General features: G+C 44.3%; 53 protein-coding genes (2 of these 53 cut by a window edge). 35 read left to right on the top strand and 18 right to left on the bottom strand.

The annotated features are described in order from the left end of the window. From PLE34_RS03635 to PLE34_RS03625, 3 genes are all read right to left on the bottom strand, one after another. Window positions 1-307, bottom strand: partial view of a GatB/YqeY domain-containing protein gene (locus PLE34_RS03635; RefSeq protein WP_324554320.1) — the 5' portion only. 146 nt of this gene lie to the left of the window's left edge; the window shows 307 of its 453 coding nt (coding positions 1-307); it begins with the start codon at window positions 305-307; the stop codon falls past the left edge of the window. Window positions 308-500: 193 nt separating this feature from the next. Then, window positions 501-839, bottom strand: a complete 339-nt coding sequence (gldC, locus tag PLE34_RS03630; RefSeq protein ID WP_324554318.1) for a gliding motility protein GldC — start codon at window positions 837-839, stop codon at window positions 501-503. 38 nt (window positions 840-877) lie between these two features. After that, window positions 878-1960 carry a glycosyltransferase gene (locus PLE34_RS03625; RefSeq protein ID WP_324554316.1) on the bottom strand — a complete coding sequence of 361 codons (1083 nt, stop codon included), beginning with the start codon at window positions 1958-1960 and terminating at the stop codon, window positions 878-880. A 221-nt stretch (window positions 1961-2181) separates the two neighbouring features. Between PLE34_RS03625 and PLE34_RS03620 the strand changes: the two genes are divergently transcribed. The 5 genes from PLE34_RS03620 to PLE34_RS03600 all read left to right on the top strand — a co-directional run bounded on the left by PLE34_RS03620 (window position 2182) and on the right by PLE34_RS03600 (window position 7852). Next, a complete protein-coding gene (locus PLE34_RS03620) occupies window positions 2182-3453 on the top strand; it encodes a T9SS type A sorting domain-containing protein (RefSeq protein WP_324554314.1) in 1272 nt (423 codons plus the stop codon). A gap of 195 nt (window positions 3454-3648) precedes the next feature. Further along, window positions 3649-4335 carry a DUF4290 domain-containing protein gene (locus PLE34_RS03615; protein ID WP_324554312.1) on the top strand — a complete coding sequence of 229 codons (687 nt, stop codon included), beginning with the start codon at window positions 3649-3651 and terminating at the stop codon, window positions 4333-4335. Between the two features lie 81 nt (window positions 4336-4416). Next, on the top strand, window positions 4417-5721 hold the full coding sequence (gene murA / locus PLE34_RS03610) for a UDP-N-acetylglucosamine 1-carboxyvinyltransferase (RefSeq protein WP_324554310.1): 1305 nt from the start codon (window positions 4417-4419) through the stop codon (window positions 5719-5721). Between the two features lie 58 nt (window positions 5722-5779). Further along, window positions 5780-6346: a guanylate kinase gene (gmk, locus tag PLE34_RS03605; RefSeq protein WP_324554308.1), complete on the top strand. Its 567-nt coding sequence runs from the start codon at window positions 5780-5782 to the stop codon at window positions 6344-6346. A 213-nt stretch (window positions 6347-6559) separates the two neighbouring features. After that, on the top strand, window positions 6560-7852 hold the full coding sequence (locus PLE34_RS03600) for a hemolysin family protein (protein ID WP_324554306.1): 1293 nt from the start codon (window positions 6560-6562) through the stop codon (window positions 7850-7852). An 84-nt stretch (window positions 7853-7936) separates the two neighbouring features. On the opposite strand, the gene PLE34_RS03595 is transcribed toward PLE34_RS03600, so the two are convergent. Beyond that, window positions 7937-9520: an FMN-binding glutamate synthase family protein gene (locus PLE34_RS03595; RefSeq protein WP_324554304.1), complete on the bottom strand. Its 1584-nt coding sequence runs from the start codon at window positions 9518-9520 to the stop codon at window positions 7937-7939. Window positions 9521-10020: 500 nt separating this feature from the next. Between PLE34_RS03595 and PLE34_RS03590 the strand changes: the two genes are divergently transcribed. After that, window positions 10021-11028 carry an aspartate-semialdehyde dehydrogenase gene (locus PLE34_RS03590; protein WP_324554302.1) on the top strand — a complete coding sequence of 336 codons (1008 nt, stop codon included), beginning with the start codon at window positions 10021-10023 and terminating at the stop codon, window positions 11026-11028. A 439-nt stretch (window positions 11029-11467) separates the two neighbouring features. Next, window positions 11468-12520 (top strand): acyltransferase family protein, encoded by a 1053-nt coding sequence (locus PLE34_RS03585; RefSeq protein ID WP_324554300.1) that lies wholly within the window; start codon window positions 11468-11470, stop codon window positions 12518-12520. A gap of 143 nt (window positions 12521-12663) precedes the next feature. Here the strand turns inward: PLE34_RS03585 and PLE34_RS03580 are convergent, their stop codons facing one another. From PLE34_RS03580 to ligA, 3 genes are all read right to left on the bottom strand, one after another. Next, window positions 12664-13332, bottom strand: a complete 669-nt coding sequence (locus PLE34_RS03580; protein WP_324554298.1) for a DUF2461 domain-containing protein — start codon at window positions 13330-13332, stop codon at window positions 12664-12666. A gap of 79 nt (window positions 13333-13411) precedes the next feature. Continuing rightward, window positions 13412-13975, bottom strand: coding sequence for an NUMOD4 domain-containing protein (locus tag PLE34_RS03575; protein WP_324554296.1), 564 nt, complete (start codon window positions 13973-13975; stop codon window positions 13412-13414). 103 nt (window positions 13976-14078) lie between these two features. Continuing rightward, a complete protein-coding gene (gene ligA, locus PLE34_RS03570) occupies window positions 14079-16187 on the bottom strand; it encodes an NAD-dependent DNA ligase LigA (RefSeq protein WP_324554294.1) in 2109 nt (702 codons plus the stop codon). Window positions 16188-16316: 129 nt separating this feature from the next. Between ligA and PLE34_RS03565 the strand changes: the two genes are divergently transcribed. Next, window positions 16317-17957: an amidohydrolase gene (locus tag PLE34_RS03565; protein ID WP_324554292.1), complete on the top strand. Its 1641-nt coding sequence runs from the start codon at window positions 16317-16319 to the stop codon at window positions 17955-17957. A 26-nt stretch (window positions 17958-17983) separates the two neighbouring features. Here PLE34_RS03565 and PLE34_RS03560 read toward each other — a convergent pair whose 3' ends face one another. From PLE34_RS03560 to apaG, 3 genes are all read right to left on the bottom strand, one after another. Further along, complete coding sequence (locus PLE34_RS03560) at window positions 17984-18844, bottom strand: DNA adenine methylase (protein ID WP_324554290.1); 861 nt, start codon at window positions 18842-18844, stop codon at window positions 17984-17986. A gap of 216 nt (window positions 18845-19060) precedes the next feature. Further along, window positions 19061-20131 carry a fatty acid desaturase family protein gene (locus tag PLE34_RS03555; RefSeq protein ID WP_324554288.1) on the bottom strand — a complete coding sequence of 357 codons (1071 nt, stop codon included), beginning with the start codon at window positions 20129-20131 and terminating at the stop codon, window positions 19061-19063. Between the two features lie 174 nt (window positions 20132-20305). Next, window positions 20306-20692, bottom strand: a complete 387-nt coding sequence (gene apaG / locus PLE34_RS03550; RefSeq protein WP_152268276.1) for a Co2+/Mg2+ efflux facilitator ApaG/CorD — start codon at window positions 20690-20692, stop codon at window positions 20306-20308. A gap of 155 nt (window positions 20693-20847) precedes the next feature. On the opposite strand from apaG, the gene PLE34_RS03545 reads away from it, so the two are divergent. Continuing rightward, a complete protein-coding gene (locus PLE34_RS03545; RefSeq protein ID WP_324554285.1) occupies window positions 20848-22299 on the top strand; it encodes an isocitrate/isopropylmalate family dehydrogenase in 1452 nt (483 codons plus the stop codon). A 230-nt stretch (window positions 22300-22529) separates the two neighbouring features. Here the strand turns inward: PLE34_RS03545 and PLE34_RS03540 are convergent, their stop codons facing one another. From PLE34_RS03540 to PLE34_RS03530, 3 genes are all read right to left on the bottom strand, one after another. Continuing rightward, complete coding sequence (locus tag PLE34_RS03540) at window positions 22530-23171, bottom strand: LysE family translocator (protein ID WP_324554283.1); 642 nt, start codon at window positions 23169-23171, stop codon at window positions 22530-22532. 99 nt (window positions 23172-23270) lie between these two features. Then, complete coding sequence (locus tag PLE34_RS03535) at window positions 23271-24797, bottom strand: GH3 family acyl-acid amido synthetase (RefSeq protein ID WP_324554281.1); 1527 nt, start codon at window positions 24795-24797, stop codon at window positions 23271-23273. Between the two features lie 95 nt (window positions 24798-24892). Next, entirely contained in the window at window positions 24893-26122 is a 1230-nt protein-coding gene (locus PLE34_RS03530; protein ID WP_324554279.1) for a glycosyltransferase family 2 protein, read from the bottom strand. Between the two features lie 136 nt (window positions 26123-26258). Here PLE34_RS03530 and PLE34_RS03525 point away from each other — a divergent pair, with 136 nt between their 5' ends. Beyond that, on the top strand, window positions 26259-28106 hold the full coding sequence (locus PLE34_RS03525; RefSeq protein WP_324554277.1) for a 2-oxoacid:acceptor oxidoreductase subunit alpha: 1848 nt from the start codon (window positions 26259-26261) through the stop codon (window positions 28104-28106). Window positions 28107-28168: 62 nt separating this feature from the next. On the opposite strand, the gene idi is transcribed toward PLE34_RS03525, so the two are convergent. Next, on the bottom strand, window positions 28169-28708 hold the full coding sequence (gene idi / locus PLE34_RS03520; protein WP_324554275.1) for an isopentenyl-diphosphate Delta-isomerase: 540 nt from the start codon (window positions 28706-28708) through the stop codon (window positions 28169-28171). 142 nt (window positions 28709-28850) lie between these two features. Here idi and PLE34_RS03515 point away from each other — a divergent pair, with 142 nt between their 5' ends. The 3 genes from PLE34_RS03515 to PLE34_RS03505 are packed head-to-tail and all read left to right on the top strand — an operon-like array spanning window position 28851 to window position 31404. Beyond that, window positions 28851-29333 carry an RNA polymerase sigma factor gene (locus tag PLE34_RS03515; protein WP_324554273.1) on the top strand — a complete coding sequence of 161 codons (483 nt, stop codon included), beginning with the start codon at window positions 28851-28853 and terminating at the stop codon, window positions 29331-29333. A gap of 39 nt (window positions 29334-29372) precedes the next feature. Next, window positions 29373-30527 (top strand): anti-sigma factor, encoded by a 1155-nt coding sequence (locus tag PLE34_RS03510; protein ID WP_324554271.1) that lies wholly within the window; start codon window positions 29373-29375, stop codon window positions 30525-30527. Between the two features lie 28 nt (window positions 30528-30555). Then, complete coding sequence (locus PLE34_RS03505; RefSeq protein WP_324554269.1) at window positions 30556-31404, top strand: outer membrane beta-barrel protein; 849 nt, start codon at window positions 30556-30558, stop codon at window positions 31402-31404. Window positions 31405-31655: 251 nt separating this feature from the next. On the opposite strand, the gene PLE34_RS03500 is transcribed toward PLE34_RS03505, so the two are convergent. Beyond that, window positions 31656-32111 (bottom strand): nucleoside deaminase, encoded by a 456-nt coding sequence (locus tag PLE34_RS03500; RefSeq protein WP_324554267.1) that lies wholly within the window; start codon window positions 32109-32111, stop codon window positions 31656-31658. Window positions 32112-32233: 122 nt separating this feature from the next. Here PLE34_RS03500 and rpiB point away from each other — a divergent pair, with 122 nt between their 5' ends. The 3 genes from rpiB (at window position 32234) to PLE34_RS03485 (ending at window position 34868) form a co-directional block, all read left to right on the top strand. Continuing rightward, window positions 32234-32698: a ribose 5-phosphate isomerase B gene (gene rpiB / locus PLE34_RS03495; protein WP_324554265.1), complete on the top strand. Its 465-nt coding sequence runs from the start codon at window positions 32234-32236 to the stop codon at window positions 32696-32698. 91 nt (window positions 32699-32789) lie between these two features. Continuing rightward, a complete protein-coding gene (locus PLE34_RS03490) occupies window positions 32790-34283 on the top strand; it encodes a M28 family peptidase (protein ID WP_324554263.1) in 1494 nt (497 codons plus the stop codon). Window positions 34284-34436: 153 nt separating this feature from the next. After that, entirely contained in the window at window positions 34437-34868 is a 432-nt protein-coding gene (locus tag PLE34_RS03485; protein ID WP_324554261.1) for a hypothetical protein, read from the top strand. Between the two features lie 117 nt (window positions 34869-34985). On the opposite strand, the gene PLE34_RS03480 is transcribed toward PLE34_RS03485, so the two are convergent. Together PLE34_RS03480 and typA are read right to left on the bottom strand one after the other, a co-directional pair. Continuing rightward, window positions 34986-35711, bottom strand: a complete 726-nt coding sequence (locus PLE34_RS03480; protein WP_324554259.1) for a 6-phosphogluconolactonase — start codon at window positions 35709-35711, stop codon at window positions 34986-34988. Window positions 35712-35891: 180 nt separating this feature from the next. Further along, window positions 35892-37703 (bottom strand): translational GTPase TypA, encoded by a 1812-nt coding sequence (gene typA / locus PLE34_RS03475; RefSeq protein WP_324554257.1) that lies wholly within the window; start codon window positions 37701-37703, stop codon window positions 35892-35894. Between the two features lie 543 nt (window positions 37704-38246). On the opposite strand from typA, the gene PLE34_RS03470 reads away from it, so the two are divergent. From PLE34_RS03470 to PLE34_RS03390, 17 genes are all read left to right on the top strand, one after another. Then, the gene (locus PLE34_RS03470) at window positions 38247-38678 is read left to right on the top strand and encodes a CBS domain-containing protein (protein ID WP_324554255.1); all 432 of its coding nucleotides are present in this window, start codon (window positions 38247-38249) and stop codon (window positions 38676-38678) included. Window positions 38679-38868: 190 nt separating this feature from the next. Further along, window positions 38869-39300, top strand: coding sequence for an NADH-quinone oxidoreductase subunit A (locus tag PLE34_RS03465; RefSeq protein WP_324554253.1), 432 nt, complete (start codon window positions 38869-38871; stop codon window positions 39298-39300). Then, window positions 39297-39935 carry an NADH-quinone oxidoreductase subunit NuoB gene (gene nuoB, locus PLE34_RS03460; protein WP_324554252.1) on the top strand — a complete coding sequence of 213 codons (639 nt, stop codon included), beginning with the start codon at window positions 39297-39299 and terminating at the stop codon, window positions 39933-39935. Before PLE34_RS03465 ends, nuoB begins: the two co-directional genes overlap by 4 nt. Window positions 39936-39974: 39 nt before the next feature. After that, on the top strand, window positions 39975-41723 hold the full coding sequence (gene nuoC, locus PLE34_RS03455; protein WP_324554250.1) for an NADH-quinone oxidoreductase subunit C/D: 1749 nt from the start codon (window positions 39975-39977) through the stop codon (window positions 41721-41723). Between the two features lie 68 nt (window positions 41724-41791). Then, window positions 41792-42256: an NADH-quinone oxidoreductase subunit NuoE gene (nuoE, locus tag PLE34_RS03450; protein WP_324554248.1), complete on the top strand. Its 465-nt coding sequence runs from the start codon at window positions 41792-41794 to the stop codon at window positions 42254-42256. Window positions 42257-42271: 15 nt separating this feature from the next. Continuing rightward, window positions 42272-43543: an NADH-quinone oxidoreductase subunit NuoF gene (nuoF, locus tag PLE34_RS03445; RefSeq protein WP_324554246.1), complete on the top strand. Its 1272-nt coding sequence runs from the start codon at window positions 42272-42274 to the stop codon at window positions 43541-43543. Window positions 43544-43555: 12 nt separating this feature from the next. Then, window positions 43556-46258, top strand: coding sequence for an NADH-quinone oxidoreductase subunit NuoG (gene nuoG / locus PLE34_RS03440; RefSeq protein WP_324554244.1), 2703 nt, complete (start codon window positions 43556-43558; stop codon window positions 46256-46258). Beyond that, window positions 46255-47214, top strand: coding sequence for an NADH-quinone oxidoreductase subunit NuoH (gene nuoH / locus PLE34_RS03435; RefSeq protein WP_324554242.1), 960 nt, complete (start codon window positions 46255-46257; stop codon window positions 47212-47214). The genes nuoG and nuoH overlap by 4 nt, the downstream gene beginning before the upstream one ends. Window positions 47215-47380: 166 nt before the next feature. Further along, a complete protein-coding gene (nuoI, locus tag PLE34_RS03430) occupies window positions 47381-47935 on the top strand; it encodes an NADH-quinone oxidoreductase subunit NuoI (RefSeq protein WP_502875860.1) in 555 nt (184 codons plus the stop codon). A 25-nt stretch (window positions 47936-47960) separates the two neighbouring features. Further along, complete coding sequence (gene nuoJ / locus PLE34_RS03425) at window positions 47961-48497, top strand: NADH-quinone oxidoreductase subunit J (protein WP_324554481.1); 537 nt, start codon at window positions 47961-47963, stop codon at window positions 48495-48497. A gap of 194 nt (window positions 48498-48691) precedes the next feature. Further along, the gene (gene nuoK / locus PLE34_RS03420) at window positions 48692-49021 is read left to right on the top strand and encodes an NADH-quinone oxidoreductase subunit NuoK (RefSeq protein ID WP_324554240.1); all 330 of its coding nucleotides are present in this window, start codon (window positions 48692-48694) and stop codon (window positions 49019-49021) included. Between the two features lie 77 nt (window positions 49022-49098). Beyond that, window positions 49099-50985 (top strand): NADH-quinone oxidoreductase subunit L, encoded by a 1887-nt coding sequence (gene nuoL / locus PLE34_RS03415; RefSeq protein WP_324554238.1) that lies wholly within the window; start codon window positions 49099-49101, stop codon window positions 50983-50985. Next, window positions 50982-52442 (top strand): complex I subunit 4 family protein, encoded by a 1461-nt coding sequence (locus PLE34_RS03410; RefSeq protein ID WP_324554236.1) that lies wholly within the window; start codon window positions 50982-50984, stop codon window positions 52440-52442. The genes nuoL and PLE34_RS03410 overlap by 4 nt, the downstream gene beginning before the upstream one ends. A 251-nt stretch (window positions 52443-52693) precedes the next feature. Continuing rightward, window positions 52694-54133 (top strand): NADH-quinone oxidoreductase subunit N, encoded by a 1440-nt coding sequence (locus PLE34_RS03405; RefSeq protein ID WP_324554234.1) that lies wholly within the window; start codon window positions 52694-52696, stop codon window positions 54131-54133. Window positions 54134-54397: 264 nt separating this feature from the next. Further along, the gene (locus PLE34_RS03400; protein ID WP_324554232.1) at window positions 54398-54754 is read left to right on the top strand and encodes a hypothetical protein; all 357 of its coding nucleotides are present in this window, start codon (window positions 54398-54400) and stop codon (window positions 54752-54754) included. Between the two features lie 107 nt (window positions 54755-54861). Further along, a complete protein-coding gene (gcvH, locus tag PLE34_RS03395) occupies window positions 54862-55242 on the top strand; it encodes a glycine cleavage system protein GcvH (protein ID WP_324554230.1) in 381 nt (126 codons plus the stop codon). 12 nt (window positions 55243-55254) lie between these two features. Beyond that, a complete protein-coding gene (locus PLE34_RS03390; protein WP_324554228.1) occupies window positions 55255-55641 on the top strand; it encodes a VanZ family protein in 387 nt (128 codons plus the stop codon). Window positions 55642-55914: 273 nt separating this feature from the next. On the opposite strand, the gene PLE34_RS03385 is transcribed toward PLE34_RS03390, so the two are convergent. Next, the gene (locus PLE34_RS03385) at window positions 55915-56169 is read right to left on the bottom strand and encodes a hypothetical protein (RefSeq protein ID WP_324554226.1); all 255 of its coding nucleotides are present in this window, start codon (window positions 56167-56169) and stop codon (window positions 55915-55917) included. Between the two features lie 11 nt (window positions 56170-56180). Here PLE34_RS03385 and PLE34_RS03380 point away from each other — a divergent pair, with 11 nt between their 5' ends. Then, complete coding sequence (locus tag PLE34_RS03380; protein ID WP_324554224.1) at window positions 56181-57362, top strand: acyltransferase family protein; 1182 nt, start codon at window positions 56181-56183, stop codon at window positions 57360-57362. A gap of 15 nt (window positions 57363-57377) precedes the next feature. Beyond that, a protein-coding gene (locus PLE34_RS03375) for an acyltransferase family protein (protein ID WP_324554222.1) crosses the window boundary here: on the top strand, window positions 57378-57671 show its 5' end (the start). It continues 828 nt past the right edge of the window; the window shows 294 of its 1122 coding nt (coding positions 1-294); its start codon is at window positions 57378-57380; its stop codon lies beyond the right edge, outside the window.

Here is a 57671-nt window from a genome sequence, read left to right as displayed (position 1 = left end):
CCTTTAGCTCCGCTTCGCTTAGCTGTTTGGGCAAAAAAGCTTCTATCACATCAATTTCTTCCTGCTCTGTTTGGGCAAGGTCTGAACGATTTTGCTGCTGATAAATTTCGAGGGAATCTTTGCGCTGCTTCACCAGCTTCTGCAATAATTTCGTTTCATCCGCTTCAGCCAGCTGCCCTCCGGCGCCTTCGGATGTTTTAGCGATAATAATAGCGGCTTTAATGGCTCTTAACCCGCGCAGCTTATTTGCATCTTTAGCCAGCATAGCAGCCTTGATCTGATCATTTACGATTTGCTCTAATGCCATAGTGTATGTTTTTATATTGTTAGTGCTGTATCAAACGTGAAACGGGAGAGGATAGAGGTGAACAGGCAATAGGCAATAGCGAATTCCACTCGTCTCACATTTCACTTCTCACCACCATTCACCACCTCTCACTTTTCACGATAACTTACAGACATTTTTTGATTGACTTGCCACCAAATAACATGGGAACTGCTTAACTTTTTTCCAGTAGCTCTCGCGATTTTTTATGAAAGTCGCCTGCAAATAATTTTATGGCTTCCACCAGCTCCGTTTGTCCGGTAGCCCTGCGATAGGTATCTGCCATGGTCATCAGTGTCTGGTAAAAAAAATCACCCATTTCGTCTACCATCATTTCTTTGGTCCACAGGTCAATACGCAGTGCGGATTTCTCCTGCCCGTCCCAGAAAGCCAGCATCATTGCTTTTGAATGCTGCGGCTCTTCCGCGCTGCTGCTACTGGCCTTCCAGGAAATCTGGTGAGGTATTTTATCCTGGTCGAGTGTTACGTCAATCGTAATTGTTGATTTTTGCATGACTACTTTGTATAAAAATGATGCAAAGGTAAGCGGATTTATGCGGTAACCACCTGCTGAATATTATTCCAGAGCCTTTGCATCACCGTTTCTTCACTGAGCGGTAAAACCTGTTCTTTTCCTTTACCGGTAAGGGCATGCCTGAACTTTTCATCTTTGTACAGCTTCACCATTTCACCGGCAAGCTTTTGTATGTCTGCAGGATCGCAATACAATACGGCATCACCGCCTGTTTCGGTAAGCGTAGCAGTGGCTGCAGCAATAACGGGCGTTCCGCATTGCAGCGCTTCCGCCAGCACAACGCCCTTTCCTTCATCTCCGGGAAAATAGATCATTGCCATGCAGGATGCCAGTATAGCCGCATATGTTTTTTCATCCGGCTTCTCTTCCATGATAATTACATCACTCCGGTACCGGTATGTTTGTAACAATTCCTGCATTTTTTTATTACCGGTAAGATTTCCCAATATAATAAAGCGCATATTGCTTTGCTGCCATTTTTTGAATTGAGAAAAAGCTTTTAATGTATTGATAATATGATGATGGGGTATGGATGACAGGGGCATCAAAAAATATTCCTTCCCCTCTGTATATTTACTTTTGATGGCTTCCCGTTGTTCCCAGTTAAGAGGCTGGTATATTACACCGGGCGACTGGGGCAGCACAAAAACAACAGCTTCTGCCACACCTTCTCTGCCCAGCTTTTGCTTCATCAAAAATGATGAAACAATAACACTGCATCGCTTACCACCATATACATTCCTCACAGCAGCTTTTATTGTTTTACGATCTGCTACATCTGATATAACCAGCATTTGAGGAGTAGGAGTTGATATGGGTTTCCCGTTGAGTGTGATCAATATGCCCGCTCCGTTTTTTTTAATTACAGATGCAACTTTCCGGTTATGCCATAATTTATTTACCGCCCGGGCGAGGAAAGGTACAGGTAGGGAAACAGATAATCCATTGCCGGGCAGGGAAAGATTGTTATCACAGGATAAAAAAATAAAAGTAGCGGTGCTTTGCACCTGGCAGAGCCTGCGAAGGATATGGTGAATGAAGCCCTCAAAGTTTTTCTCCTTTGGTAAAAACCGTTTACCCCCGTTTATGATCACTTTCATGATTTACAATTGTTTAAAAGCAACACATTTTTAAATGTCTTTGCCCGCGCCGGTATGCAGTACTTATTTACCGTAGCAGGCGTTATTATTGTTGTATTGTTGTAAAGGTAATCCGCTTGTTTATTCCCGGTAAAATATCATTGATGGAGATCTGATACCGGCCATATCGCAAAACGGGTTCCTTTTGTATCCAAACCTATTGTAAACTAAAATCCATACCTATGAGGCTTAGAATTCTACGCATTTGCTTCGTTATAGTATATGCTTTGCTGAACTGGAATAAGGTATCACTCGCACAATGCCCCGGCGGAGGCCCACTGCAAACCGTAACGTACAATTACACCACCAACTTAGCCAGTTTAACTGATGTGGTTTATTCCCCTTACAAATTTGATCCGGCAATGGGTACGCTTATGGGCGTTGACCTTACCGTATCTACCTTGGGATATGCACTTCTTGAAGTGATTAATGATGTGGGGGCATCTATAACCTACAAAATAACTTATTTCAGAACCGATTATATAACAGGCCCGGGACTGGGTTCTGGTATTGTGCTTGATACTATGATCGTATTTCCTAATATTGATATTGGCGCCAGTGACAATCCCGCTGTGCCAAGCAGCGACCCACCGTGGAAAAGCAATGGAATCAATGCTGACTATTCCAATTACTGGGGTACTATACAGGCTGCGCCGGTACATGAAGATGAGGATGGTAATGCCACACCCCGTAGTTTCAGCCAAACCATTGCCCCATCCGATTTTGGCTTATTTACCGGCCCCGGGCCGTTGATTTATAACTACGATGTTGTGGCATCCCTTCTGGCACAGGGTATTGGCGGAAGGTATACCCAAAGAATCGTAACCCTGAATACCGAGGTAACGATCAGCACTACCTATACCTATTGCCCCATGAGTATATTACCCGAAGGAAAGTTAACGTTTTCGGCACGCAAAACGGATAACAGCAATATTGCATTAAGCTGGATAAAAGAAAAAGAGGAAACCGGTATTACCTATATACCTGAAGTAAGCATTAATGGCTACGATTTCAGCAGCATCGGCGCCATGGAAAGTCAGCAGCCCGCCTCGGCAGGTACCGTAGTAAAATATGAATTTGATTATGCTGTTCCCAAATCTGCCGGCGGCAAGCTGTATTTCCGCTTAAAGCAAACAGATGCCAGAGGCAAGGTGCAGTATTCGGCTATTACTTCGGTTACTGTAGAAAACCTGCAGGAATTGGCGCTTACCGTATTTCCTAACCCTGCAGACAGGCAGGTTAACCTGCAATTCAATAGCATACAAAAACATGGCCTGCAGGCAGACCTGGTAAACAGCGTGGGGCAGATTGTAGAAAGAAACCATATCGCTCCAAACGGCTCACAGCAATATGCACTCACCTTTACGAAGAAACACCAGCCGGGCATATACTTTATACGGGTAACCAATACCGCTACCCGAACCCAGTATACCAGCCGGTTAATGATCAGGTGACCTGTGATGCGGTCGGCACCCGATGAAAGGAGGGTCAGACCGCATTTCCGGGCTTCGGGCCTGATCAGATCCCAGGATCGGATGGCTGATAGCCTGAAGTCAGGCATTCATTAAACCTATATTCCTCACAAAAGAGCTGGCATATCCCAAAAGTTGCCAACTCTTTTGTATTTTTACCAACATTTGAACTTACACATGGAATATAATACAACAAGGAATCATCTCATTATGCGCGAATATGGCCGTCATATTCAAAAGATGATTGATTACGTAATAACGATTGAGGACAGGGAAAAGCGGCAAAAAAATGCCCATGCACTTATTGAACTGATGGGCTTTCTAAACCCGCATCTGAAGAATGTGGAAGATTTCAGGCATAAATTATGGGATCATCTTTTTTTAATCTCCGATTTTAAGCTGGATGTTGACAGTCCGTACCCCATTCCAACACGGGAAACCTTAAAGCCCAAGCCTAAAGTATTACCTTATCCTAAAAGGTACCCCAGGTATTCGCATCTTGGAAAAAATCTTGAAATCGTTATAAATAAAGCTTTGAAGGAAGAAAATCCGGAGAAACGTTCGGGTTTTGCCAATTCTATCGCTTATTATATGAAGCTTGCCTACAACACATGGCATAAAGAGCTGGTACATGACGATGCTATCCGCAGCGAATTGAATGCCATTACCGATGGGCAGCTTGAATTTACCAATACACCATTTGTGAAGGCTTACCGCGAAAGAGACAGCAGGGAGGGCAACCGTTTCCAGCGCGGGGGCGGCAAAGGCGGCGGTTACCAGCAACGGAATAACGGGGGTAGCGGCGGACGTAGCGACCGCAACGGCAAGAGCGGAGGAAAGCATTATAAGAAAAGATTTAAATAAACTGGTAATCCTGAAAATAAAAGAACCCCGGCAGTATGATCACCATGCCGGGGTTTTATATTTGCACTCATTACATTGCATATGCATTCATTTGAAGTAACAGGCGGGAAAAAGCTGAAGGGCGAAATAATACCCCAGGGCGCCAAGAACGAGGCGCTGCAAATTATTAGTGCTGTACTGCTTACCCCCGAAACGGTAACCATACATAACATACCCGATATAGTAGATGTGAACCTGCTGATAGAGCTCCTTGGGGAAATGAATGTGAAAATTGAACGCCACAACCGCCATTCCTGTTCTTTTACTGCAGATGATGTGAATATTGATTATCTCCATAGTGAAACCTATCATCAAAAAAGCGGCAGGCTGCGCGGTTCCGTTATGCTGGCCGGTCCCTTACTTGCACGCTTTAAAAAAGCTTTTATTCCCAAACCGGGGGGTGATAAAATTGGCAGAAGACGACTGGATACCCATATTATTGGATTCGAAAAATTAGGCGTACAGTTCGATTACCACCAGGAAGACGGGTTCTTTCATCTTAAGGCGCCTTTGTTGAAAGGTACGGATATGCTGCTGGATGAGCCTTCCGTAACCGGAACAGCTAATATTTTGATGGCAGCCGTTTTGGCAAAAGGCACTACCACTATTTACAATGCCGCCTGTGAGCCTTACGTGCAGCAGCTATGCAAAATGCTGAACCGGATGGGAGCGCGTATAAGCGGCATAAGCTCTAATTTGCTCACCATTGAAGGGGTAGATCATTTGGGCGGAACCATACATACCCTGTTGCCCGATATGATTGAGGTAGGCTCTTTTATAGGACTGGCAGCTATGACTCAAAGCGAAATCACCATAAAGAACGCCGGCATAGCTCACCTGGGACAAATACCGGATAAGTTCCGCCAGTTAGGTATTCAATTGGAATATAAGGGCGATGATATTTATATTCCCGAGCAGGAGCTTTATGAGATCCAAACATTTTTAGATGGTTCCGTAATGACCATTTACGATCATCCCTGGCCGGGCTTTACACCCGATTTGCTGAGTATTGTGCTGGTGGTGGCCACACAGGCCAAGGGTTCGGTGCTGGTACACCAGAAAATGTTTGAGAGCCGCTTGTTTTTTGTTGATAAGATTATTGATATGGGCGCACAAATTATTCTTTGCGATCCGCACCGGGCGGCAGTAATAGGCCTGGGGCGGCAGCATCACCTGAGAGGCATTACCATGAGCAGCCCCGATATACGTGCCGGTGTTGCGTTACTAATTGCAGCCCTCAGCGCCGAAGGCAAAAGTATTATACAGAATATTGAACAGATAGACAGGGGATACCAATATATTGACAAACGGTTGCAACAGTTGGGAGCGCAAATACAGCGTATCTGATGTATCATTGTTTCGGGTGCTGCAGTTCCTCCCGGTTAAAAATATTTCTTACTCAATCATGAATCAAAATAAGATCATTATTATTACGGCGCCATCGGGTGCAGGCAAAACCACTATCGTGCAATACCTGTTGCAGCAATATCCCAAGCAGCTTGCATTTTCAATATCTGCCACCACCCGCGAGCGCAGGGCAAATGAAACCGATGGCAGGGACTATTATTTTTTGAGTAAGGAAATATTCCAGCAGAAAATACAGCACAACGAATTTGTAGAATGGGAAATGGTATATGAAGGAAAATATTACGGCACTTTACAATCGGAGCTGGAACGTATCTGGAAAACCGGCAGAATTCCTGTATTAGACATTGATGTTAAAGGCGCATTACATATACAGCGCCGTTTCCCGGAATCTTCTTTTTCTCTTTTCATTCAACCCCCTTCGGTTACAGAATTAAAAAGAAGACTGGAAAGCAGGGGAACAGAGACCGTGGAATCGCTGGAAGCAAGAGTAAATAAAGCCGCTTACGAGCTGTCATTTAAGGATCATTTTAACTACACTATTGTAAATAATCACCTTGAAACAGCCTGCCACGAGGCGGAAAAGATCATTACCGGCTTTTTCTAATTCGGAACATGATCCGGCCAAACCATATTGGAACAGCGCAGGCTTTGGGTGATATATTTCAACTTATCAATTAAGCATACAACACGGTATGCTCCTATTCCGTTCTCCCTGTATAGTTAAAAATGGCACATATTAAAATAATTGTAATAAGCGGTAATATTTCTATTTCGTGTTATTAAACATTATTAATCAATTTATTATATTTGAGTACGTATGACTGATGTAGATATATTAAAATTAGTCGGTATCATTTTAACCTTGCTGCTGGTTGGTTTTTTTGCAGGCATTGAAGTAGCTTTTGTATCTGCTAACAAGTTTTCTTTTGAACTCAAGAGAAAACAGGGCTTACGCAGCGGGAGAATATTATCACAGCTACTTGAACAGCCGGTAAAGTTCATAGGAACCACTTTGGTAGGCCTTAGTTTGGCCGTGGTAATATACGGATTGCTGGTAGGAGAATTTCTGTCGCCGTTGTGGGACTGGATTGAGCTGCATCTTGCCGCATCATTTTCGGCATATGTAAAATATTTACGGCTTATTTTTGAAACCCTGCTTTCCACTTTAATCCTCCTTATTGTTCAGTTTTCCTTTAAAGCCGTATTCAGGGCAAAAAATGATTCTGTACTATCTATTTTTGCCCAGTTAGGCATACTGGATTTTTTTCATAGCATTCTTTATCCTATTGCTGCTTTTTTTATCAGCATTTCTGAATGGATACTTACTTATTTGTTCAACATCCGGATATCTGATCAAAAGAAAGCCGCCATCTCCCCGGTGGATCTTGAACATTTTATTCAGCAGCATAAAAATCAGTCGGACGGCGGACAGGATATGAATGCCCAGCTTTTTGAGAATGCATTGCAGCTTCCTTCCGTTAAAATACGCCAGTGCCTTATACCACGCAAGGAGATCGAATCTATTGAGATAAACATGTCAATACACGACGTAAAGCAAAAATTCATTAATACTAAATTAAGCAGGCTGGTAGTATATGAAAACAGCATTGATAATATCCGGGGATATATTCACCAGATTGAACTTTTTAAAAACCCACCCGATATACAATCTATCCTGTTACCCATACCGGCGGTGCCCGAAAGCATGAGTGCGATGGATCTGATCAGCAAATTCACCAAAGAGCAAAAAAGCATTGCCTGGGTAGTAGATGAATTTGGAGGCACCGCGGGCATTATTACCATGGAAGACCTGCTGGAGGAAATTTTTGGTGAAATACGTGATGAGTATGATACGGATAAATTTGTTGAAAAGCAAATAGCTGAAAATGAATTCATTTTTTCGGGCAGGCTGGAGTTGGATTATTTAAACAAAAAATTTCATCTTGATTTTGGCGAAACAGAATCGGAAACCCTTTCGGGCTATATCATCCAGCACCACGAAATGATACCGAAGATCAAGGAAAGGATTATCATTGACAGTTATGAATTTGATATCATTAATGTGAGCGATACCCGCATTGAGATGGTTAAAATGAAGCGGCTGAAATGAGGGAACGGCTCATGGTGAATGGCGAAATGTTAACCCACAACCTCAAACTTGCAACCTGCAAGCTGTAACCCCTCTCCATCTTCATCACCACCTGTCTGCACTTGCCGCTTCTATGTCCTGCTTATACTTTTCCGGTATATTGCCATTGAGGAGGCAGCCGGGTTGCAGCGATGGAAAGATATCTTCAAATGTTCTTACTTCATTCATAAATACCCGCCGGTAAATATGCGAGCGGGTTAACTGTTCCTTTTCGCCTACCCCCGCTGCGCTGCAGAGCTCTACAAAAGACTTCACCGTTTCTTCATGGTAATTGGCAACCCTGTATTTTTTATCTTTTACTACTAAACCCACCGTTAATTGCGGGTTCTGCGTGGCAACGCCCGTAGGGCACCTGTTGGTATTGCATAACAACGCCTGTATACACCCAATGGCCATCATCATGGCCCTGGCGCTATTACAGCCATCTGCACCCAGCGCTAGTGCGCGGAGTATATGAAAGCCTGATAAAATTTTTCCGGAAGCAATTACTTTAATATGCTGCCTTATACCAAATCCTATAAGCATATTATGCACAAAAGCCAAACCATCCATCATGGGTGCTCCCACGTAATTGGAAAATTCCTGGGGGGCAGCGCCCGTGCCTCCTTCCCCGCCATCTATCGTTATAAAATCGGGGTAAATATCTAACTCCACCATTGCTTTGCATATTCCCGCAAATTCACTTTTCCTGCCTACACAAAGTTTAAAGCCAACGGGTCTTCCCTCACTCCATTCTCTTAGTTGTTGTATAAATAGTATCAATCCTTTAGGGGAGCTGAACGCACTGTGGAAGGGTGGTGAAGCCACTGTTGTGAAAGGCTGTACATGCCGGATAGTTGCAATTTCAAGCGTATTCTTTTTGGCGGGTAAAATGCCGCCATGCCCCGGTTTGGCGCCCTGCGAAAGCTTGAGCTCTACCATTTTAATTTGCGGTCTGTTCACATTTTTCTTAAACACTTCTGCCGAAAAATTACCTGCCTCATCCCGGCAGCCAAAATACCCTGTTCCTATCTGCCATATAAGATCGCCTTCCTGTTTAAGATGATAAGCGCTTATGCCTCCTTCGCCGGTGTTGTGTGCAAAGCCTCCTATTTTAGCGCCTCCGTTCAGCGCTTCAATAGCATTCGGGCTTAACGATCCAAAGCTCATTGCCGACACATTTAAAATGCTGGATGAATAAGGCTGTTTGCAGTCTTTATTGCCAATAAGTATTCTCGGATCGTGGTTTAAGCTGTTAAAATCCTTTGGTGCAATGGAATGGCTCAGCCACTCGTACCCTTCTTCATATACATTTAATTGCGTACCAAAAGGCATCGTATCCATTTCCCGTTTGGCCCGCTGGTATATGGTGGAACGGTCAATACGGTTAACAGGCCGTCCGTCTATATCCGATTCAATGAAATACTGGTACATTTTAGGCCGGATGTCTTCCATCCAGTAACGCATGCGCCCTACTACAGGATAATTGCGCATAATAGAATGCCGGGTTTGAAGCATATCATAAATACCCATAATAATGAGCAGCACCACTATAATAAAAGTTATCAGCCACCACCAGCTTACTGCATAGGATAATAGGCCTGTTACCAGCAAACTGACAAAAGCGGTAATAATAAACACCTTTCTCATGCTTTTTTTCAATTTGATTGTAGCAAATGTATTGAAATAAAGAGGGCAAAAAAAGGAGGGTACATAGCCGGGAAAAGAATCAATAAAATACAAAGTCTGAAGCCGGAAGCTCTAAATCCGAAGGATGCAATCAGATCAGCTACGGGCAATACAAAGAAAGCAGTATGCAGCCTGTCGTTAGTCGTTACAATCTGATAGCTGAGGACTGATGGCTGATAGCCGTAAATCCGGAACGAATGCAACCGTAAACCACGAATTAAAAAATCCGGATAGTCTTATTATATATATTTTTATTTTTTGGCAGAATCCCCGTACGTGATTACCTTTGCCGCCATCATGTTGGCAATGACAAAACATACAAAACGCACAAAGAAACAATTCCTGGAAAGGAAAGGTTAAGGAGTGTATTGTATGACCGAATATATTCAAAGGCCTTTCCGGAACAGGGAAGGCTTTTTTAATGTGATGTATCAAAACTAAAACCATAAAACAAATCAAAAATGAAAGTTGTAGTAGTTGGGGCCACAGGATTAGTAGGCACTAAAATGTTACAGGTTCTTGCGGAAAGAAATTTCCCGGTAACGGAATTATTCCCCGTTGCCTCGGAAAGATCTATTGGTAAAGAAGTGGAATTTAAGGATAAAAAATACAAGGTAGTAAGTGCTGCCGGTGCTATTGCAGCGAAACCTGATGTGGCTTTGTTTTCGGCTGGCGGAAGTACTTCCCTGGCGTTAGCTCCTCAATTTGCCGCAGCAGGCATTACCGTTATTGATAACTCTTCTGCATGGCGCATGGACCCTTCTAAGAAATTAGTGGTGCCCGAAATTAATGCCGATGCCCTCACAAAAGACGATAAGATCATCGCTAACCCCAATTGCTCTACTATACAAATGGTAGTGGCGCTTAACCCGCTGCATAAAAAATACAACATACAAAGAATTGTAGTAAGTACGTACCAGAGTGTTACCGGCACAGGCGTGAAAGCCGTGGAACAAATGCTGGGTGAAAGAAACCTTGCGGTTAAAGGAAGTAGCGGCGAATACCCGATGGCCTATAAATACCCGATTGACCTGAACGTTATACCTCAAATTGATGTGTTCCTTGATAACGGGTATACTAAGGAAGAGATGAAAATGGTGAATGAAACCCGCAAAATATTAAGGGATGACAGTATCCGGGTAACTGCTACCACTGTTCGCATTCCGGTTATGGGCGGGCACAGCGAAAGCGTAAACATTGAGTTTGAGCAGGATTATGATTTGAATGAGGTAAAGGAAATACTGGGCAGGGCGCCTGGTGTAGTGGTAGTTGATGACCCTTCTAATGCCCTGTACCCTATGCCTAAAGATGCGTATGAAAAGGATGACGTATTTGTGGGAAGGCTAAGAAGGGATGAATCGCAGCCCAACACACTGAACATGTGGATTGTTAGCGATAACCTCCGTAAAGGTGCGGCAACCAACGCGGTGCAGATTGCGGAGTACCTGGTAGCTCAAAATCTATTATAACTATTACCCGCATTACCTAATAAATGAAATAGAGCTATACTCCCTGGGGTGGCATAGCTTTCCTGACATCTTAAATACTTATTATTAATATCATATGGTATATTCATGTATCCGGTTTTTTTTAATATAAAAAAACAATATCTTTAAATAAAGCAGTTGCCATGACTAAAGTGTGGTAATAATAGTATGCATCTTATGCGGTCTTGTGTTTTCGTAAAGAAAGAACTATTGCTCATTACTAACAGCCTTTATTAATCCAATACCTATAGCGACCCCTGCTTAACCAGCGGTATATAATATACTTGCTGGTTGGAAAGCAAGTAACATTCCTTATAATTTTGTATGCTACAGAATTTTGTGGCCGATAATATAATTCTTAAGTCAGTTCCTGACAGGGAATGAATTGGAGTTGTATCTAATTTAATACTTGACTGTTTTTATGAGATTAACTTATTACCATTCTGTAGACGGGCTAAGGGGAGTTACGGCATTAATGATAATTGCGGGGCATTTTTTTACATTAAAGAGATCGATGAATTCTGTAGCCCTGCATTCTATTTTCGAATTTTGTGGCACAGGCGTTTCATTGTTTTTTTTGCTATCGGGTTTTTTTATTACAAGAATACTTTTAAAATCACTTGGCTCTGAACACTACTTCAAAAATTTTTATGTAAGAAGGGCGTTGCGGATATTTCCTCTCTATTATTTTGCCCTGGCGGTTTATTATATTACTTCCAGAATTTTCGGCATAGGATTTCAATATTCAGCATCATCTGGTAGTCAGGCTTATTATTATTTCTTTCTTCAAAATATAGCAAATACTTTTTCATGGAAAGCCTCCGGCCCCTATCATTTCTGGTCATTGGCGTTGCAGGAACACTTCTATTTATTTTGGCCGGCTATTGTCTATTTTTTTTATAAAACAACAGGAAGGAGATTGCTATTTGTTTCAGTATTGCTACTGCTTCTGCCGTTACTGGTACGCTACTTTATGCTTTTAAAGGGGTATAGCATCAATCATTTTACCTTCGCCAGGCTGGATCAACTGGCACTTGGAGGGATATTAGCTATTTTAGAAAAGAACAAAGTATTAACACAAAAAAACCTGAAGTATTTTATTATCTGCATTGTAAGCGGTCTTGCACTTACTGCCTTTGCCCAACTTAAGCTCTCTTCGTTTTATTTTGAGCTTTTGAAACATAATATTTTAGGTGTCCTTTATTTTGGTGTTATCGGTTATTGCGTCATTAATGAAAACAATGGTTTTCTTACTAAAGCGATAAAACAAAAGCCCTTAATGTATTTGGGGAAGATAAGTTTGGGAATGTATGTATGGCATGTGTTAGTCGTCTTCTTTATCAATCATGGCAGTTCTACCGGGTATTCACTTTTCGATTTTTTAATACTCGTTGGCATAACCACCTTATTAGCATCCATGAGTTATTATTGGCTTGAAAAGCCTTTCCTCCAGCTTAAAAATCGATTTGTTTAATCAAAGATGGAATTGCTGCTTACACACGCCACACTATAGCTATTTGAAACCTTCTTACAGGCATCTACAATATATTGCATTAATCCCTAATGTAGCATATGTAATATCCGGAAAGAAGTAATAGCATGAGCGTGTGAGTTGCTTTATTCTTCTATGGCTCGGTTCAAAAAATAAATCAGTGGTTGTATAGCGCTGAAAGCGCTTACGGTTTGCTTTAGCAGGGTTGCGGAACTTAAATCCGCATCATTGATTTCCTGCATGGCAATCCAGCTTTTAAGCTTAAGGTAGGATGCAGCAGGATTGTCTTTAGCATATCCTTTGGGTACATTCACCAAAGTGATTTCCGGTTCGTTATCCAGATCGCCGTAAACTGTTTTAAACTTTTTTGCTGTGATGATTTTTTTGAATTCAGGCCAGCAATAATCAATTTCCTGTCTTATTTTTTGTGTTTCACCGGGCATGGGCATCCAAATGCCGCCGCCTATAAAACTATTGTCGGGCTCAAGGTGAAAGTAATACCCCGCAAAAACGGATTTTTTGCCGCCACGGTTAATACTGGCTGCAAAATTTTTTTTGTATGGCGTTTTATTTTTGCTGAACCGGATGTCCCTGTTAATGCGGAATAAGCATTGCTTAGCAATTAAAGGAGCAATGGAAGGATCAGATTTACCAAATGCATCAATTACAGATTGAATAAAATCTTCATAGTCTTTGCGGGCGGTTTCGTATTCTTTTCTATGCAGATCAAACCAGGGCTTATTATTATTTTTTGCAAGATTTTTAAGGAACCGCACGGTAGCAGGTTGTATCATGGGGTATGTTTAATCTATAGTGCAACATTATAATTTAGTTTCAAATATCAAATTTGATATTGTTTCCGTTCGTTTTCCATCACTTTACTCTTCCCCAGTTTTCGCCGCTTTTAATCCTGTATAGCGTCATTTCGCTCACTGCATATTTTTCGGCAAGCTGCTTATAGGTGAGTTTACGTTTGGGGTCGGCAATGGTTTTTTTGATGGCGCTTACCTGGTTCGTATTCAGCTTCAGCCCCGAGGAGCGGTTAGCCTGAATTTTTTTATAGGCGATCTTGGCAGGGCTTTTTTGCTGGTGGCGGCTTACCTCGCTTAAAGTAGCCCATTTAAGGTTGGAGGATTTGTTATCTGTTTTATTGTAGTTGAGATGAATAACAAACTGGTGCCTGGGTGAGGGTTTTTTGCAAAATAAACGCGCAATCTCCCGGTGAATATAAAGGGTACCCTTGTTGTTGGGCCGGTGCAGGTTCAGGCTTCTGTATCCCGTGGTGAGCGATCCGCTGAGCAACTGCCCGTCTGCATAAATATCATCAGTATAGCTGGCTATTTTGCCATAGTTAGAGACAGCGTATTTCTTACGAAGCTGCTTCCATCCGGAAAACTGTAATGGCTTCCATGTTTCTCCGGGAGTTTTCTTTATCATAAGGAGATGTTTTTAGGTATTATAAATTTAATAAATTAGAATGGCTTCGCATATTTATTTTTATACCCATACTTTCTGCCATGGTTACCCTATGTAAAGCTCCTTATACAGCCGATCCGTTGATCATGCCCAAAAACGCCTCTTCATTAATGATTTTTATAGTTGCTATCTTCTTTGCCTTTTCAAACTTGGAGCCTGCGTCTTCTCCCACAACTAAGTAGTTCAGCTTACTGCTCACGCCGGTTAAAATGGCTCCGCCGTTTTCCTCCACAATGGCCTCCGCTTCGCTTCTTTTAAGCTTGTGGAGCGTGCCTGTAAAAAGAAAGGTTTGTCCTGCGAGGTTACTGCTGCTATGCAATGCTTTCTTTTCATTTTTAAGCTGCAATCCTATATCTTCCAACTGGTGCAGCATTTGTATGTTTTGTTCATTATGAAAAAACTGGTATACGCTTCCCGCCACTTTAGGACCCACATCTTCCAGCTCCTGTAATTGCTCACCCGTAAACCGGGTATAATCCAGCAGGTGATCAACCCGTTGTGCCAGCACTTTAGCCGTAGTTTCACCTATATAACGTATGCCCAATCCGTATATCAACCGGTGTAGCGGTTGCTTTTTGGAAGCGGCTATAGCTGCCTCCATATTCGTTACGCTCTTCTCTCCAAAGCCCTCCATTTTCCGGATCTTTTCAAAAGGGAGATGATAAATACCGGGAATATCCCTGAGGTAATCAAGCGCATAGAACTTTCGTACAATTGCATCACCCAAACCCCGTATATCCATAGCATCCTTGCTGTTGAAATGAATAATCCGTTCTACAATCTGTGCCGGGCAGTTGTTACTGTTGTTGCATCGCCATACCGCCTCATCTTCCGGCTTCTCCAGGGCATAACCGCAAACCGGACAGTTCACCGGAAAGTGAATGATCGCCTCATCACCTGTTCTGAGCTCAGGAAAGGATTTCACTACCTGCGGAATCACATCACCCGACCGTTCTATTAAAATAGTATCGCCCAATTGCAGGTTCTTCTCTTTAATATATTCTTCATTATGCAATGAAATGCTGCCTACGGTAACGCCCCCCACCTGCACGGGATCAATTTTTGCCACAGGCGTAACGGCCCCGGTTCTGCCTACCTGAAATTCTACCGCCATCAGCTTGCTGGTACCCTGCCTGGCCTTAAATTTATAAGCGATTGCCCAACGGGGATGGTGTGTGGTCATACCTAATCTTTCCTGTATTGCCAAATCATTTACCTTAATCACCATACCATCAATTTCATAAGGCAGTTCATCCCGCTGTTTTTCGAAAACTTCGCAGTATTCAATAATGGCAGATATGCCTTTAAATACTTTTTTTTCTTTTTCAGGGCTTCTGAACCCCAGTTCCCACAACATTTTTAAGGAACCGCTATGCGTTTGTAAGGCCGGCGGAGCACTATGTTTTGGCAAAAGACTTACATCGCTTATATGATACAGGAATGCTTCTAAGTTCCTGCGGCTTACTTCTCTGGGGTCTTTAATCCGCAATGAGCCTGCAGCGGCATTACGCGGATTAGCCAGCCTGTCTGCCCCCTGTTCTTCCAGCATATCATTATAGGCTTTGAAATGATTTTTATTCATCAGCACCTCGCCCCGGATTTCAATTTGTTGTATACCATAAGCCGAAAAATTTGCCGACAGGGGTACCGATCTGATCTGCCGGATGTTCGCAGTAATATCATCTCCTACCACGCCATCGCCCCTGGTAACGCCACGCACCAGCATATCGTTTTCATATATCAGTGAAATACTGGCCCCGTCGAACTTGGGTTCAACGCAATATTCCATTTCACTTAAACCACTAAGTTCCTTTGCTTTACGGTCAAAATCAATCAGGTCGGCTGCATCGTATGAATTATCGAGCGACAGCATGGGTACCAGGTGCTGTACTTTGGGGAAATCTTTGATAAGCCCTTTGGATACCCGTTGTGTGGGAGAGTCTGCCGTAATGAGTTCCGGGTGTTCCTGCTCTGTTTTTTCCAGCGCCTTATACAACTGGTCATATTCTGCATCAGCAATAAGCGGGTCATTCATTATATAATAGCGATACTCGTGAAAGCGCAGCACACTGCGCAGTTCATTCATTTGTGACGCATCAATTCCTTCACCGGTATGTTTTAAAAAAGTTACGGTTTGCTGCTGTAAATGCTGTGTTTGTTCTTTAGTATACATAGCGCATATTTTCTGCTGTAAAAGTAGTTCAAAGCAGTATAAGCAGCATAAGGTTAGCCTGTATTATCTTTTTGATGCATAATGGCCGGGGTGTTTTAATTTTATGCTTTACCCGCACAATTGGTTTTTATGAAATTGTTGTATTCCCTAATCGCAGTATGCAGCATACTATCCTGTAACACCAAAAAGAAGGTTGATCTTATTGTACACCATGCAGTGATCTATACCATCGACAGCAGCTTTAGTATAGCAGCGGCTTTGGCAGTAAACAAAGGGAAAATAGTGGCTGCCGGCAGTAATGAAGCCATCCTCGAACACTATACTTCAGATAATATAACAGATGCAAAAGGGAAATTTATTTATCCCGGGTTCATTGATGCGCATGCTCACTTTTATGGCTATGCGCTGAGTTTGCAGGAAGTGGATCTTACAGGAACGAAAAGCTGGGATGAATGTATAGTGCGTATAAAAGATTTTGTAAAAACGAAAGCCGTTCAACCCGGACAATGGATCATTGGAAGAGGCTGGGATCAGAACGACTGGCACAATAAAGCTTTCCCTGATAAAGCCAGGCTGGATGCGGAATTTCCCGGGCATCCTGTTTTACTAACGCGCATTGACGGGCATGCGGCTATTGCCAGCCAGATGGCTTTAACCAAAGCAGGCGTGCAGCCCGGAGAAACGATAGCAGGCGGGCTCATTGAAGTGAATAAAGGCCGCCTTACGGGTATTTTAGTTGACAACGCGGTAGGCCGGGTAAGCGGCATTATTCCTGAACAGGATGCGGAAGTTATAGAAGCCGCTTTTAAACAGGCTGAAAACAATTGTTTTGCCGCGGGACTAACCACTATCGTGGATTGTGGCTTGATGAAGGAGCAGGTGAGCCGTATAGATACGTTGCAAAAGAACGGAACGCTCCGCATGAAAATAGTAGCGCTACTATCCGATAGCCCCGAAAACTATGATTATTATCTGAGCAGGGGTGTTTATAAAACAGACCGTTTGCATGTGAACGGATTTAAGTTGTTTGCGGATGGCGCATTGGGTTCAAGAGGCGCCTGCCTGCTGCAGCCCTACCATGACCGGCCGGACTGGAAGGGCTTCCTGCTCAGCAATGCGGAGCATTACAAAGAGGTGTTGCAAAAACTATACGATTCACCCTTTCAGGCATGCACACACGCTATTGGCGATTCTGCTAACCGTGCTATCCTTAAGCTGTATGCCGGTATCTTAAAAGGAAAGAATGACCGGCGCTGGCGTATTGAACATGCGCAGGTAATTGACAGCGCCGATTTTGACCGGTTTGGAAATTACAGTATTATACCTTCTGTTCAGCCCACCCATGCCACATCCGATATGTATTGGGCGGCAGACCGGTTAGGTGCAAACCGCATGAAAGGAGCGTATGCGTATCATCAATTACTACTGCAAAACGGGTGGATTGCCTTGGGAACCGATTTCCCGGTGGAAGATATTAGCCCGTTCAAAACATTTTATGCGGCGGTTGTAAGAAAAGACATACAAAATTTTCCGCCCAATGGCTTTCAAACTGAAAATGCGTTAACCAAAGAACAGGCATTGAAGGGCATAACAATATGGGCAGCCAAAGGAAGTTTTGAAGAAAAGGAAAAAGGAAGCATTGAAAAAGGGAAATGGGCCGATTTTATTATTACCGATACCGATATCATGCAATGCGATCCATCTGATATTTTAAATACACAGGTATTATATACTTACGTGAACGGGGAAAAGGTATATGAAAGTAAATAGGGCTTGCTTCTGTTTGAGCAGGCCTCTTAATAAACGGGGTGTCCCTCAATTCTAAAATCCTTGCTGAAGATCAATATCTCTTTAGAGCTTTTATCATTGCTCATGCCGTATTTCCAGTTGGGCGTAAGGATATGAAAGCCTTCATACATTTCCCTGATCGGCGCACAATCATTATACGATAATATCCAGTGTTCCCTTTTTTTTAAAATCTCCGATAGCCCTTCATGGTCAAATCCTTTATGGGCGTCGCCTTTCCTGCCATATAAGGAACTTCCGATCAGGTAGGGCGGATCAAGATAAGTGAATGCATGCGGATGATCTGCCAGCGATTGTTTGAAATCTCCATTCGCAACGGTTATATTCGGATTATAAAAGTTCCTGAGTCTTTCAATTGCAGATAAGGTAAACCGGGGATGGTGAGGTGACATGCCACCTGAAAGGGTGGAACCTGAAAAAGAAGAGCGGTTCAGCACATAATATACTGCCGCTCTTTGCAATTTGGTTTTGAAGCGGGTTTGTGTTTTCTGCAGGGCATAAAAGGTATCCTTAGGAAGGGGGAAATATTTTTCTACTGCTTTTGCCAGTTCTCCCGGCTTGGTAACAACACATTCCCAGAATTCCACAAGCGGGGGGAAAACATCGTAGCCATATACTTTGGTTCCTTTTGCCGCTATAGCCAGTTCAATGGAGCCACCACCAAAAAAGGGCGATAAAAGCTTGTCGAGCCGCTTCGGAAAAAATTGTGTGATGAAATCAACCCCTCTTGTTTTTCCTCCGGGGTAACGGAGCAGGGAACGGCTGGTGTAATTACCGCCCGGGCCAGTTAATGCACTATTCGACCATTCAGGCAGCTCATCAACTATATTTCCTGGTTTAATACTCCTCATGGCAATTCAAATTTCCCGGGAGTTGTAACTCCATCTCTAATTTACACAGCAAAGGGGCTGTCTAAAAAGTAATATTTTGCCACAAAGGCACGAAGCCACGAAGAAAATAAAACCTGAAGATTATGACTCTGTGTCTTAGTGGCATATCTTCTATACCGGCCCTTTTGAGACAGCCCCTTTACCCTATTATATTTTGGAACCAATATTATTTATTGCTTACGGTTTTTGTCCCAACTGCTTCATAAACCGGTAATGCGATGCTACCGCTGCGCCAAGTGAAGGATAATAGATGTATTGCAAACCAAACTGCTGACAGGTTTGCTGTACTATTTTACTAATGGCCGGGTAGTGCACGTGGCTGATACGGGGAAACAGGTGGTGTTCGATCTGGAAATTCAATCCGCCCACAAGCCATGAAAGGAATTTATTATTTGCCGCGAAATTGGCCGTGGTTTTTACCTGGTGGATGGCCCACTCGTTTTCAATTTTTTTAGGCTCAATACCTGCCACTTCAAATTCTGCATGCTCTACCACATGCGCCAGTTGAAATACCACCGCAAGCGTTAATCCCAAAACAAAATGCATCACCAGGAAGCCTAACAACCAGGGCTGCCAGCCTAATACCAGGATTGGAATAACAATGGTAATGGCGATGTACAGTAATTTGGATATCCAGAAAGTAAGATGCTCCTGTATGTCCATTGGCTTTAATGGCGTGGTGTATACTTTGCGGGTTACATATTTTATATAATCCGTAATAAACAACAGGAAGAGGGAGGTAAATCCGTAAAGAAAAAACATATAGAACTGCTGGTAACGGTGAATGGGCTTCCAGGGCTGTGTGGAACATTCACGCATAAAAGGCATGTTATTAATGTCATCATCAATACCATCAATATTGGTATACGTATGATGCACGATATTATGCTTCAGTTTCCATAAAAAAGCATTTCCGCCCAGCGCATTCATACTTAAGCCAAACAGGTCGTTTACCCATTTGCGTGTGGAGTAGCTGCCATGACAGGCGTCGTGCATGATGTTAAAACCAATGCTGGCGAGGGTAAACCCGAATAAGCCACTCAGCAATATGCCTGTAAAGAGGTTAAGCGGAAGCAATAACAGGGAAAGATAGATCAGTATGGCGGCCGGTATAAGTACGGCCGATTTTAAATACAACTTCCAGTTACCGGTTTTGCGGATATTATTATCAATAAAATATTGATCTACGTTCGCTTTTAGCGCATTAAAGAACACTTTGTTCTTATTGTTGAAAGTAACCTTGTACATTTATTTAGTTTTTCCTGATGTGTGTGGTATATGGCGTATACCGTGCAATTAATGAATAACGTTTGTTTGGGGGAATAAATTTCAAAATCTATCTCACCTTTTCTCCTCTTGCTCAATAACTATTGATTTTACAGGCGGATGGGCAAAGGTACGGCTTTTATAGTGAAAAAGATGCTAATTCATCTTAAACGGAACGATCATATCAAATACGGGGATCTTAACATCAAATTGCTTTTTAGACGCAATATTTTCCATTACGTAGGTTCCGTACATTTTACCCATTTCCGTACGCAGGTTACAGCCACTTACATACTGGTATTGTTCGCCGGGGTTAATCTGGGGCTGAACGCCTACCACACCTTCCCCCTCTACTTCCCGCTGGGTGCCATTGCTGTCGAATATATACCAGTGCCGCCGCAGCAACTTTACAGGAAATGCATTATTGTTCTGTAAGGTAATGCGGTAAGCAAACATGAACTCACCGCTTACGGGATTACTGTAATCCGGCTGGTAGAATGTTTCAACCGTTACTGTTACCCCTTCCGTTACTTTTGATGCCATTGCCTTACCATAGTTTGGCTTAAAAGTAGCAAAAAACAATGACAGCCTGCGGAATTAATGAGAATTTTATATACGCAACCAAATCCGGTTTACCTTTACCGCAAAATCTGATGTGCCTTTTAATTCATATATATTAATATTAAATTCTTGTAATCATGAAAATTGCCGTAGCCAAAGGTGATGGAATAGGACCTGAGATAATGGATGCCGCTTTAAGCATATTTGAAGCCAATAAAGTGCCGCTTGAATATGAGTTTGTAGATATGGGAAAATGGGTTTTTGATAAGGGTTTTTCAAATGGAATGACGCCGGAAGCCAGGCTCACCATAGAAAGCCTCGGGCTGCTGTTTAAAGGCCCAATGGAAACACCCAAGGGCAAAGGGGTAAAAAGCATCAATGTAACTGCCCGCAAAACCTGGAATACTTTTGCGAACAAAAGAGTGTTTCAAACCCTGCACGGCGTAGATACCGTTTTTTCAAAAGCGGGAATACCCATTGATATTACGGTGGTAAGAGAAAATATTGAAGATACTTACGGTGGTATTGAACACATGCTTACGCATGATGTGGCTTTGAGCCGCCGCTTTATTACCCGCCCCGGAAGTGAACAGGTGATCCGGTATGCCTTTGAAATGGCTAAGCTAAAAAAGGCCAGGCGTGTGAGCTGCGGCCATAAAGCCAACATTATGAAAATAACGGATGGCTTGTTTTTGGAATGTTTTTATGAGGTAGCTAAAGCATACCCCGAACTGAAAGCGGATGATATTATTGTAGATGATCTTTGCATGAAGTTAGTAACCCGGCCCGATGCTTTTGACGTGGTGGTGCTCACTAATTTACAGGGCGATATTGTATCGGATCTGTGCGCAGGACTGGTAGGAGGGTTAGGCTTTGCGCCTTCCGCCAATATAGGCGATCATATTTCTATTTTTGAAGCAGTGCATGGTACCGCACCGGATATTGCAGGAAAAAATATAGCCAATCCTACCGCTTTAATATTAAGTGGCGTATCTATGCTGCTGCACCTGGGTTTAACAGAGAATGCGGGGTTAATAGAAAATGCGCTGCTGTATACTTTGGAAAGTGGTGTGCATACCGGTGATTTCGGTGATAAATCCACACCTGCTGTAAATACAACAGAATTTGCCAATGCCATCATAAGCAATCTTGGTAAAAAACCGGAATTTAACGCAAAGCTCGTTATAGCCAACAAGCCTGGTACGCCTGTTCCTTTTAAGCTGCAGCAAAATGCCATGATGGTGTCAAAAGAAACCGGTGATGAAAATATTGTGGGTGTTGATATGTTCATAGAAAGTGATGAGCAGCCCATGGTTATTGCTAACAAATGCCAGCGGCATGCCGGGGTTAAATTTAAATTAGTAAACATCAGTAACCGCGGCACGCAGGTGTGGCCTACCGGTTCGGTATACACGAACCTGGTAAACTTATACAATGTGCGGTTCGAAAGCCTTGATGAAGAACCGCTTACCCAGCAGGATGTACTCGGGCTTTATGTAAGCCTGAGCGGTAACTTTAAAATATGCTCTTCCGAGCTGCTGAATATGTGGGGTGATAAGAAAGCGTACAGCCTGGCCCAGGGCCAGTGAGAAAACATAGAAACAATAGGTACACATCGTTTTTAATATACCCCCATCATGTTTTCCTATGCCCTATTGTGCCTGTGTATTGAATACAACAAACGAGCCACATAGTACATGCCTATGAAATCAATGTTCCTGTGCAAAAACATCCAAAACTCAGGTTAGATTAGAACAGGCACCTTAACCCTGCCTTTCCCTGTACCCTGCAACCTGTACCCTATACCCTGCAACACCCTTCACTGTACTTTATCACTCCAAAAAATGATCCCATATATTAAGGCAAAGGCAAAGGCAATTAAAATACCTCCTGAAATTTTAGTGATCACTGAAATATTATGAACGGTTAGCTTCTTACGCAAACTCCCCGCCAGCAGTACTTTTGCCGCGTCTGCCAGCATATTAAAAACGATACAGATTGTAAAGATGATGATCCGCTGCTGAAGGGTGTGGCTTACTGCAAATGCCGTTGCATTTACCAGCCAAAAAATAATAACACTGGGGTTAAGGGTATTGATCAGGAACCCGGAAAAAAAAATCTGGGTATGGTCGCCCCTGCCTAATTTAATCTCCAGCCCGCCGCCGTTTACCCTTATCCTTGTTTTTTTGAAAAAGAGATAATAGACGCCCATAGCCAGCAAAAAAGAGCTGCCGGTATAGCCAATCAGCTTTTTATATTCCAGCAATTCTTTCACCAGTTCGGTAAAGGCATTGCATAACACTACCAGGATTATATCGCTTATCCATACACCCGCAACAAAACTAAAGCCGCCTTCGTGGCCATTATAAATACTCTGCTTTATTATGGTAAAGATAACCGGGCCAACAGACAAGGCTAAAACTAACCCCAGCGCCAATCCTTTCAAAAGGGCCTCAATCATGGTTTACCGTTTAAATTCATCAATTTGGAAACATAAATGTAAGAAACCATGATTAACTGCTCATGTAAAAATCCGTTAACCCTGTGCCGGTAAGTGATTTTATATGGTTACCGAAGCAATGAACTGCTGCCACTCTTCCAGCATTTTGCCTTTCATAACCCTTGGGAATTTATGTTGCCCTCCAAGCTTACCTTTGCTTTCCATAAATTCCATGAAGTTTTTTTCCGACAATACTGTAAGCAAAACCGCTTTTAACGCACTTTTTCTTTCTACCGCATAATCATCATTCAGCTCCTTCAGGTTATTGTCTATCGCCAGGCGCAGGCTTTCCGCATCTACGGTATCATCGCATGCTACATACCAGTGATGGGCGAAAAAAGATTCATAGGGAATGCCTGCTACTGTAAATTCGGGAATGGAAATATTCAGTTGCTGACCCGCCAGTTGAATGGCTTTATTCATATTATCAACACTCAGGTGCTCTCCTACAAGACTCAGGAAATGCTTCGTTCTTCCGGTAATTACGATCTCGGATCTTTTTTTATCTGTAAACCGCACCGTGTCTCCTATAAGGTATCTCCATGCTCCTGCGGAAGTGCTTAGTAAAATAGCATAATCCGTTCCTTCCTCCGCTTCATCCAGCAAAAGGGTTTGCGCACTGTTAATAATATTTCCTTCAGGGTCAAAATTCCGGCTGTTAAAAGGCACAAATTCAAGAAAGATATGCTCATTGGTGCTCAGCTTCATCCCTTTCCCGTTCTGCCTGTCCTGGTAAGCAATAAAACCTTCCGAAGCCAGGTAGGTTTCTATATAAGTGAGGGGTTTGCCCAATAACTTTTCGAATCCTTTTTTATATGGGTTGAACGCTACGCCGCCGTGCACATAAAAAGCAAGGTTAGGCCATATCTCATGTATATTATTGAGCTGGTATTTTTCTATAACCATCTCCATACACATTTGTATCCAGGCGGGTACGCCTACAACAAACCCAATATCCCAGTGTGGCGCCTGTTCTACAATCTCGTCTAACTTGGTGTTCCAGTCTTTTGTACGGGCAATTTTCTTGCCTGGCTTATAGAATGGGCTGAACCAGAAAGGCACTTTTTTGGCGGTAATGCCGCTCAGGTCGCCGGAATAGTAGCCGGGTCCTTTTTGCAGGTCAGTGCTTCCCCCCAGCATCAGCCAGCCTTTGCTGATAGATTTAACAGGAATATTTTCGTAATTGCGCAGGGTAAGCATTTGCTTGATCATTACAATACGGTTGCCCCGCATAAGATCATTCGTAATGGGTATATATTTACTGGCAGATCCGGAAGTGCCTGAGCTGAGGGCAAAATATTCAATCTTTCCCGGCCAGCATACGTCCGGAATGCCGTCTAATGTACGATGCCACCATTGTGCATATATGCTGTCATAATCAAAAATGGGAACAAGCCGCTGAAAGATTTTTTCGGGATGTTTGTGCAGCAGTATTTCATCAAAATGATAGGTTTGCCCAAACTCCGTATATCTTGCCTTTTTTAATAATTTTTTTAGCACACGACCCTGTTGCCGCCGCTGCGGACCGGGATGCAATTTTAATGTTCTTGCAATTGTTTTAGGAATCGGTATTTCAAGAAGCCCCATTGAATATAGATGGGTTAATGATATGTTGTTAACAGGCAAATGTATGACACTAGTTTGTATACGCCTAAATTCCCATAGCTTTTGTAAACCGCCTGTCACAAATCATTCCCCGCATGTAACCCCCCGGTAATGCCTTTACTCCCGGCAGCATGTATTCCTATCCTTACTCCTCTGCTGTCCAGCAACCCGGTTAGCTTTATAATTTCCGCAAAAGATTGTTCTCCTTCGCAAACAACAATATTCCTGATATGATGACGCTTTAATATGTCCTTTATGGTGCTGAGGTTCTTCGTAACATTTTGCTCTCCCGGTAAAATACCAATTCGCCTGGTTTTCCTGCTATTGGTATCGTTCATCACTGTTAAAACCTGGTTATACCTTTCCTCTTCACCTATAATAAGTACTTCCAATGCGCTTTCCAGGTTTCGCTTTTTAATGGCATTTACATTATTTTGTACCAGGTACAGCAAATGGGCTATAGCCCCCCTTAGCCATATGGCTGTTTGTATACAAAAGTTATATACGCCCGCCTTTCGCTTTCCATAATGTTTGTTAACGAAAACACGCATGGCGCCGTAAAACATACGCACATAGCGTATGTTTTTCTGAGGTGTGCTTTTTCCCTTAAAATGAAGGATGGTTACCCCGGGATAATAATAATTTTTATACCCCTGCTTTTGAATACGGTAGCTCAGGTCAATATCCTCACCATACATAAAGAATGCTTCATCAAAACCGCCGGTAATATCCAATATGTTTTTTTTGATCATCATAAAAGCGCCGGCAATCACATCGGCTTCATGTGTCTGAAATTCATCCAGGTTGCCAAGATAATATTTTGCAAAGAACCCCGAACGGGGAAATAATCCTGCCAATCCGCTGAGCTTAAAAAAGGAGGCTGCGGGGGAAGGGAATGCTCTTTTACTTTCTTTTAAGAAGCTGCCCGATTCATCAATCATCCGCACACCCAGCGCACCGGATTGAGTATGTGATCTTAAAAAGTCAATGCATCTTTCAAAACAATCCTCACCCACAATGGTATCGGGGTTTAAAAAAAGAATATATTCCCCTTTAGCATGCTTTAACCCAAGGTTACAGGCTTTGGCGAAACCCAGGTTTTCTTTATTCCAGTAAAAGGTAGCTTCCGGGAAAGCCGGCTCAAGATATGCGCGGCTGCCATCTGAAGAAAAATTGTCAACCACTATTACTTCCATGGCAATATGTTGCCCCGCCTTATAAACGGAGAAGAGGCATTGCTCAAGGAAGTATTTTACATTGTAGTTAACGATGATTACAGAAAGCACTATAATATTTGATTGAGGCAACGAATTAAGAAATTTTAGAGGAGGCCGCAAAATCTTATCTGCAATCCCCATAATCAGACAATGCCATGACTTAAATTTTTGCCTGTACAAAGGCCGGTTGAACTAACTTTGCAAAGTTTCATTTAAACAGAGCATAATGGCTACGAAGACAGAAGTATTACAGGAAGTAGTGATCAAGTTTGCAGGCGACAGCGGCGATGGAATGCAGCTTACCGGAAGTCAGTTTACTAATAATACCGCCCTTTTGGGTATAGATTTGGCCACTTTCCCCGACTTCCCTGCTGAAATACGGGCGCCCCAGGGCACCCTACCGGGCGTTAGCGGCTACCAGTTGCGTTTTTCCAGCGATATGGTGTATACCCCCGGCGATGAATGCGACGTGCTGGTGGCGATGAATGCCGCAGCGCTGAAAGTAAACCTGAAAGCCCTGAAAAAAGGAGGGAGGATCATTGCCAATACCGACGGGTTTGATGTAAAAAATCTCAGGCTGGCCAATTATCCCGAAGGTATTAACCCGCTGGAAGATGACAGTCTTGGCAGTTATGAGGTAATTAAAATGGACGTTACTAAAATGACCCGCGAGGCGCTGAAGGATATTACCATGGGCACCAAGGAAAAAGACAGGGCGAAAAACATGTTCGTGCTGGGCTTTTTATACTGGATGTATAACCGCAGCATGGATAATACCATTCAGTTCATAGAAGAAAAATTCGGTAAAAAACCTGAAATATTAGAAAGCAATATAAGAGCGCTTAAGGCAGGTTATCATTACGGCGACACTACGGAAGCTTTTGGTACAACGTACACGGTAGTGAAAGCCCGCATGCAAAGCGGCACCTACCGCTCTGTTATGGGCAACCAGGCGCTGGCTTACGGACTGATCGCCTTTTCTCAAAAAAGCGGGTTGCCTATATTCCTTGGCTCTTATCCTATTACGCCGGCATCGGATATTTTACACGAGCTGAGCCGGCATAAAACCTTTGGCATCCGTACGTTCCAGGCAGAAGATGAAATTGCAGGTATTTCAGCCGCCATTGGCGCTGCGTACGGGGGGAGCCTGGGCGTTACTACAACCTCCGGTCCCGGCATGGCTTTAAAAACCGAAGCAATGGGGCTGGCTGTTATGCTGGAGATACCGCTGGTTATTATAGATGTTCAGCGGGGAGGACCTTCTACAGGCTTACCTACCAAAACAGAGCAAAGCGACTTATTGCAGGCCTATTATGGAAGAAACGGGGAATGCCCGATGCCGGTGGTTGCCGCTTCTTCGCCACACGATTGTTTTGACGCGGTATACGAGGCCTGCCGGATCTCGGTGCAGCACATGACCCCCATCATTTTTTTAAGCGATGGGTATATTGCCAACGGCGCCGAACCCTGGCGTTTCCCCCAAAGCGCCGATTTACCGGAAGTACCCGTTCACTTCAAAAAGGAGCTGGGGCATGGGGAAGAAAAATTTCACCCCTACCTGCGCGATGAAAAGCTGGTCCGCCCCTGGGTAGTGCCCGGCACACCTGCGCTGGAGCATCGTATTGGCGGTATTGAAAAGCAAAACATTACGGGAAATGTGAGCTACGACCCTGAAAATCATCAGCTAATGGTAAAGATCAGGGAAGAAAAGGTGGAAAAGATAGCCGATGATATTCCTGAACAGCAATTAGACAGCGGCCCGGACAAAGGAAAGCTGCTCGTGCTGGGCTGGGGATCTACTTACGGGGTTATAAAAAGTGCTGTTGCCGAATTACAGGTTCAGGGTTATGAGGTTTCCCACGCACATATCCGTTATTTAAGACCTTTCCCCAAAAACCTTGGAGATATCATCCAAAGTTTTGACCAGGTGCTTATCCCGGAGATCAACAATGGCCAGCTTATCAAAATCCTCCGCGATAAATACCTTGTTGATGCCAAAGGCTATAATAAAATTATGGGCGTACCCATTACCAAAGGAGAATTAACGGAAGTGATGAAGAAAATGCTTGTGTAGCAGTCCGTTCCGGGTTAATAGGGGTTTATATCAAAAACAGCCCGCATCGCATCAAAAATGACTTATACACCTGAAACCCGGCCGCCGATACCCTGCTTCTCCATCATCGGGAAAGCGATGGCAAACCAGGCGGTATACTGCTCAGGCGTATGCTTCAATTCCTGGCGGATGATAGCTAAAGACTTATAGCAAAAAGATTTTACCTCTGTGGGGTCCGGCAAAATAGCTCCTTCATAAATACCGGTGAACACATGGTCAAATTCATTTTCAGTGAGGCCATTGTCAAAATTTGCAGTATAAATAAAGTCAAACGCCTTTTGCAGCGGAACCACAAAGCCAAGCTCTTCCTTTAACCGCCTCTGCGCGGCCGCCAGCGTGGTTTCTCCGGGCCGGGGATGGCTGCAGCAGGCGTTGGTCCATAAGCCCGGGCTGTGGTATTTGCCCAAAGCCCTCTGCTGCAACAGCATTTCACCCTTATTATTAAAAATAAACACACTGAAGGCTCTGTGTAAAAGTGCCTTACGGTGGGCCTCCATCTTTTCCATGGTGCCCAACGCTTCGTCTTTATCATTTACCAGTATAAGATCATGCTGATTGTTCATGCCAGTTAAGTTAAGGAATTCAGTGATGCCCGCAAACCTATATCATTTAATTTTTACTTTAATGTAACTTTTACGCCGCTTAACCGTATAACATTTTAAATCACACATTAGGGAGGTAATTTTAAGAGATTTAACTGACTGTATGACCGAAAAAGAGTATAACGAATGTGTTAGCTGCTACGCAGATAATGTGTATAGGTTTATTCTCAAAAATCTCAGGCATGAAGAAGATGCCCGGGATGTGGTACAAACCGCTTTTGAAAAAATGTGGCGCAACCGGGAAGAGGTACGGTACGAAAAAAGTAAATCGTACCTGTTTACCGTGGCCTATAATCAAATGATTGACCATATCCGGAAAGGAAAGCGGATAAGTCTGAAAGAGGAGTTCAGGGAAGACGCGGGCATTACACAACCAAAGCACAGTGTTAGGAAAATACTGGAGCAGGCCATGGAAAGACTGAATGAAACCCAGCGTTCATTAGTGATGCTGAAAGATTATGAAGGTTATTCGTATGAAGAAATTGGACGAATAACCGGGTTGAACGAAAGCCAGGTAAAGGTATATCTGCACCGTGCAAGAGTGCAGCTAAAGGAATACTTAGTTAAGATGGAAAATGTGATATAATAAGTGGTATATGAAAAGTGGTAAGTAAAAAAATCAAACATGGAAATTAACAGGGATAATTATGAAATGTTCTTTTTGCTGTATACAGATAATGAACTGGATGCAGCGGAACAAAAAGCAGTGGAAGCCTTTGTTGACCTCCATGCCGACCTGAAGGAAGAGTTGAATGCCCTGCTGCAAACCCGCCTTTCCGCTAATGAAACCTTTCCTTTCCTGCATAAGGAAAACTTATATAAAACAGCTGAAGAGACTTCTTTTATTCATACAGGGAACTATGAAGAATATTTTGTGCTGTATGCGGATGGTGAACTGAATGCGGAGGATCGAAAAACGGTGGAAGGGTTTATAGAAAAACATCCGCAGAAACAGGCGGAACTCCTCCTCCTGCAGCGGGTAAAAATACAACCCGATCATAGCATTGTATTTCCCGGTAAAGCTTCATTATACAGAACAGAAAAAACAACGGCGCGTGTAATTACTTTCCAGTGGCGGCGTATGGTGGCAGCCGCTTCCATTATAGCCATAGGAGGCTGGTTGTGGATGAATGCGGGTAACATCACTCCACAACAGGCAGTGGAACAGCCGCTGGCAGCTAAAACACCGCAACCGGCAGAACCGGAAGCCCGGCAAAGTAAAGCAACACCAGCACCTCCTATAACAATAAAAGAAACAACCATTGAACAACCAGCTATTATAAACAAAGCTGAAGCAACCGCTGAAAGCCCGGTCGCGGCACGCAGTACGCTAAAAGCGCCTGCACACAGCATAACCACTGCACCTGTTTTGCCGGCAAACAACATAGCGGATAACGGGGAAAGTAAAATAGCCTCAACCGTTGACCAGGCACCTGCTTTGTTTGACAAAACCACGAAATTAGTTGCCCATGTTCCGCCGGTTCCTGAAACAAACGGGGTGGTTCATAACAGCACACCCGTTCCGGAAGAAGTAAAACCACTTATTCTTGACCAGGCCGCCTTCCACGGAAAAGACAATGACGTGCAGCATGAAGCGATAACAAAGCGTGAGGAGGGCATCGCTTATTGGGATACAAACGATACAGAAAAAAAATCAAAAGGAAAGTTTCGTGGTTTGTTAAGAAGGGCATCCCGCCTTGTTAACCACGTTACCAACCCCGATATAGACGATAAACAAGCTATTGTGCGGGTTGCCAGCTTTGAGATTACCAGGAAATAAACAATGCATTAATTTTAAATCAGGAACAATGAAAAAAGTACATCTGATGATGGGCGGCGTATTGCTATGCCTTACAGGAATGGCGCAAACAGACACAACGCTACAGGAAAAACCTTCGCCCGATACCTTAAGGGTAGGCTCCATCATTATTATTAAAGACGGTAAAGAAAATAAAACGGAAGACACCTATCAAAAACACAGGCCTGTAAACAGGAGCCGCTGGAAAAACAAAGTGTCTACCAACTGGTTCATTGTTGATCTGGGTTTCGCTAATCACAACGATAAAACCAATTACAGCTCAACTGAAGCGCAGAATTTTGTACATGGCACTACCCTTGCAAAGCCGGCTGCTAAAAGCGATTTTGCAGTAAAGACAGGATCCTTCAATTTTAACCTTTGGCTTTTTATGCAGCGCATGAGCCTGTACAAACAGGTAGTAAACCTTAAGTATGGCGCAGGGATAGAGCTGTATAAATATTATTACAAATCCGACATTCGCTACATTGAGGGACCCGATCCTTATGTGGAAAGACAGGACGTTTCTTTCAAAAGAAATAAGCTGGCTTTTGATTATGTAACCGTTCCGCTCATGCTTAACATTAACCCTAACCCCCAGCACAAAAATGGCGGCATAAATGTGAGCGCGGGCATAAGCGCCAGCTATTTGTATGGCGCAAGAAATAAGCAAAAGAGCGACGACTTTGGCAAAGAAAAGTTTGCAGGCGACTTTAACCTCGAAAGATGGAAGCTTGCCTATATTGCTGAGCTGGGGCTGGGGCCGGTGCGCCTCTACGGTTCCTACGCTATTACTCCTTTACACCAGTATGGCGTAAATCAGCACCCTTACGCAGTAGGCGTTCGTTTTAGCAGTTGGTAAAGTTTTTCGAAATACGTGAGTGCTGTTGTAGACCGGGGGCCGGGGATGTCTGAAAAGTAATATTTTGCCACGAAGTCACGAAAACACGAAGAAAATAAAACGGGAAGGTCAGGACTTTGTGTTTTTGTGTCTTAGTGGCATATCTTCTATACCGGCCTTTTTGAGACAGCCCTCCTAATTTCCGGCTTCACATTTCTCTCACGCCGCTCCATTTCCACACTTCCACATTTTCACGTTTCCACATTTCCTCCCTACCTCCTGCTTTTAAAAAAAAGTTTCATCAACTGTGCGCATTCTTCCTGCAAAACGCCTTTTACCACGATGGTTTTAGGATGAAAGGGCGACAATTGCGGCTGGTTGCTGAAAGGGGGGCGGCTGATGCTGCCGTTTTTTTCATCAATAGCGCCAAAAATAATTTTGCCGATCTTACTCCAGTATAATGCGCCTGCACACATCAGGCAGGGCTCCACCGTAATATAAATGCTGGCTTCCGGTAAGTATTTGCTGCCCAGATAATTGAACGCAGAAGTAAGGGCGATCATTTCTGCATGAGCCGTAGGGTCATTTAGCTTTTCAACCTGGTTATACCCACGTCCAATAATGGTATTGTTCATTACTACAATGGCGCCTACAGGTATCTCTTCTTCCTCAAAGGCCCTTTTGGCTTCCTTCAATGCCTGCTGCATGAAATGTATATCCTCCTGCATAGAATCCGAAATTATAACAATTCCGCCGTATGAGAATTTGAGCAGGATATAGTGTAAGGTTTATGCGCTGCTTTGCTTATTTTTGTAACGTATAATATCTTCACAGACAAACCTGGTAATATATGAGTATGCTCCGGTCGTCCTTTAATCTTTTTCAACCTATTGCTATTGGTTGCGATCACGCCGGGTTTGTATACAAAGAAGAAGTTATTGCTCAACTGAAAGCGGAAGGTTTTCAGTTGCAGGACTTCGGAACACATTCCAAAGATTCGGTTGATTATCCTGATTTTGCCCACCCGGTAGCTAATGCTGTTGAAAAGGGAGAAGCTGCATTCGGCATCCTTTTATGCGGTAGCGGCAATGGTGTGGCTATCACTGCCAATAAACATCAGCATATACGTGCAGCTATTTGCTGGAGCGCAACCATAGCAAAGCTGGCGCGGCTGCATAACGATGCCAACATCATTTGTATACCCTGCCGTTTTGTATCTGTTGAGCTTGCCCTCGAAATGATATGGAAGTTCATCCAAACGGAATTTGAAGGCGGACGCCATGCCATGAGAGTAGGCAAAATAGCCTGCATGTAATTATATTTACTTTACCATTTATCATAACAAACATATACCCAAATGTAATTTTCCATTATGTTTGGGCATATTTATTTCAAAAGACCGTAGTATGAAAAAATTGTTTTTGCTGTTTTTTATTTTATCCGCCCTGGCAGGCCAGGCTCAGCGGTATGCTAATCCCAAACCTTTTGCAAAAGACATTACCGTTGAAGATATGCAAAGGCATTTATACATTATTGCAGGAGCCGGAATGGAAGGCCGGGAAACAGCTACAGAAGGACAGCGAAAAGCCGCGGCCTATATTGAAAAGGAATTCAAATTGCTGGAACTGGCGCCCGGGAATAATAATAATAGCTACGAGATGTATTTTCCGGTATATGCCGATTCGTTACTAGACCTTGCTTTATCCATAAATGACACGGGATTTATAGCCGGCCGGGATTTCTCGGTTAACCTTGCAGATAACAATCCCGCAAGTTTCCGTTTTTCAGAAGTTGTTTTTGCAGGATATGGCCTAAGCGATTCAACACACGATGATTACGAGGGAATAGATGTAAAAGGGAAATTAGTGATGGTGTGGTCTGAAGAGGTAGCAAGCGCTGTTCCGGCAGGTAGCCGAAGAGGATTTAGCGGGTTTACCCAACAAATGGCTGCCATGAAAAACGGCGCTGCGGCGCTTTTGGTTATTAATAAGCATATTACCCCCACAGCGGTAAAAGGCAATATGTATGTAAACCGGTACCGGGAAACACAACGTATCAATACCTTTTACATCAGCGAAACCCTTGCGCAGAAAATGATAGGCCCGGGCTATGCAGCTCAAAAAACGGGTAGTAAGCCACAGGCGTATGCAGCCAATATAGCGCTCAGCTTTAATAAAGCAACCATTACCATGCAAAGCAGTAATGTGCTGGGTATTTTGGAAGGAAGCGATTTAAAAGACGAATACGTGGTACTAACTGCCCACTATGACCACCTGGGAAAAAGAGATGACACCATATGGTATGGCGCCGATGATGATGGCTCGGGTACCGTAACCATACTGGAGCTGGCAAAGGCCTTTAAAAAAGCAAAAGCGGCAGGCAAAGGCCCCCGGAGAAGCATTTTGTTTATGACGGTAAGTGGTGAGGAAAAGGGTTTATGGGGCTCCGATTATTATTCATCGAACCCGGCCCTGCCGCTGGAAAAAACCACCGTGAATTTAAATATTGACATGATCGGGCGTATAGATCCCAGCCGCAAGCACGGAAATTCTGCCAATTATATTTATATAGTGGGTGATGATAAGCTCAGTTCGGACCTGAAACCCATCAGCGAGGCCGTTAATAAAAAATACAGCAAACTGGAACTGGATTATAAATACAATGATCCGAAAGATCCCGAAAGGATATATTATCGCAGTGATCACTATAATTTTGCCAAAAAAGGGGTGCCTGTTATCTTTTACTTCAGCGGACTGCATCCCGATTATCATAAACCTTCCGATACTCCGGACAAGATCAATTACCACCTGATGCAAAAAAGAGCGCAACTGATATTTTTTACTGCATGGGATATGGCAAACAGAAATGGCATGCTAAAACGTGATATCCCCTTACAATAAGGAAGGATAAAACAATTCATAACAAAGTAAGAAACCATTCCATCCCGTAAGAAGGATATATAAATAACCGCCTATTTGTAAATAATTGTGTTAAAACAATTGGGCTTTCTTTTGGGAGTATTGCGTTTTTACGTTATTTTGTTTTAAAAATGAATGGGAAAGCGCAACAACCCTCCCCTGCCTGCCGGCAGGCAGGTTCCCCTCCCCGGACAATCTGTGCCACGCTGGAAAATGGATGAAAATAAAACCAGGAATACTATTTTAGATACTTTATGCCTGCTTATTGCAGGTGAGATCATTTCTATATTAGCCGGTAAAAATTTTTCATGGGCGGTTACTGTTGTTACCGCAATTGAAGTGGCTCTTTTTATTATACTCGCATTTTTAGCAAAAAGAAATCCCTATCCCTCTATTTTGTCTGCGCTGGTTTTGTTTATTATTATTTCTATTATTACAGCAGCGCTTAAACCCACCTACCTTGGTGGCAGCATTATCATCAAAATTTTCATCCTTATTTACCTGGTGCGGGCCATATCCGATGCAAGGGAATTGCAGGCTTTTAAGAAAGGGAAGCTGCAAAAATAACTCACGTGCGTTTTGCGTGTTTAAAAGTGATGATCAGCAAGTTGTTATAACCTCTTCCAATATTTGACCAAACTCATGTTAACTACGTCCGGCCCCTGCTGCTACTGTATGAACAGGCTACACGAGCATAGCCGCCGCTTCTTCATCAAGCATTACCATACTATTTGTGTGCTGCCGTATAATGCTTGCCGGTAACGCATTGGTGATCTCATCTTCGAGGGCTTTTTGCATGATCCCGGCCTTTTTATTTCCATTTGCAAGGAGCAATACTTTTTTACTTTCCATAAGATGTTTTAATCCAAGTGTAATACCCTGATGGAGCCTGGTGGCTTCTTTAAAATATTTTTGTCCAATCTCAGTAGTGGTTTCATCCAAGCGGGCTATATGCGAATACAGGTCAAAAGAAATACCCGGTTCATTAAAACCAATATGCCCGTTCATTCCAACGCCCACAAGCATCAGGTCTATACCGCCATTTTCAAAGATCACCCTATCCATTGCGGCGCATTCCCGGAGCAGGTTTTCAGATAAGGCGTTAAACAAATGAATACGCGAAGGCGAAAAATTCAGGTGCTTTAACACATGCTTCCTGAAAAAAAAGGCGCAGCTTCCTTCATTACCGGGAGGGATGCCCACCCATTCATCTAACCCGATGAAAGTGCAGGATGAAAAATCAATATCTTCTGCTTTTGCTTTTTGCACAAGCAGTTCGCAGGTAAGCAATGGCGTGCTTCCCGAAGCCAGGCACAATACAGCATCCGGCTTACGTTTTACCACTGCAATAATTTCGTCTGCCGCCTGTTGTGATAAGGCATTGTAGTCTTTAAAAATGATAAGCTGCATATCCTGTAAAGGTATTCATGATACGGTAAAAATAAAAAACAGGGTTTAACGATGGCCGCTACACGAAGTTTCAAACTTCGTATCCGTTATATTCTCCCGGCACTCCGTCCCGAAAAATACAGCTACACGAAAAAAGGCCGATCCTCCCGAACCAGCCTTTCAAAAAAATGTTCCCCGCTTTTACGCTTCCTGCACGCTCAGCTTTTTGGATTGCTTTTTACGTTCCTCTTCATCCAATATCACTTTGCGCATGCGGATATGATTGGGCGTAACCTCAATACATTCGTCGTGCTGGATGTATTCCATGCATTCTTCCAGCGACATGATGGTTTTAGGCGCTATGCGGGTAGCGTCATCGCTGCCGCTGGCACGGTGGTTGGTGAGCTTTTTACCTTCTGTGGCATTCACTACCAAATCGCCCGGTTTAATATGTTCCGCAATAATTTGCCCGGCATACACGTCTTCTCCCGGATCTACGAAAAAGGTTCCGCGATCCTGTAATTTATCAATAGAATAGCCGGTGGTTTTATCCTGGTTCTTCGACAACAATACACCGTTATTCCTTCCCGGAATAGGGCCTTTCCATGGCTTGTATTCGTTGAAGCGGTGCGCCATTACAGCTTCACCTGTGGTTGCCGTTAATAGTTGTGTACGCAGTCCTATCAGTCCGCGTGAAGGGATTTCAAACTCCAGGTGCTGCATATTGCCCTTTGTTTCCATTACCAGCATTTCACCCTTACGGCGTGATACCAGGTCAATGGCCTTACTGGCAAATGCTTCAGGTACATCCACCACTAAAATTTCATAAGGCTCACATTTTTTCCCATCAATCACTTTTACAATTACCTGCGGCTGTCCTACTGTTAATTCATAGCCTTCCCGGCGCATGGTTTCTATTAATATACCTAAGTGCAGTATCCCGCGGCCGTATACCATAAAGCTGTCGCCGTTATCATTATCTAAAACTTTAAGCGCCAGGTTTTTTTCCGTTTCCTTGATCAGCCTGTCGCGCAGGTGCCTGCTGGTTACAAATTTTCCATCTTTACCAAAGAAGGGAGAATTGTTGATGCTGAAAAGCATGTTCATGGTAGGCTCATCCACGCTGATCACCGGTAATGCTTCCGGAACTTCCGCATCCGCTATCGTGTCGCCGATATTAAAGTCTTCCAGTCCTACCACTGCGCAAATATCGCCGGCTATTACTTCTGTAACTTTCTTTTTACCCAGCGATTCAAAAACATAGAGCTCTTTTACTCTCGACTTTTTGATGGAGCCGTCTGCCTGTACCAGTGCAAAAGGCTGGCCTTCCTTAATGCTGCCACGAGTTACCTTACCCACGGCTATGCGACCTAAAAAGGAGGAATAATCCAATGAAGTGATCTGCATCTGCAAGGGTCCCTCGTTTACTTTAGGTTCGGGCACATATTGTAAAATGCCATCTAATAAAGGCGTAATGTCTTCGGAAGGCGTTAAGGAATCGTTGAACCACCCGTTTTTCCCCGACCCGTAAAAAGTAGGGAAATCTAATTGCTCTTCAGTGGCATCTAAGTTAAAAAACAGTTCAAATACGGCGTCATGCACTTCATCAGGGCGGCAGTTTGCCTTATCTACCTTATTAATAATCACCATGGGCTTCAGGTTCAGTTGCAGGGCTTTCTGCAGCACAAAACGGGTTTGCGGCATGGGGCCTTCAAAAGCATCCACCAGCAACAGCACACCATCGGCCATTTTCAATACCCTTTCTACCTCCCCTCCAAAATCGGAGTGACCGGGCGTATCTATTACGTTAATTTTTACGCCTTTATAAATAACAGAAGCATTCTTACTAAAAATAGTGATGCCTCTTTCTCTTTCCAGGTCGTTATTATCCATGATCAGTTCACCGCTTTCCTGGTTGGAGCGGAATACATTCGTTTGATGTAGGATTTTGTCAACCAATGTGGTTTTACCGTGGTCAACGTGGGCGATGATGGCTATGTTTCTTATCTGCATTTTTTAAATTCTTTAACTCAGCCTTTAGAAATCAGCAACGCCCAGTGAGGCTGTATGAGACACCTAAAGCCAGATGGCTATTTTTTTGCGTGTGCAAAGGTACAACAAATCCGTGGAGCAGCATCGTTTTAACGCTTAAATATTGTTATTTTAATGTTCGCCCATTCCAGCCGCGCGGACTATCCGGAATAACCGTATCTGATAATCCCGCCTGTTAGCCTTTCTTCTTCCTTCATTTCCTTAACTCTGGTTTGTTTATGCATACTATAATTGAGTTATTTAAAATGAAGCGGGTTCTCATTTATTTTACACCTGCAGACAAATGGGAGCCTATTTCCTAATAATCCTTTGCCATTTCTTTGTATCACTAATGCAAATAGTATGCATTGCGGTAAACCAGGTTTGATGTGATGGCATCTCTAAATCTATCTCCCTGCTTGCTCAACCGCAGGGAATCATAAATTTCAAATCAAAAATGCTTGCATCTTTTAATTAAAAGATTTAATTTAACAGTACAAACCTGAATCGTTCAACTTTTATGTGATGGATACTGTTAAACATATCCTGCAGCTAAAAGGAAATCTGGTGTATACCGTGTGTCCGGATACTTCTGTGTATGAAGCGCTGGAGCTATTAGAAGAGAAGAACCTCGGCTCGCTGGTTGTGGTGGAAGATGACGGAAAACTTCATGGTATATTTACAGAGCGCGATTACTCCCGTAAAGTTATTCTAAAGGGACGTTCTTCCAAAGAAACCCTGGTTCGGGACATTATGACCGAAAGTCCCATATATGTTACTCCTGAAACAGAGATCAATGATTGTATGAAGCTGATGACCCAAAAGTTCATCCGCCATTTGCCTGTGCTTGAGCATGGTAAGTTAATTGGCCTGGTATCTATTGGCGACCTGGTGAATTATATCATCAATCAAAAGGATTTTATTATTGAAAATCTTGAGCATTATATTTCAAGTTAAGACAGTTAAGTATATAAAGGAACGAACCCAAATTTTCGCTGCATTTTAAATGGTATCGGTAATCTCTTCCCCCAAAAAGCAGGATGGCGGGAAGCAAGCAGCGTAAAATCCGGAGATACGTTCATATCCTTCCCCTAACGCGGCAAATCCGGGCCTTATAGCACTCTTCACATGTGACTAATAATATATTATGCCGGAGCATACGCTATATAATATACCGTTATGGCCTTTATTCCTGTATGCGGGAATAGTAATCCTTTTGCTGGGCTTAATACTTACGTTGTCCTATATATTAGGCCAACATCATAAAGACAGGGAAACGGATAAGCCCTATGAAGGAGGTATTGAGCAAACGGGATCTGCCCGGCTTCGCTTCTCAGCGCAATTTTACCTGGTAGCCATGCTCTTCGTGATCTTTGATATTGAAGCGGTATTTATTATGTTATGGGCCGTGGGGTTTTACGAACTGGGCTGGCCCGGCTACATCGGTGCTTCCATATTTATAGCGCAACTGGTAGTGGTATTGATTTACGAATGGGGAACAGGAGCGCTGGATATTGGTATCAACGGAAAGAAATTGTTAAAGGCAATGCAATACAGGAAATTAAACAGCAACCAATGAAATGGTGGGTAAGCAAAGCAGGCGATACAACAGGTAATATTTCCGGTTCGGGAACGATGGAAGAAGCCGTGAGCAAAAGCATTATGCTTACCTCATTGCAGGACCTGGTAGCATGGGGCCGCAAAAATTCAATGTGGCCTTTTCATTTTGGATTGAGTTGCTGTTTTGTAGAAATGGCAACCAGCATAACCAGCAAATACGATGTGGCCCGTTTTGGTGCGGAAGTGATCCGGGGCACACCACGTGAAGCTGACGTTATGGTGATTGCAGGAACAGTATTTATAAAAATGGTTCCCATCATTAAACGCCTGCATGAGCAAATGATGGAACCGCGATGGGTGATTTCAATGGGCAGTTGCGCTAATAGCGGGGGGATGTATGATATATACAGCGTGGTGCAGGGGGTAGATAAATTTTTACCGGTTGATGTATATGTGCCGGGCTGTCCGCCCCGGCCGGATGCTTTTATGCAGGGATTGTTATTACTTGCCGATGCAGTAGGAAAAGAGAAACGGCCGTTAAGCTGGGTAATAGGAGAGCAGGGTGTTGTTAAACCGCAGCTTACTTCAATGAAAGATCGGAAAAGAGAAGAAAGAATGAATACCATACAATTCAGGGGCATTGATGAAGTGTAGCAGGAATTATTGTACAACAGGAATAAAACCACAAACTGCATGCGGTTTGCCAATAGCATACTACAGCATCTGCAGGATCATTTCAATGCGGATGTGCTTCAGCAGCAAGTCACTGCTGATGAAATACCCACAGTTTGGGTGGCTAAGGAAAAGATCGTACCCGTAATACAATACCTCAAATCAGATCCGCACCAGTCTTTCTCCTTTCTGTATGATCTCTGTGGCATAGATGAACGCAACAGAACAAAAAAAACAACTGCCCCGCCTTCAGATTTTACGGTTGTTTATCACTTGTTTTCATACAGCAAAAATCATTTTATCCGGATTAAAGTGGCATTGCTGGGCGCATATCCCTCCCTCCCATCCGTAACTTCTGTATATAAAAATGCCAACTGGTACGAAAGGGAAGTATATGATATGTTTGGCATCCGCTTCGAAGGTCATCCCCACCTGCAACGCATTCTTATGCCCCATACCTGGAAGGGATATCCGCTGCGTAAAGAGCACCCGGCAAGGGCAACCGAAATGGGGCCCTACCAGTTGTGGGATGAAAAGCAGGACATTGAGCAGGAAGCATTGCGGTTTAAGCCCGAAGAATGGGGCATGCAGCGCGAAAGCGACGATGCCGACTTCATGTTCCTGAATATAGGGCCCCAGCATCCGGGCACGCATGGCGTGCTGCGCATTGTATTGCAGTTAGACGGGGAAGATATTGTTGACGCCGTTCCGGAAATTGGCTTCCACCACCGCGGCGCCGAAAAAATGGGCGAAAGGCAGAGCTGGCATACCTATATTCCTTATACAGACCGGGTAGACTACCTCGGTGGCGTGATGAATAACCTGGCATACCTGCTGGCGGTTGAAAAGCTGGCAGGCATTGAAGTGCCCGACCGGGTGAAAGTGATAAGGGTAATGCTGTGCGAGCTATTCCGTATCGCCAGCCACCTGGTATGGTTTGGCACTTTTGCGCAGGATGTGGGGCAGCTATCGCCGGTATTTTACATGTTCACCGACCGTGAAAAAATTTTCGACATCATTGAAGCGATCTGCGGCGGCCGGATGCACCCTAACTGGTTCCGCATTGGCGGAGTATCGCAAGACCTTCCCAAAGGGTGGCAGCAGTTAGTGCAATCCTTTGTTGATCATTTCCCCAAACAATTAAAAGAATACAATAATATGGTGATGCGCAACAGCATCTTCAGGGCACGCACTAAAGGCATTGGCGTATATACGCTGGAAGAAGCCATAGAATGGGGGGTAACAGGCGCAGGGCTGAGAGCCTGCGGCTTTGAGTGGGACTTCAGGAAAAAGCGGCCTTACTCGGGCTATGAGCTGTTTGATTTTGATATTCCTGTTGCGCATAATGGTGATTGTTATGACCGGTCGGTTGTGCGGGTAGAGGAAATGCGGCAAAGCCTGCGCATAATAGAACAATGCATGAACAATATGCCGGAAGGCGGTTATAAAGCAGATCATCCGCTTACCACACCGCCGGTGAAGAAACATACGATGCAGGATATTGAAACCCTGATCACCCATTTTTTGAATGTGAGCTGGGGACCCGTAATTCCAGCCGGAGAAGCCATGAGTTGTATTGAAGCCACCAAGGGAGCCAATAGCTATTATTTAACCAGCGATGGAAGTACGGCGGCTTACCGGGTGAGGATCAGAACCCCGTCATTTCCGCATATGCAGATGGTACCCTATATCAGTAAGGGCTATACGGTTGCCGACCTGCTTTCGATACTGGGAAGTGTTGATTTTGTGCTGGCGGATATAGACCGTTGAAGACGAATGTGTCAATTTGAAAATGGAGATACTGAAAGATTTAAACCTTAACCATTGACTAATAAAATATGCTTTCGAACGAAGAAATACAGGACATTGATCATGAAGCGGCAAAGCTGCCCTATAAACAAGCGGCGGTAATTGAGGCATTGAAGATCGTGCAGCAGCGGCGCGGCTGGATCAATGATGAAAGCGTACGTGACATTGCGGAATGCCTTGAAATGAGCCCTGCCGAAGTAGACAGTGTAGCCACCTTTTATAATCTCATCTTCCGTAAGCCGGTGGGGCGGCATGTTATCCTGCTATGCGACAGTATTTCCTGCTACGTGATGGGATATAAAAATATATATGAAGCATTACAGCAGAAGCTAAAAATAAAATTTGGAGAAACAACCGCTGATCATCGCTTTACCCTGCTGCCCAATGCATGCCTGGGTTGCTGTGATCATGCGCCGGCGTTAATGATTAACGGAAACCTGTATAAAGATATTAGCATTGAAGCATTAGACAGCATATTATCGGAATATAACTGATCAAAATTTTATTCAATGGAACGTCCGCTTACTCAAAATATCCATGCCGGACGGCAACCGCTCAGTCTTAAAGAATATACTACCACCGGTGGCTACACCGCTTTGCAGCAGGTATTAAAAAACATGACGCCGAAGGAAGTGCAGCAACTGGTACAGGAAAGCAGGCTGAAAGGCCGTGGCGGAGCAGGGTTTAATACAGGTATGAAATGGAGCTTTGTTCCCATGGGTGAAGATGCCCCCTCTCCAAAATATTTGGTCGCCAATGCCGATGAAATGGAGCCGGGAACTTTCAAAGACCGCTTATTGCTGGAAGGTAACCCGCACCAGTTAATTGAAGGGATGATCATTGCCGCTTATGCCATCCAGGCAAATATATCTTACGTTTTTTTGCGATGGGCCTACAAAAAAGCCGCGCAGGTAATAGAGCGCTCCATTCAGGAAGCGTACCATGCGGGCTGGTTGGGTAATAATATTATGAACTCGGGCTTTAGTATTGATATGTACCTCCATACCGGCGCTGGAAGGTATATGTGTGGTGAGGAAACCGCTTTACTGAACGCACTGGAAGGTAAAAGAGCTACCCCGCGCGCCAAACCGCCTTTTCCGCAGGTGAGCGGCTTATTTGGGAAACCCACTATTGTTAATAATGTAGAAACCCTTTGCTGCATTCCGCATATAATAAATAAAGGTGCGGCATGGTTTCAAAACCTAAGCTACAGTGAAGATGGCGGCACAAAAATATATGGTGTTAGCGGTAAGGTAAATAACCCCGGTGCATGGGAATTGCCTATGGGTGTAACAATGCGCGAGCTCATTGAAGAACATGCGGGAGGAATGAAAAAGGGGTACCGGTTAAAAGGCGTATTGCCCGGAGGCGCTTCCACCGATTTTTTAACGGAGCAACACTTAGATATTAAAATGGACTTTAAATCGGTAGCGGCAGCGGGCAGCCGCCTGGGTACAGGCACCATGGTAGTAATGGATGACGCAACCTGCCCTGTTGGATTTGTTCATAACCTGCAGCATTTTTTTGCGCAGGAAAGCTGCGGCTGGTGTACCCCCTGCAGGGAAGGATTGCCCTGGGTGGAAAAAATATTATTATCCATTGAAAATGGAGAAGGAAAGGAAGATGATATGGAGCTGCTGCAAATGCATACGCAACTGCTTGGGCCGGGCAACACGTTTTGTGCCCTGGCGCCCGGCGCTATGGAACCGCTGCAAAGCGCTATCAAATATTACAGGGAGGATTTTGACCGGCATATCAGGGAAAAAAAATGTCCGTATTAAAACTAAGGCATCATGCCTACTATTTATATTGATAACAAGCCATATGAAGTAAAAGCAGGGAAAAACCTGCTTGAAGCCAGCCTCGGCCTTGGTTTTGATCTTCCCTATTTCTGCTGGCACCCGGCCATGGGAAGCGTGGGCGCATGCAGGCAGTGCGCGGTAAAAGTATTTAAGGACGAGCAGGACAGCAGCGGACGCTTGGTGATGAGCTGCATGGAAAGCGTGAAGGATGGCTTGCGCATGTCCATTACCGATAGTACGGCAAAAGCGTTCCGGGAACAGGTAATTGAATGGCTGATGACCAATCATCCGCACGACTGCCCCGTTTGCGATGAAGGAGGCAACTGCCATTTGCAGGACATGACGGTAATGACCGGGCATGATTACAGGCGCTTTGAATTTAAAAAACGTACCTATACCAATCAATACCTGGGACCGCTCATCCATCATGAAATGAACAGGTGCATACAGTGTTACCGCTGCGTACGGTTTTACCGCGACTATGTGGGAGGCGATGACCTGGATGTATTTGGCGCCCATAACCATGTGTATTTCGGCAGGGAGCAGGATGGCATATTACAAAGCCCGTTCAGCGGCAACCTGGCTGAAGTATGCCCAACGGGTGTATTTACAGACAAGACGCTTAAAAAGCATTATACCCGTAAATGGGACCTTACCACTTCACCCTCCATTTGCCAGCACTGCAGCTTAGGATGCAATATTATTGCCGGTGAACGTTACGGGCAACTGCGGTGTATTGTAAACAGGTACAACAGCAATGTGAACGGCTATTTTATTTGCGACAAGGGCCGTTACGGATATGAATTCGTTAACAGCGTGAACCGGATAACGGAGCCGTTGATCCGAACCCGCCCGGTAGAAGCAGTGGATGAAGCAACAGCAATGGGTCATTTGAAAAGTCTTGTAACGAGTGCTCCCGTTATTGGAATAGGATCTCCGCGGGCTTCAATGGAAAGTAATTTCGCGTTGATGCAACTGGTAGGCAAAGACAATTTTTATCAGGGCATAAGCGATGATACGGCATATCTGGAACGGCGTATTGTTGAACTGTTGCAAACAGGCGCAGTGAACAGTGTTGCACTAAAGGAAATAGAAGCTGCTGATGCGGTGCTGGTTCTGGGAGAAGATATCTGGAATACGGCGCCCGTAATGGCGCTTGCGGTACGACAGGCGGTAATGAAAACGGCGGCGGCACAAGCCGCGCAGCAAACCTCCTTACCTGCCTGGCATGATGCGGCAATAAAGGAGTTCGTGCAAAACGAAAAAGGATTTCTCGCAAATATTACGGTTATAGCTTCTCCGATAGACGCGATTGCTGCTTTTTCGGAGCATGAAGCGCCTGATAATATTGCCCGGCTGGGTTTTGCTATTGCACATCTGCTCAATGCCGCTGTCCCTCCTGTTCCGGGTTTAACGGAACGGGAGGCGGCTACGGCAAAAAATATCGCCGGGGCATTGCAACAGGCAAAACGTCCGGTAGTCATCAGCGGTACTTCCTGCTATAATGAAGGGATCATTAAAGCGGCTTTCAATATCAGCCTGTCGTTAAACCGGCCTGAAAGAAAAGCGGGTATAGCCTACGTGTTTCCCGAATGCAACAGCATGGGACTTGCCATGATGAAAGCGCCTCCTTTTGAAACTGCTATGCAAAGAGTAAAAACGGAAAACAACTGCACAGCTGTTATACTGGAAAATGATTTGTACAGGTATATGCCGGAAGGCAAGGCCGATGATTTCATCTCGCATTGTGGCAACCTTATTGTGCTGGATGTGCTGCATAACCGCACTACCGCGCAGGCACAGGTGCTGATACCTGCCGCTTCTTTTGCCGAAGCAGACGGCACGCTGGTGAACAATGAAGGAAGGGCCCAGCATTTTTACCAGGTATATATGCCGGCCAATGACCGTATAAAAGAAAGCTGGAAATGGCTTGGGAACATTAAAAACATGAAAGCAACCATCACCAACGGACTGCAGCATCACCCGGATGAATGGCTGGCGGCATTGGAAACCACCCTGCCCCAGTTTACAAACATCGCTAAGGTAACACCCTCCCATAATTTTCGTATCAACGGCCAGCCTGTACCGCGGGAACCGCACCGGTATAGCGGTCGTACGGCAATACTGGCCAATATTTCGGTAAGCGAGCCCCGTCCCCTGCAGGACGACGATTCCCCGCTTACCTATACCATGGAAGGCTATCCCGGACTACCGCCCGCATCTATGACGCCTTATTTCTGGGCGCCCGGCTGGAACTCCGGCCAGGCGGTTAATAAATACCAGGCAGAACCAGGCGGTGAGCTGCAGGAGCAGGATCAGCAGGTATGTTTGTTTCCGGGAAAAGAACAGGAAAACTTTCATTTTTTTAAAGACAGCCCTGAAGCATTTGCCGCCCGGCAGGATAAGTACCTGCTGCTCCCGCAATACCAGCTTTTTGGCTCAGGTGAGCTGAGCATTTACAGCACAGCGATAGAAGAGCTGGTTCCGCAGGCATGTATCATTTTATCAGCAAAAGATGCCGCAGATTTAGGTGTGGTAAACGGTGCGCCTGTTACTATAGAAAAAAATGAGCTCCATTATACCTTACCCCTGAAAATTCACGATGAACTATGCAGCGGTATTATCCTGGCGCCTGTTGGCTACCGGGGAATACCAGCTTTACCATGGGGCGCATGGGTTAAAATTATGGTATGAGCGTTATGCAACACATATGGATCGTACTGGGCGTACTATTTGTACTGCTCAACATTGCCGCCGGGCTAATTTGGGTGGAGCGCCGGCTGCTGGCATTGTGGCAGGACAGGCTGGGACCCAACCGCGCCGGCCCGCTGGGCCTGTTTATTGTGCTGGCCGATACGCTGAAATTGTTTTTTAAGGAAGACTGGATACCGCCTTTTGCCGATAAATGGATATTTATTACAGCGCCTGCCATTGTTGTGGGAAGCGTGCTGCTGAGCTTTGTGATCATTCCCTTTGCTCCCGGTATTGTTGTGGCCGATTTGAATATCGGTTTGCTGTTTTTTCTTGCCATGTCTTCCCTCGGCGTATACAGCATTGTATTGGGCGGCTGGGCATCCAATAATAAGTATGCACTGTTAGGCGCCCTGCGCGGCGCTTCGCAAATGATAGCTTATGAAGTATTCATGGGTTTGTCGCTGATGGGTGTAGTGATGCTGACAGGATCTTTTAAGATGGGCGCTATTGTAGAAGCGCAGAAAGACATGTGGTTTATTGTAACCCAGCCGGTTGGGTTCTTCGTGTTTTTTATTGCCGGTATTGCCGAAACTCATCGCCTGCCGTTTGATATTCCTGAGGCCGAAAGTGAATTGATCGCAGGTTACCATGCTGAATATTCAGGCATGAAGTTCGGTATGTTTTTTATTGGCGAATACCTGGGTATTACACTCATCTCTGCCATGATGGTAGCCTTGTTTTTCGGGGGATGGCTGGGGCCTGCATTTCTTCCGCCACTGGCATGGTTTGCACTAAAAACATTCTTCTTTATCGGCGTGTTCATATTGCTGCGGGCTTCGCTGCCCCGTCCGCGCTATGACCAGTTGATTGAATACGGATGGAAGATACTGCTGCCGGTTGTGCTGGCCAACCTGATGATCACCGGCGCCATTGCTTTGTGGGTAAGGGGAGAGTAATTTGAAAATTTGAAAATGTGGGAAATAGGAAATGAGGCAATTTGAAAGTATGCTAATTTGAAAATGAGGAAGGGATTGCAAGTTGCAGAGTAGGGGGGAAGCCTCATAGGTTTAGGTATAAGAGGAGAAAAGATGCTTTAGTCATAATATAAAATAGTCCTCCGGGATGTTGCAAAACATTCTTCCGGGAGGCGGAGTAAGCCTTATGTTTAGTAATCTTAGAACGATGTGGCTGGTTTTTTTACACCTGTTTCGCAAAAAAGAAACCATTCAGTATCCCGAAGAAAAGATAAAGCTGCATCCGCGGTGGCGTGGCCGTATTGTGCTAACAAAAGATCCGGATGGTGGCGAACGGTGTGTGGGCTGTTATTTGTGCGCTGCAGCCTGCCCGGTAGATTGTATTGCACTGCAGGCAACAGAAGATGAAAATGGCCGCCGGTACCCCGAATTCTTCCGCATTAATTTTTCGAGATGTATTTTTTGCGGCTATTGTGAAGAAGCCTGTCCAACCTATGCCATACAGCTTATCCCTGATTTTGAAATGGGCGAATACAACCGGCAAAACCTGGTATTCGAAAAAGAAGACCTTTTGATCAATAGCGAGGGGAAATACCCCGGGTATAATTTTTATAAAGTGGCCGGAATGGAGGCCGGGGTTAAGGCAAAAGGAAAAGGCGATAACGAAGAGCTTCCGGTAGATGTCAAAAGCTTATTACCATAAATGCAGTAACAACTATTTGCAACAGATGAACCTGCTGTTTTATATATCTTCCTTTGTGGCTGTTGCGGCAACCATTTTGGCCATCACCCGCTTTCACCCGGTGCACGCTTTACTGTACCTCGTGGTTTCTTTCCTTGCGGCCGCATTGATTTTTTTATCTCTTGGATCGCCCTTTATAGCAGTGATGGAAGTGATTGTGTATGCAGGGGCCATTATCGTGCTGTTCATTTTTGTGGTGATGATGCTTAACCTCGGCAAAGACACTGCTTTGCAGGAAAAAAACTGGCTTCGTCCCAAAGTGTGGATAGGGCCTTCATTACTGGTATTGATATTACTGGTTGAAATGATTGTGCTGCTGCTTACAGCAGAAGATACCGCCATGCACGTTACAGTGGTTGATCCCCGTAACGTATCACTCGCTTTGTTCGGTGAATACATTATTGCGCTGGAGCTGGCGGGTTTCCTGCTTATGGCGGGTATTGTAGGCGCAGCACATATAGGAAAGCAAAAGAAAAAGCAGCTTCACCGGTTTTTGCAGGCAGAGGTGATGGAGAGTGTGTAAACGTGAAAGTGTGGAAATGTGAGAATTTGAAAATGAGAGTGTATAAGTGCTGCGCAACAGGCAATGATGTACGGGGTTTTGCTGCAAAGTAATTACCGTAGAGGAAATCCTTAGGAGTTTAAGAAGAGCGAAAAAATGTGGGCAGGCATCGTGCACAAACTATCAAACCATAAACTATAAACTACAAATCACCAATGCCCCCTTTTAATGTGCATACCGTTTTAATTGTTTCCGCAATACTTTTTGTATTGGGACTGGTTGGCGTGCTCACAAGAAAGAATGTGATTTTCATGCTTATATCGGTAGAGATCATGTTAAATGCAGCGGGACTGGCCTTTGTGGCTGCAGGAGCAAGGTGGCAGCAGCCAGACGGACAGGTGATGTTCCTGTTCATACTGGCTATGGCTGCCGCCGAAGTTTCGATAGGGCTGGCATTGGTACTGCAGATATATCACCAGAATAGAAGCCTGGATGTGGGAAATATAACGGCATTAAAAGATGAGCCTTTGCATGAAGAAGTATAAACATAAAACGACTTAAGCAATAAACGGATATCGTATGAAGTACCGGTTTCTCCTTTAATTCAATAACGGGCTATTTTATGCATCAGTATTTATATCTTATACCAGCACTGCCATTGCTCGGGTTTGTCGTTTTATCTGTTGCCGGAAGGCATTTGCATAAAACGGTTATAGCATGGACGGGCGCCGGAACGGTATGCGCATCGGCACTGATTACCATTGTACTGGGCATTGAATTTTTCCGGAACGCTCCTGCTTCAGGAGCTTATACACAAGTATTATGGAGGTGGTTCAGTGCCGGTAGGTTATCTGTTCCCGTTAGCCTTGCTGTTGATGCTTTAACACTGGTATTTATATTCGTCATCACCTTTATAGGAGCGCTCATTCATATTTATTCCACAGCGTTTATGCGCAAAGACCGCGACTATGCGCGTTTCTTCGCCTCCATGAATTTATTTGTATGCTCCATGCTGTTGCTGGTAATGGCCGATAACCTGGTGCTGCTGTACCTGGGATGGGAAGGCGTGGGCCTGTGCAGCTACCTGCTCATTGGTTTCTGGTATGAAACGCCGGCCAACTGCCATGCTGCAAATAAGGCTTTCTATATTACGCGCATTGGCGATACTGCTATGATCATCGGCTTGTTTTTGCTGTTCAGGGAGCTGGGCACATTGCATATTCCTTCTATTCTTGAGCAGGCGCCAAAACATTTTGAAACAGGGGATACGACTATCACGCTTATTGCACTCTTACTGCTGGCGGGCGGAATGGGTAAGTCGGCGCAACTGCCCCTGCAAACCTGGCTGCCCGATGCCATGGCCGGTCCTTCACCGGTAAGCGCTTTGATCCATGCCGCTACCATGGTAACCGCCGGCGTTTATCTTATTGCGCGGATGCATACCCTGTTTACGCTCTCGCCCGTATCTATGAGCACTGTTGCTGTTATAGGGGCTATTACCCTTTTTGTAGCAGGCTGCAGCGCTATGGTACAAACAGATATCAAACGGATCCTGGCTTATTCTACTATCAGTCAAATCGGGTATATGTTCCTTGCTCTGGGCGTAGGCGCATGGGGTGCAGCCATCTTTCATTTTTTTACCCATGCATTTTTTAAAGCCCTGTTATTCCTGGCCGCAGGAGCGGTAATAGAAGCCCTGCACCATGAGCATAACATTTTTAAAATGGGAGGACTGAAGAACAGCATGCGGGTAGTATTTCTTACTTTCCTGGCCGGCGCTGCATCGCTGGCCGCACTACCGTTGGTAACGGCCGGGTTTTTTAGTAAGGATCCTATTTTATGGTATGCCTGGAGCGCCGAAAATGGTAATACTTTTTTATGGATATTGGCCATTGCCGGTGCTTTTATTACCGCTTTTTACAGCACACGGCTGATGCTGGTTGTTTTTTGGGGTGAAAGAAAGACGCCCGTTGGCGAACGCACAGGAAAGTGGATGACAGCGCCGCTTATTATATTGGCCATAGCTTCGGTTGCGGCAGGCTGGATAGAATGGCCGCACAACCTTATTCATTTTACCCTGCTGTCAGACCACTTGCAGCAAGTATTACCCGCAGTTGTTTTAAAACAAGATCTTCCTTCCGAATTTATTTTCCAGGGTATAGCGGTGCTTGTAACGTTTGCGGGACTGTATACTGGCTACGTTTTGTATTACAGCAACAAAACGATACTGGAAGGCTGGCGGCGATCTGCAGCAATGCAGGCGGTGAGAAGCTTTTTGCTGAAAGGGTGGGAGTTTGATGCATTGTACAATACCTTGTTTGTACAGCCTTTTCTTTTCGTTACCCGCATCAACAAAAAAGATGTATTTGACCGGCTGTATACTGGCATTGCACAGGCTAATATTAATATCAACCGCCTGTTGTCGCTTACGCAAAATGGGTCGCTGCGATGGTATATAGCCGGCGTGCTGCTGGGCATCTTATTCATTATAACCATGCAATTATTATGATACTGGCAGAACTAATAGCCATACTACTTATTGGCGGGTTGCTATGCTGGCTGCTGGCACGGTGGAACAGCGCGTTGCCTAAATGGATCGCTTTATTTTCTGCTATAGGTGGGCTGCTGCTTACCGTGTTGCTCTGCTGGCAATATAAAAATGGAGCGCAGAATGGCAGCGAATGGTTCATCAATTACCAGGTTAGCTGGATCCCTTCTTTTGGTATCAGCTTTCACCTTGCTTTAGACGGATTAAGCCTGGTGCTGCTGCTGTTAACCTTTTTCCTGGGCATTGTAGCAGTGCTTTGTTCCTGGAATGAGATCAAAGAAAAGCAGGGCTTTTATTATTTCAACCTGCTGTGGACGCTTGCCGGCATTTGTGGTGTATTTGTAGCGATGGATCTTTTCCTTTTCTATTTCTTCTGGGAAGTGATGCTGGTACCCATGTATTTTTTGATTGCCATATGGGGCGATGCCAACCGGCGCTATGCATCCTTTAAATTTTTCATCTTCACCCAGGCAGGTGGTTTGCTGATGCTGCTGGCCATACTGGCTTTGTACTTTATTCATGCGCAGCAAACGGGGGTTTATTCTTTCGATTATTTCGACCTTCTTCATGCTTCGCCCGGTGCTGCTGCAAAGTGGATAATGATGGGATTTCTATTTGCATTTATGGTGAAGCTGCCGGTTGTGCCCCTGCATAACTGGCTGCCCGATGCGCATGGAGAGGCCCCAACAGGGGGCAGCTTAATTTTAGCGGGCTTATTGCTAAAAACCGGCGCCTATGGTATTATTCGTTTTGTGATAACGCTGTTTCCCCGGGAGGCACAGCAAGTGGCGTGGTGGGTCATGCTGCTGGGCGCCATTGGTATTTTGTATGGCGCGTTCCTGGCTTTTGCCCAAACCGATCTGAAGCGGCTGATTGCCTACACCTCCGTTAGCCATATGGGATTTGTGCTGCTGGGTATTTTTGCTTTTAATGAAATAGCCCTGCAGGGGGTGGTTATGCAAATACTTACCCATGGTATCAGCACAGGCGCCTTGTTTGTAATTGCCGGCATGCTTAAAGAAAGATTACATACCAGGGATATTAACCGGATGGGGGGATTGTGGACGGCCATGCCTTCCATGGGTGGCGTAGCTATGGTATTTACCATGGCAGCATTGGGGTTACCTGTGCTGGGGAATTTTATTGCAGAGTTCCTGGTGCTCATCGGCGCATTTTCCGCTAATGCCGCACTAACGGTTTTGGCTACCCTTGGATTGATTTTTTCTGCTTTTTACGCGTTGCGGATGATGCAGAAAGTTTTTCTTGGCCCTGTTACCGTAACAGTGCCGCTCAGGGATTTGAATGCCAGAGAGTATATTATGATGGCGGCATTAACCATCAGCATTATTGTATTGGGGCTGTTTCCGCAGCCTGTTTTAGATATGGTGAAAGGAGTAGTAGGGGCGTTGGTTGATTAGTTGGTTGTCTGTACCGGCGCCGGATAAATTTTTGTCCCGCAGGTGCGGGACTCAATAATGAACAGAAAGTACAAGGGTGCGACGCAACGGAAGAGCAATAGTAATGCTGTAGCCCGGCCCATAAAAAAACAGTGCACATTTTTATGACCTATAATTAATTTGATTGGTTAACGGATGATCGGATAACGGGTTTTGTATTTGCTGATAGCTGACCGCCGAAACTCATATTATTCATTGTTTATTGCTGAAGTATGAATGAACTTCAATTTGAAGCGCTTCTTCCTTTTATGGTGCTGGCCGCAGCTTCCATGGCGGTGATCCTGCTGATTGCGTTTCGCATGAGCCATACCGTTATACAGGTGGCGGCGTTCCTTATGGCCTGCCTGGTGATCCTTGCCATGTGGTATGTAAGAGACACGCTGCCGCAACAGGTATTGCCATTGCTTGTGGTAGATGGCTTTGGCGCATTGTTTACGGGCATGATCATTTTTTCCATGATGGCAATAGGCTTGTTTTCCTATATTTATTTTGAAGAAAGGGAAGAAAATCCCAAAGAATATTACATCCTGTTATTCCTTGCCACACTGGGCGCTGCCATACTTACCATCAGCGTTCATTTTATTTCATTCTTTATCGGGCTTGAGGTGCTGAGCGTAAGTTTATACGCGCTGATCGCCTACCTGCGCAACCGCAACCATGCCGTGGAATCGGGTATGAAGTACCTGGTGCTGGCGGCAGTGTCTTCCGCATTTCTTTTGTTCGGCATGGCGCTCATCTATATGGAAACAGGCAGCATGGAATTTACAGCCATGGCGCAAAGCATAGAAGTATCTGCTTCTTCCGTGCTGTTTATGATGGGCTTTGGTATTATGCTGGTGGCCATAGGATTTAAGCTGGCATTAGCGCCTTTTCATTTATGGGCAGCCGATGTATACCAGGGCGCTCCTTCCCCGGTAACCGCTTTTATTGCTACGGTTTCAAAAATTGGTGTGTTTGCCGTATTGCTGCGTTTTGCCCAATCGGTTAACCTGCAGCAATACCCGCTGATGATAAGTACTTTTTCCGGCATCGCCATAGCTTCTATGATAGTGGGTAACCTGCTGGCACTGCGGCAGCAAAATATAAAGCGGCTAATGGGTTATTCTTCCATTGCGCATTTTGGTTATCTCCTGGTGGCCTTCCTGCCCGGCAATGCCGCGGGAGTGGAAGCAGCGGCTTTTTACCTGATGGCTTATTCCGTTACGTTGCTGGCCGTGTTCGGCGTTATTTCGGTACTGTCTACCCGCATGAAAGATGCTGAAGACCTGGCGATGTACAAAGGATTATTTTATAAACGCCCCGTATTAAGCGCAGTACTGATCATTTCTTTCCTGTCGCTTGCGGGAATTCCGCTTACCGCTGGTTTTATTGCAAAGTTTTTCGTGCTGGCATCGGGTGTTCATCAGGGCCTATGGATTCCTGTTATAGTGCTGGTGATTACCAGTGTTATTGGCTTGTATTATTACCTGCGTGTTATCAGCGCCTTATTCGCCGCGGCTCCGTCAACAGACAGCGTACCCAAAACCCTGCATCCTTTCTTTTATATTTCTACTTATATCACATTAATCATAATGATGGTTGTATTGTGCTGGCTCGGTATTTTCCCTGACAGCACAGTGGAGGGCATACGCGCTTTTTTGCTTATCCGCTGATAACGGGCAGAGGAAAGAATTAAAACACGGGTCTGTCTAAAAGTAATATTTTGCCACAAAAGCACGAAGAAAATAAAACCGGAAGATCAGGACTTTGTGTTCCTGCTGCCGGCCGGCAGGTTTGTGTATTAGTGGTATTTCTTCTATCCCGGTACTTTTAAGACAGCCTCTCCTAAACTTTTGCTGTTTTATAAATTAGATGCGTTTGCCGCCTGTATCTCCTGCCTTGCCCCCGTAATCTCAAATCAACGTACTTTTGCACCCATGAACAATATTGAAAGTGATTTGCAAACGCGCTGGTGGAATCTTGAAGCACAGTTAGTGGAACGGTTTGGTAAGAAGCCCGATATGGAAGCCATTTTATTTTTAATAGGTATACAGGAGTTCGGAGAGATCCGCCATAAATTCACCAAGGAACAAAAGCAGGATTTAATGCATGTGGCTGTTTGCAGCCTTTTTGCGCAAAGCGGCTACTATGAGCTGGAAAAAGTAGATGATGACGGCTGGCCGCATTTCAAACAATTGAAACCCCTGCCGGTAATGAACCTTATAGAGCAGGAAAGTTTTATGAAAGACCATGTTTTACTTTATTTTGAAAACAACCATATTTTAAAAAAGTAAGAAACAATTGGTTTTATTTGTGTTTTTTAAACCACAGGAGATTCTCATCAGTTATACGGTTTATTCCAACTGTTTTTGTAATCTTTGCTGCACAAAAATTAAAAATCATGAATTTCCCTGAAAATCTGCGCTATACAAAAGACCATGAATGGGTTCGCCTGGAGGGCGATATAGCAGTTATAGGCATTACCGAATTCGCACAAAGTGAGCTGGGCGATATCGTATATGTGGAAATCGAAACGCTGGATCAGAACCTGGCAGCCGATTCTGTTTTTGGCACAGTGGAAGCAGTAAAAACGGTAAGTGATCTTTTTTTGCCTGTAACAGGAACCATTATTGAAATTAACCCGGAACTCAATAATCAGCCGGAACTGGTAAACAGCGACCCTTATGGAGAAGGCTGGATGGTTAAAGTTAAGGTAGATGACGCCGCTGATGTAGAAAACCTGCTGAAAGCGGATGCTTATGCTGCCCTTGTACAGGGATAACGCGGTTTGGCTATGAAAAAAAAGCTGCGGTACGCCATGTGGCCAGCCATACTATGGTCTGTTATCATTTTTATTTTATTGATTATTCCGGGACAGGATTTTCCGAAAGGGCCTAAAGTTCCTTCTCTCGACAAGGTCATTCATGTTTTTTTATTTGGCGTGCTGGTATTCTTATGGTGCAGGTATATTGATCGCACTCATGCTGCACCCGTATTGTGGATGTTTTTACTCGTTTTTCTCATTTCGTGTATCTACGGCATCGCGATGGAGTATGTTCAGCGCTATTGGGTAGCAAACAGGGGGTTTGAAATGGGAGATATATGGGCCGATGTAGCCGGCTCTGGGGGCGGGTGGCTGATTTACCGCTATTTCTTTTTAAGGAGGCAGGACCTGGTATAAAAAAAATTGGCCTCTATAGAAATAGAGGCCGCAACCAAAACTAACTGCTTATGAGAAAATTGACTGTTTTTACAATCTCTTTATATTAAGACACAAAACAAGGAAGAAAGGTTTATTCCTGTATTGTTAAATATTTCTAAAGAACTTTTTTTCTTAACGTAATATACAAAATTAAATTGCAATTACAATGCCATCTCTTTGTTATGTATACAAAGTTCCGTAAAAAGAAATCAAAACATTCATAATGCTTTGTAAAATTATCTTAAAGAACTGTTATTCATTTATTACTCTTCTTTTTCCTGCCGTGGGGCCCATGCTTGTAAGAGAATAATAACCGCTCTCCATACCCAATGTTACCTGGTCATTTTTTATTCTTAAACCTGAAGAATGGAGGTCACTCCAGGTAGCATATAAGTTATGGAGCCATAGCGCTGCCCGTGTAAACTGCTGTATTTCATCCCGGTAAACCTGTTTAGTACCTGTTCTTATCCATTCTTTGTATACAATGTGTATCTTAGTTGTCTTCAACTCCTGATTTTTTGAAACAACGTTTTTATGCTTTAGATGTATTTAGAGGCGCTACAGTAGCTTTTATGATACTGGTAAACAATCCCGGAAGCTGGACGTATATATATCCGCCATTTGATCATGCCAAATGGCATGGTTGTACGCCTACCGACCTGGTATTTCCCTTTTTTTTGTTTGCGGTAGGTAATGCAATGGCTTTTACCATGCCACGGCTGCGGCAGGGTGGCGATGCCATGATGTGGAAAAAAGTAGCTACAAGAACAGTATTAATATTTTGCATTGGTCTCTTTTTGAATGCTTTCCCTTTTATCAGGTACAATGCCGACGGCGTTCTGACACTAAAAGCTTTTCAAAACCTGAGAATAATGGGGGTGCTGCAACGAATTGCCCTCTGTTATTTTTTTGCCGCTGTAATGATCTATTATTTGCGTCCTGCCAGGCTTTTTACAGCGGGCACGCTGTTGCTGCTGCTGTACTGGATAATGTGCCTGGTTTGGGGAGGTAACGACCCTTTTAGCCTGCAGGGCTGGTTTGGAACGGCTATAGACAGGGCGGTGCTGGGTGAAAGCCATATGTATCACGGCGAAGGCGTGGCTTTTGATCCGGAAGGCCTAATAAGTACCCTGCCCGCCGTAGTGCAGGTAATATTGGGTTACTGGGCCGGCAATTTCATTGTTCGGAAAAAGAATCTTCCGGCAGAAGAAAAAGAGGAGCCGGTAAAAGATTTCTATCCCTTACTGACAAAACTGTTTGTTGCCGGCGTGCTGCTGATTTTTACCGGGCTTTGCTGGAATACCGTTTTCCCGCTTAATAAAAAAATATGGACAGGCTCCTTTGTGCTGTATACTTCAGGGCTGGCTATTGTTGTACTGGCCATGCTCATTTACGGCATCGAAATAAAAAAATGGCGTGGCGCCTGGAGCCATTTTTTTGATGTCTTCGGGAAAAACCCGTTGTTCATTTTTGTACTGAGCGGTATATGGGTGAGGCTATATGGTTTGGTGCGGATAGCCGATGAAACCGGGGACGGCAAAACAGTATACAAGGGATTAGGTGGCTGGATGTACGACCATATGTTTGCTCCCTTATTTGGCCATATGAACGGTTCCCTGCTGTATGCGGTTTTTCATCTGCTTATTTTTTGGGCCATAGCCAGGTGGCTGGATAAAAGAAAGATATATATTAAAGTATAATAACCCTTTCATTGTATGACCAAAGTTGCTTCTCCCCGTTTTCTCGCCCTTGATGTATTAAGGGGCATGACCATTTGTTTTATGATCATTGTAAATAATCCCGGAAGCGGCGCAGAACCCTTTGCTCCACTATTGCACGCCTCCTGGAACGGGTTTACTCCTACCGACCTGGTATTCCCCACATTTATGTTTGCAGTAGGCAATGCCATGAGCTTTTCCCTGCCCAGGTACAGGCAACTGGGTACCGGCAGTGTGCTGGGTAAAATATTTAAACGTACGGTTATTATTTTTTTGCTGGGATACCTCATG

Source organism: Agriterribacter sp., assembly GCF_035445465.1.
GTDB lineage: Bacteria > Bacteroidota > Bacteroidia > Chitinophagales > Chitinophagaceae > Agriterribacter.
The sequence above is the reverse complement of the archived record's forward strand: the minus strand, read 5'-3'. Positions and strand labels throughout refer to the sequence as shown.

Bases quoted from the DNA above. Each gene is read 5' to 3' on its own strand.
- PLE34_RS03625 (WP_324554316.1), bottom strand. From the start codon at position 1,960: ATGAAAGTGATCATAAACGGGGGTAAACGGTTTTTACCAAAGGAGAAA.
- gldC (WP_324554318.1), bottom strand. From the start codon at position 839: ATGCAAAAATCAACAATTACGATTGACGTAACACTCGACCAGGATAAA.
- PLE34_RS03545 (WP_324554285.1), top strand. From the start codon at position 20,848: ATGAAAATTGCCGTAGCCAAAGGTGATGGAATAGGACCTGAGATAATG.
- PLE34_RS03575 (WP_324554296.1), bottom strand. From the start codon at position 13,975: ATGATAAAGAAAACTCCCGGAGAAACATGGAAGCCATTACAGTTTTCC.
- nuoB (WP_324554252.1), top strand. From the start codon at position 39,297: ATGAAATGGTGGGTAAGCAAAGCAGGCGATACAACAGGTAATATTTCC.
- rpiB (WP_324554265.1), top strand. From the start codon at position 32,234: ATGAGTATGCTCCGGTCGTCCTTTAATCTTTTTCAACCTATTGCTATT.
- nuoJ (WP_324554481.1), top strand. From the start codon at position 47,961: ATGAACCTGCTGTTTTATATATCTTCCTTTGTGGCTGTTGCGGCAACC.
- PLE34_RS03400 (WP_324554232.1), top strand. From the start codon at position 54,398: ATGAACAATATTGAAAGTGATTTGCAAACGCGCTGGTGGAATCTTGAA.
- PLE34_RS03485 (WP_324554261.1), top strand. From the start codon at position 34,437: ATGGGAAAGCGCAACAACCCTCCCCTGCCTGCCGGCAGGCAGGTTCCC.
- typA (WP_324554257.1), bottom strand. From the start codon at position 37,703: ATGCAGATAAGAAACATAGCCATCATCGCCCACGTTGACCACGGTAAA.
- PLE34_RS03410 (WP_324554236.1), top strand. From the start codon at position 50,982: ATGATACTGGCAGAACTAATAGCCATACTACTTATTGGCGGGTTGCTA.
- PLE34_RS03595 (WP_324554304.1), bottom strand. From the start codon at position 9,520: ATGAGAAAGGTGTTTATTATTACCGCTTTTGTCAGTTTGCTGGTAACA.
- PLE34_RS03465 (WP_324554253.1), top strand. From the start codon at position 38,869: ATGCCGGAGCATACGCTATATAATATACCGTTATGGCCTTTATTCCTG.
- PLE34_RS03590 (WP_324554302.1), top strand. From the start codon at position 10,021: ATGAAAGTTGTAGTAGTTGGGGCCACAGGATTAGTAGGCACTAAAATG.
- apaG (WP_152268276.1), bottom strand. From the start codon at position 20,692: ATGGCATCAAAAGTAACGGAAGGGGTAACAGTAACGGTTGAAACATTC.
- PLE34_RS03510 (WP_324554271.1), top strand. From the start codon at position 29,373: ATGGAAATTAACAGGGATAATTATGAAATGTTCTTTTTGCTGTATACA.
- nuoE (WP_324554248.1), top strand. From the start codon at position 41,792: ATGCTTTCGAACGAAGAAATACAGGACATTGATCATGAAGCGGCAAAG.
- PLE34_RS03560 (WP_324554290.1), bottom strand. From the start codon at position 18,844: ATGAGGAGTATTAAACCAGGAAATATAGTTGATGAGCTGCCTGAATGG.
- PLE34_RS03540 (WP_324554283.1), bottom strand. From the start codon at position 23,171: ATGATTGAGGCCCTTTTGAAAGGATTGGCGCTGGGGTTAGTTTTAGCC.
- PLE34_RS03600 (WP_324554306.1), top strand. From the start codon at position 6,560: ATGACTGATGTAGATATATTAAAATTAGTCGGTATCATTTTAACCTTG.
- PLE34_RS03470 (WP_324554255.1), top strand. From the start codon at position 38,247: ATGGATACTGTTAAACATATCCTGCAGCTAAAAGGAAATCTGGTGTAT.
- nuoC (WP_324554250.1), top strand. From the start codon at position 39,975: ATGCGGTTTGCCAATAGCATACTACAGCATCTGCAGGATCATTTCAAT.
- PLE34_RS03480 (WP_324554259.1), bottom strand. From the start codon at position 35,711: ATGCAGCTTATCATTTTTAAAGACTACAATGCCTTATCACAACAGGCG.
- PLE34_RS03580 (WP_324554298.1), bottom strand. From the start codon at position 13,332: ATGATACAACCTGCTACCGTGCGGTTCCTTAAAAATCTTGCAAAAAAT.
- nuoI (WP_502875860.1), top strand. From the start codon at position 47,381: ATGTTGCAAAACATTCTTCCGGGAGGCGGAGTAAGCCTTATGTTTAGT.
- nuoL (WP_324554238.1), top strand. From the start codon at position 49,099: ATGCATCAGTATTTATATCTTATACCAGCACTGCCATTGCTCGGGTTT.
- PLE34_RS03535 (WP_324554281.1), bottom strand. From the start codon at position 24,797: ATGGGGCTTCTTGAAATACCGATTCCTAAAACAATTGCAAGAACATTA.
- nuoG (WP_324554244.1), top strand. From the start codon at position 43,556: ATGCCTACTATTTATATTGATAACAAGCCATATGAAGTAAAAGCAGGG.
- PLE34_RS03390 (WP_324554228.1), top strand. From the start codon at position 55,255: ATGAAAAAAAAGCTGCGGTACGCCATGTGGCCAGCCATACTATGGTCT.
- nuoH (WP_324554242.1), top strand. From the start codon at position 46,255: ATGAGCGTTATGCAACACATATGGATCGTACTGGGCGTACTATTTGTA.
- gmk (WP_324554308.1), top strand. From the start codon at position 5,780: ATGAATCAAAATAAGATCATTATTATTACGGCGCCATCGGGTGCAGGC.
- PLE34_RS03505 (WP_324554269.1), top strand. From the start codon at position 30,556: ATGAAAAAAGTACATCTGATGATGGGCGGCGTATTGCTATGCCTTACA.
- idi (WP_324554275.1), bottom strand. From the start codon at position 28,708: ATGAACAATCAGCATGATCTTATACTGGTAAATGATAAAGACGAAGCG.
- PLE34_RS03555 (WP_324554288.1), bottom strand. From the start codon at position 20,131: ATGTACAAGGTTACTTTCAACAATAAGAACAAAGTGTTCTTTAATGCG.
- nuoK (WP_324554240.1), top strand. From the start codon at position 48,692: ATGCCCCCTTTTAATGTGCATACCGTTTTAATTGTTTCCGCAATACTT.
- PLE34_RS03525 (WP_324554277.1), top strand. From the start codon at position 26,259: ATGGCTACGAAGACAGAAGTATTACAGGAAGTAGTGATCAAGTTTGCA.
- PLE34_RS03615 (WP_324554312.1), top strand. From the start codon at position 3,649: ATGGAATATAATACAACAAGGAATCATCTCATTATGCGCGAATATGGC.
- PLE34_RS03405 (WP_324554234.1), top strand. From the start codon at position 52,694: ATGAATGAACTTCAATTTGAAGCGCTTCTTCCTTTTATGGTGCTGGCC.
- PLE34_RS03620 (WP_324554314.1), top strand. From the start codon at position 2,182: ATGAGGCTTAGAATTCTACGCATTTGCTTCGTTATAGTATATGCTTTG.
- murA (WP_324554310.1), top strand. From the start codon at position 4,417: ATGCATTCATTTGAAGTAACAGGCGGGAAAAAGCTGAAGGGCGAAATA.
- PLE34_RS03585 (WP_324554300.1), top strand. From the start codon at position 11,468: ATGAGATTAACTTATTACCATTCTGTAGACGGGCTAAGGGGAGTTACG.
- PLE34_RS03565 (WP_324554292.1), top strand. From the start codon at position 16,317: ATGAAATTGTTGTATTCCCTAATCGCAGTATGCAGCATACTATCCTGT.
- nuoF (WP_324554246.1), top strand. From the start codon at position 42,272: ATGGAACGTCCGCTTACTCAAAATATCCATGCCGGACGGCAACCGCTC.
- PLE34_RS03490 (WP_324554263.1), top strand. From the start codon at position 32,790: ATGAAAAAATTGTTTTTGCTGTTTTTTATTTTATCCGCCCTGGCAGGC.
- ligA (WP_324554294.1), bottom strand. From the start codon at position 16,187: ATGTATACTAAAGAACAAACACAGCATTTACAGCAGCAAACCGTAACT.
- PLE34_RS03500 (WP_324554267.1), bottom strand. From the start codon at position 32,111: ATGCAGGAGGATATACATTTCATGCAGCAGGCATTGAAGGAAGCCAAA.
- gcvH (WP_324554230.1), top strand. From the start codon at position 54,862: ATGAATTTCCCTGAAAATCTGCGCTATACAAAAGACCATGAATGGGTT.
- PLE34_RS03515 (WP_324554273.1), top strand. From the start codon at position 28,851: ATGACCGAAAAAGAGTATAACGAATGTGTTAGCTGCTACGCAGATAAT.